This window comes from Novosphingobium sp. BL-S-19, from assembly GCF_055521675.1.
The window spans coordinates 3,447,501-3,504,486 of sequence record NZ_CM145498.1 but is presented as its reverse complement, the minus strand read 5'-3'; the positions used below and the strand labels follow the sequence as shown (position 1 = coordinate 3,504,486).

General features: G+C 66.1%; 52 protein-coding genes (2 of these 52 only partly in view). 24 read left to right on the top strand and 28 right to left on the bottom strand.

What is annotated here, in order from left to right; genetic code table 11:
- The 3 genes from ACZ1JV_RS24725 to ACZ1JV_RS24715 form a co-directional block, all read right to left on the bottom strand.
- Positions 1-28 carry the 5' portion of a glutamate--cysteine ligase gene (locus ACZ1JV_RS24725; RefSeq protein WP_465150941.1) on the bottom strand. 1,346 nt of this gene lie to the left of the window's left edge, so 28 of the gene's 1,374 nt are visible here — the first part of the coding sequence; it begins with the start codon at positions 26-28; its stop codon lies off the left edge, out of view.
- Between the two features lie 284 nt (positions 29-312).
- Positions 313-1,056: a 16S rRNA (uracil(1498)-N(3))-methyltransferase gene (locus ACZ1JV_RS24720; protein ID WP_465150940.1), complete on the bottom strand. Its 744-nt coding sequence runs from the start codon at positions 1,054-1,056 to the stop codon at positions 313-315.
- Positions 1,057-1,070: 14 nt separating this feature from the next.
- Positions 1,071-2,477, bottom strand: a complete 1,407-nt coding sequence (locus ACZ1JV_RS24715) for a M20/M25/M40 family metallo-hydrolase (RefSeq protein WP_465150939.1) — start codon at positions 2,475-2,477, stop codon at positions 1,071-1,073.
- A 106-nt stretch (positions 2,478-2,583) separates the two neighbouring features.
- On the opposite strand from ACZ1JV_RS24715, the gene ubiA reads away from it, so the two are divergent.
- Positions 2,584-3,534, top strand: a complete 951-nt coding sequence (gene ubiA / locus ACZ1JV_RS24710) for a 4-hydroxybenzoate octaprenyltransferase (protein WP_465150938.1) — start codon at positions 2,584-2,586, stop codon at positions 3,532-3,534.
- A gap of 14 nt (positions 3,535-3,548) precedes the next feature.
- Here ubiA and ACZ1JV_RS24705 read toward each other — a convergent pair whose 3' ends face one another.
- Positions 3,549-3,920, bottom strand: a complete 372-nt coding sequence (locus ACZ1JV_RS24705; RefSeq protein WP_465150937.1) for a VOC family protein — start codon at positions 3,918-3,920, stop codon at positions 3,549-3,551.
- A gap of 102 nt (positions 3,921-4,022) precedes the next feature.
- Between ACZ1JV_RS24705 and soxR the strand changes: the two genes are divergently transcribed.
- Positions 4,023-4,463, top strand: coding sequence for a redox-sensitive transcriptional activator SoxR (gene soxR, locus ACZ1JV_RS24700; protein WP_465150936.1), 441 nt, complete (start codon positions 4,023-4,025; stop codon positions 4,461-4,463).
- 164 nt (positions 4,464-4,627) lie between these two features.
- Here the strand turns inward: soxR and smc are convergent, their stop codons facing one another.
- The 4 genes from smc to ACZ1JV_RS24680 all read right to left on the bottom strand — a co-directional run bounded on the left by smc (position 4,628) and on the right by ACZ1JV_RS24680 (position 10,404).
- A complete protein-coding gene (smc, locus tag ACZ1JV_RS24695) occupies positions 4,628-8,065 on the bottom strand; it encodes a chromosome segregation protein SMC (protein WP_465150935.1) in 3,438 nt (1,145 codons plus the stop codon).
- Positions 8,066-8,097: 32 nt separating this feature from the next.
- Positions 8,098-8,868 carry a thioredoxin domain-containing protein gene (locus ACZ1JV_RS24690; protein WP_465137185.1) on the bottom strand — a complete coding sequence of 257 codons (771 nt, stop codon included), beginning with the start codon at positions 8,866-8,868 and terminating at the stop codon, positions 8,098-8,100.
- A gap of 229 nt (positions 8,869-9,097) precedes the next feature.
- A complete protein-coding gene (locus ACZ1JV_RS24685) occupies positions 9,098-9,853 on the bottom strand; it encodes a DsbA family protein (protein ID WP_465150934.1) in 756 nt (251 codons plus the stop codon).
- Entirely contained in the window at positions 9,850-10,404 is a 555-nt protein-coding gene (locus ACZ1JV_RS24680; RefSeq protein ID WP_465150933.1) for a DUF721 domain-containing protein, read from the bottom strand. The genes ACZ1JV_RS24685 and ACZ1JV_RS24680 overlap by 4 nt, the downstream gene beginning before the upstream one ends.
- Before the next feature lie 29 nt (positions 10,405-10,433).
- Between ACZ1JV_RS24680 and mutY the strand changes: the two genes are divergently transcribed.
- From mutY to nudC, 3 genes are read left to right on the top strand one after another with little or no spacing between them, the layout of a single operon-like run.
- On the top strand, positions 10,434-11,480 hold the full coding sequence (gene mutY / locus ACZ1JV_RS24675; RefSeq protein WP_465150932.1) for an A/G-specific adenine glycosylase: 1,047 nt from the start codon (positions 10,434-10,436) through the stop codon (positions 11,478-11,480).
- A gap of 26 nt (positions 11,481-11,506) precedes the next feature.
- Entirely contained in the window at positions 11,507-12,775 is a 1,269-nt protein-coding gene (locus ACZ1JV_RS24670; protein ID WP_465152646.1) for a serine hydrolase domain-containing protein, read from the top strand.
- Positions 12,772-13,662, top strand: a complete 891-nt coding sequence (gene nudC, locus ACZ1JV_RS24665; protein WP_465150931.1) for an NAD(+) diphosphatase — start codon at positions 12,772-12,774, stop codon at positions 13,660-13,662. Before ACZ1JV_RS24670 ends, nudC begins: the two co-directional genes overlap by 4 nt.
- 174 nt (positions 13,663-13,836) lie before the next feature.
- Here the strand turns inward: nudC and ACZ1JV_RS24660 are convergent, their stop codons facing one another.
- The 6 genes from ACZ1JV_RS24660 to ACZ1JV_RS24635 form a co-directional block, all read right to left on the bottom strand.
- The gene (locus tag ACZ1JV_RS24660; RefSeq protein WP_465150930.1) at positions 13,837-14,541 is read right to left on the bottom strand and encodes an HAD family hydrolase; all 705 of its coding nucleotides are present in this window, start codon (positions 14,539-14,541) and stop codon (positions 13,837-13,839) included.
- Positions 14,542-14,752: 211 nt separating this feature from the next.
- Positions 14,753-16,030: an N-succinylarginine dihydrolase gene (locus ACZ1JV_RS24655; RefSeq protein WP_465150929.1), complete on the bottom strand. Its 1,278-nt coding sequence runs from the start codon at positions 16,028-16,030 to the stop codon at positions 14,753-14,755.
- Positions 16,031-16,037: 7 nt separating this feature from the next.
- Positions 16,038-17,057 (bottom strand): arginine N-succinyltransferase, encoded by a 1,020-nt coding sequence (locus tag ACZ1JV_RS24650; protein WP_465150928.1) that lies wholly within the window; start codon positions 17,055-17,057, stop codon positions 16,038-16,040.
- Entirely contained in the window at positions 17,054-18,262 is a 1,209-nt protein-coding gene (locus ACZ1JV_RS24645) for a hydrolase (RefSeq protein WP_465150927.1), read from the bottom strand. Before ACZ1JV_RS24645 ends, ACZ1JV_RS24650 begins: the two co-directional genes overlap by 4 nt.
- Positions 18,259-19,677, bottom strand: a complete 1,419-nt coding sequence (astD, locus tag ACZ1JV_RS24640) for a succinylglutamate-semialdehyde dehydrogenase (protein ID WP_465150926.1) — start codon at positions 19,675-19,677, stop codon at positions 18,259-18,261. Before astD ends, ACZ1JV_RS24645 begins: the two co-directional genes overlap by 4 nt.
- Positions 19,674-20,705, bottom strand: a complete 1,032-nt coding sequence (locus ACZ1JV_RS24635; RefSeq protein WP_465150925.1) for a 2-oxoadipate dioxygenase/decarboxylase family protein — start codon at positions 20,703-20,705, stop codon at positions 19,674-19,676. Before ACZ1JV_RS24635 ends, astD begins: the two co-directional genes overlap by 4 nt.
- 372 nt (positions 20,706-21,077) lie before the next feature.
- Here ACZ1JV_RS24635 and ACZ1JV_RS24630 point away from each other — a divergent pair, with 372 nt between their 5' ends.
- A complete protein-coding gene (locus ACZ1JV_RS24630; protein ID WP_465150924.1) occupies positions 21,078-23,441 on the top strand; it encodes a glycosyltransferase in 2,364 nt (787 codons plus the stop codon).
- A complete protein-coding gene (locus ACZ1JV_RS24625) occupies positions 23,413-24,726 on the top strand; it encodes a glycoside hydrolase family 130 protein (protein ID WP_465150923.1) in 1,314 nt (437 codons plus the stop codon). Before ACZ1JV_RS24630 ends, ACZ1JV_RS24625 begins: the two co-directional genes overlap by 29 nt.
- Here ACZ1JV_RS24625 and ACZ1JV_RS24620 read toward each other — a convergent pair.
- The 6 genes from ACZ1JV_RS24620 to zwf form a co-directional block, all read right to left on the bottom strand.
- Positions 24,698-25,651: a DUF2268 domain-containing putative Zn-dependent protease gene (locus ACZ1JV_RS24620; protein WP_465150922.1), complete on the bottom strand. Its 954-nt coding sequence runs from the start codon at positions 25,649-25,651 to the stop codon at positions 24,698-24,700. The two genes, ACZ1JV_RS24625 and ACZ1JV_RS24620, sit on opposite strands and share 29 nt — an antisense overlap.
- Positions 25,644-28,442, bottom strand: a complete 2,799-nt coding sequence (locus ACZ1JV_RS24615) for a phosphoenolpyruvate carboxylase (RefSeq protein ID WP_465150921.1) — start codon at positions 28,440-28,442, stop codon at positions 25,644-25,646. The genes ACZ1JV_RS24620 and ACZ1JV_RS24615 overlap by 8 nt, the downstream gene beginning before the upstream one ends.
- On the bottom strand, positions 28,439-29,065 hold the full coding sequence (gene eda, locus ACZ1JV_RS24610; RefSeq protein ID WP_465137200.1) for a bifunctional 4-hydroxy-2-oxoglutarate aldolase/2-dehydro-3-deoxy-phosphogluconate aldolase: 627 nt from the start codon (positions 29,063-29,065) through the stop codon (positions 28,439-28,441). The genes ACZ1JV_RS24615 and eda overlap by 4 nt, the downstream gene beginning before the upstream one ends.
- Complete coding sequence (locus ACZ1JV_RS24605) at positions 29,062-30,054, bottom strand: glucokinase (RefSeq protein WP_465137201.1); 993 nt, start codon at positions 30,052-30,054, stop codon at positions 29,062-29,064. The genes eda and ACZ1JV_RS24605 overlap by 4 nt, the downstream gene beginning before the upstream one ends.
- The gene (gene edd / locus ACZ1JV_RS24600; protein ID WP_465150920.1) at positions 30,051-31,865 is read right to left on the bottom strand and encodes a phosphogluconate dehydratase; all 1,815 of its coding nucleotides are present in this window, start codon (positions 31,863-31,865) and stop codon (positions 30,051-30,053) included. The genes ACZ1JV_RS24605 and edd overlap by 4 nt, the downstream gene beginning before the upstream one ends.
- 233 nt (positions 31,866-32,098) lie before the next feature.
- On the bottom strand, positions 32,099-33,571 hold the full coding sequence (gene zwf / locus ACZ1JV_RS24595) for a glucose-6-phosphate dehydrogenase (protein WP_465150919.1): 1,473 nt from the start codon (positions 33,569-33,571) through the stop codon (positions 32,099-32,101).
- A 448-nt stretch (positions 33,572-34,019) separates the two neighbouring features.
- On the opposite strand from zwf, the gene ACZ1JV_RS24590 reads away from it, so the two are divergent.
- Positions 34,020-35,018: a sensor histidine kinase gene (locus ACZ1JV_RS24590; protein ID WP_465150918.1), complete on the top strand. Its 999-nt coding sequence runs from the start codon at positions 34,020-34,022 to the stop codon at positions 35,016-35,018.
- A 108-nt stretch (positions 35,019-35,126) separates the two neighbouring features.
- The gene (locus ACZ1JV_RS24585) at positions 35,127-35,798 is read left to right on the top strand and encodes a beta/gamma crystallin-related protein (protein ID WP_465150917.1); all 672 of its coding nucleotides are present in this window, start codon (positions 35,127-35,129) and stop codon (positions 35,796-35,798) included.
- An 18-nt stretch (positions 35,799-35,816) separates the two neighbouring features.
- Here the strand turns inward: ACZ1JV_RS24585 and ACZ1JV_RS24580 are convergent, their stop codons facing one another.
- The gene (locus ACZ1JV_RS24580; RefSeq protein ID WP_465150916.1) at positions 35,817-37,286 is read right to left on the bottom strand and encodes an OprO/OprP family phosphate-selective porin; all 1,470 of its coding nucleotides are present in this window, start codon (positions 37,284-37,286) and stop codon (positions 35,817-35,819) included.
- Between the two features lie 305 nt (positions 37,287-37,591).
- Between ACZ1JV_RS24580 and ACZ1JV_RS24575 the strand changes: the two genes are divergently transcribed.
- The 8 genes from ACZ1JV_RS24575 to ACZ1JV_RS24540 all read left to right on the top strand — a co-directional run bounded on the left by ACZ1JV_RS24575 (position 37,592) and on the right by ACZ1JV_RS24540 (position 46,394).
- Complete coding sequence (locus tag ACZ1JV_RS24575; protein WP_465150915.1) at positions 37,592-39,070, top strand: OprO/OprP family phosphate-selective porin; 1,479 nt, start codon at positions 37,592-37,594, stop codon at positions 39,068-39,070.
- A gap of 209 nt (positions 39,071-39,279) precedes the next feature.
- Positions 39,280-40,323: a substrate-binding domain-containing protein gene (locus ACZ1JV_RS24570; protein WP_465150914.1), complete on the top strand. Its 1,044-nt coding sequence runs from the start codon at positions 39,280-39,282 to the stop codon at positions 40,321-40,323.
- 33 nt (positions 40,324-40,356) lie between these two features.
- A complete protein-coding gene (gene pstC / locus ACZ1JV_RS24565; RefSeq protein ID WP_465150913.1) occupies positions 40,357-41,730 on the top strand; it encodes a phosphate ABC transporter permease subunit PstC in 1,374 nt (457 codons plus the stop codon).
- Complete coding sequence (pstA, locus tag ACZ1JV_RS24560; RefSeq protein WP_465150912.1) at positions 41,723-42,625, top strand: phosphate ABC transporter permease PstA; 903 nt, start codon at positions 41,723-41,725, stop codon at positions 42,623-42,625. Before pstC ends, pstA begins: the two co-directional genes overlap by 8 nt.
- Before the next feature lie 4 nt (positions 42,626-42,629).
- Positions 42,630-43,391: a phosphate ABC transporter ATP-binding protein PstB gene (gene pstB / locus ACZ1JV_RS24555; protein WP_465137210.1), complete on the top strand. Its 762-nt coding sequence runs from the start codon at positions 42,630-42,632 to the stop codon at positions 43,389-43,391.
- Positions 43,392-43,420: 29 nt separating this feature from the next.
- Complete coding sequence (gene phoU, locus ACZ1JV_RS24550; protein WP_465137211.1) at positions 43,421-44,116, top strand: phosphate signaling complex protein PhoU; 696 nt, start codon at positions 43,421-43,423, stop codon at positions 44,114-44,116.
- Entirely contained in the window at positions 44,113-44,799 is a 687-nt protein-coding gene (gene phoB / locus ACZ1JV_RS24545) for a phosphate regulon transcriptional regulator PhoB (RefSeq protein WP_465137212.1), read from the top strand. Before phoU ends, phoB begins: the two co-directional genes overlap by 4 nt.
- A gap of 182 nt (positions 44,800-44,981) precedes the next feature.
- On the top strand, positions 44,982-46,394 hold the full coding sequence (locus tag ACZ1JV_RS24540) for a voltage-gated chloride channel family protein (RefSeq protein ID WP_465150911.1): 1,413 nt from the start codon (positions 44,982-44,984) through the stop codon (positions 46,392-46,394).
- A gap of 257 nt (positions 46,395-46,651) precedes the next feature.
- Here the strand turns inward: ACZ1JV_RS24540 and ACZ1JV_RS24535 are convergent, their stop codons facing one another.
- Both ACZ1JV_RS24535 and ACZ1JV_RS24530 read right to left on the bottom strand, forming a co-directional pair.
- The gene (locus ACZ1JV_RS24535) at positions 46,652-47,182 is read right to left on the bottom strand and encodes a YceD family protein (RefSeq protein ID WP_465137214.1); all 531 of its coding nucleotides are present in this window, start codon (positions 47,180-47,182) and stop codon (positions 46,652-46,654) included.
- A complete protein-coding gene (locus tag ACZ1JV_RS24530) occupies positions 47,179-47,706 on the bottom strand; it encodes a ubiquinol-cytochrome C chaperone family protein (protein ID WP_465150910.1) in 528 nt (175 codons plus the stop codon). Before ACZ1JV_RS24530 ends, ACZ1JV_RS24535 begins: the two co-directional genes overlap by 4 nt.
- A gap of 220 nt (positions 47,707-47,926) precedes the next feature.
- Here ACZ1JV_RS24530 and ACZ1JV_RS24525 point away from each other — a divergent pair, with 220 nt between their 5' ends.
- From ACZ1JV_RS24525 to ACZ1JV_RS24495, 7 genes are all read left to right on the top strand, one after another.
- Positions 47,927-48,433, top strand: coding sequence for an outer membrane protein assembly factor BamE (locus ACZ1JV_RS24525; RefSeq protein WP_465137216.1), 507 nt, complete (start codon positions 47,927-47,929; stop codon positions 48,431-48,433).
- 131 nt (positions 48,434-48,564) lie between these two features.
- Complete coding sequence (gene hslV / locus ACZ1JV_RS24520) at positions 48,565-49,122, top strand: ATP-dependent protease subunit HslV (RefSeq protein ID WP_465150909.1); 558 nt, start codon at positions 48,565-48,567, stop codon at positions 49,120-49,122.
- Between the two features lie 14 nt (positions 49,123-49,136).
- Entirely contained in the window at positions 49,137-50,438 is a 1,302-nt protein-coding gene (gene hslU / locus ACZ1JV_RS24515) for an ATP-dependent protease ATPase subunit HslU (protein ID WP_465150908.1), read from the top strand.
- 114 nt (positions 50,439-50,552) lie between these two features.
- On the top strand, positions 50,553-50,954 hold the full coding sequence (locus ACZ1JV_RS24510) for a GFA family protein (protein WP_465150907.1): 402 nt from the start codon (positions 50,553-50,555) through the stop codon (positions 50,952-50,954).
- Positions 50,947-51,168, top strand: coding sequence for a hypothetical protein (locus ACZ1JV_RS24505; protein ID WP_465150906.1), 222 nt, complete (start codon positions 50,947-50,949; stop codon positions 51,166-51,168). Before ACZ1JV_RS24510 ends, ACZ1JV_RS24505 begins: the two co-directional genes overlap by 8 nt.
- A 15-nt stretch (positions 51,169-51,183) precedes the next feature.
- A complete protein-coding gene (locus tag ACZ1JV_RS24500; RefSeq protein ID WP_465150905.1) occupies positions 51,184-51,681 on the top strand; it encodes a phytanoyl-CoA dioxygenase family protein in 498 nt (165 codons plus the stop codon).
- A 24-nt stretch (positions 51,682-51,705) separates the two neighbouring features.
- On the top strand, positions 51,706-51,906 hold the full coding sequence (locus ACZ1JV_RS24495) for a DUF1737 domain-containing protein (RefSeq protein ID WP_021235064.1): 201 nt from the start codon (positions 51,706-51,708) through the stop codon (positions 51,904-51,906).
- 16 nt (positions 51,907-51,922) lie between these two features.
- On the opposite strand, the gene ACZ1JV_RS24490 is transcribed toward ACZ1JV_RS24495, so the two are convergent.
- The 5 genes in view from ACZ1JV_RS24490 to ACZ1JV_RS24470 are tightly spaced (at most 58 nt apart) and all read right to left on the bottom strand, a layout consistent with a single transcriptional unit that may run on beyond the window.
- Positions 51,923-52,489, bottom strand: coding sequence for a hypothetical protein (locus tag ACZ1JV_RS24490; protein ID WP_465150904.1), 567 nt, complete (start codon positions 52,487-52,489; stop codon positions 51,923-51,925).
- A 58-nt stretch (positions 52,490-52,547) separates the two neighbouring features.
- On the bottom strand, positions 52,548-54,368 hold the full coding sequence (locus ACZ1JV_RS24485; RefSeq protein WP_465150903.1) for an ABCB family ABC transporter ATP-binding protein/permease: 1,821 nt from the start codon (positions 54,366-54,368) through the stop codon (positions 52,548-52,550).
- A gap of 5 nt (positions 54,369-54,373) precedes the next feature.
- Entirely contained in the window at positions 54,374-55,330 is a 957-nt protein-coding gene (locus ACZ1JV_RS24480) for an aspartyl protease family protein (protein ID WP_465150902.1), read from the bottom strand.
- Positions 55,331-55,385: 55 nt separating this feature from the next.
- Positions 55,386-56,936, bottom strand: a complete 1,551-nt coding sequence (locus ACZ1JV_RS24475; RefSeq protein WP_465150901.1) for an oligosaccharide flippase family protein — start codon at positions 56,934-56,936, stop codon at positions 55,386-55,388.
- 1 nt (position 56,937) lies between these two features.
- Positions 56,938-56,986, bottom strand: partial view of a glycosyltransferase gene (locus ACZ1JV_RS24470; RefSeq protein WP_465150900.1) — the 3' end only. It continues 953 nt past the right edge of the window; only the last 49 of its 1,002 coding nucleotides appear in the window; the start codon falls outside the window, past its right edge — the gene reads right to left on this strand; the stop codon is at positions 56,938-56,940.

The following is a 56,986-nucleotide window of genomic DNA, read 5'->3' as shown; positions in this document are numbered from 1 at the left end:
CGCGATCCGAAACCTCACGGGTGCTCATGGGCGCGGAGTTAGAGTGCCTTCGGGCCGGACGCTAGAACTTTTTGTACCGACCGGTTTCTTTTGCGCCAGAGGCAAGGTTTTCGGGCGTTTTTAGCGGGATCGGAGTGGTTGATGCTTCCGGCCTAACGGTGGGGACTTGAGCCATTTACTCCGTCGCCCCCGCGAAGGCGGGGGCCCCGCTGTCTTGCGGCTGGGCTCAAGACAAGCGGGATCCCCGCCTTCGCGGGGATGACGAGGTATGAGTTGGGAAGGAAGCGGCGAGGAGTGAACGGGGGCGAGCTCTCACCAATCCCCCGAAACCGCCATCCACAGCGCGGTTGCGCCAATACTCGCCGTCTCTCCGCGCAAGATACGCGGCCCCAGCGTAATCGCGCGTGCCATCGGATGCGCGCGGATCAGCGCGCGTTCCTCTTCGTCGAAGCCGCCCTCCGGCCCCACCAGCAGTGCCGCCGGGCCCGAATGCGCGGCGAACTGCGCAGCGGCAGGCTCCCCGCCGGTCTCGTCCGCGAAGAACAGCGCGCGACCTTCGGGCCAATCGCGCAGCAGAGCTTCCAGTTTCACCGGATCGGCCACTTGCGGCAGTGCGGTGCGGGCGCATTGCTCGGCCGCTTCGGTGACGATGGTGGCCGCACGCTCGGCATTGAGCTTGTCGGCAACGCAGCGGCGAGTGATCATCGGCTGGATTTTCGCCACGCCCAGCTCGGTGGCCTTTTCCAGCACCAGATCGAAGTTCGGCTTCTTGAGCAGCGCGGCGCAGAGCCAGAAGTCCGGCACCGCCTCCCGCTCGCGCAGCCGATCACGCAAGATCAGCATGACATCGCGCTTGCCGGCGGAAGTCACTTCGCCGGCCCATTCGCCGGTTTCATCGTCGCAGAGGATCACGGCGTCGCCGGGGGCGACGCGCATGACTTTGGCAAGATAGTGCGCCTGCCCGCCTTCGATCGTGACGGATTGCCCTTGGGCAAGCGGCCCGGTCACGAAAAGGCGCGGTGCCGAACGTGGCGGCCAGGCGGGGGTGGCACCCATCTTGTACTCAGCTCCTACTTGGACAACGACTTAAGCAGCGATTCCCACTGCTTCACGCCCGGATCAAGCGTGGCAAGCGGCAGGCGCTCGTTCAAACCGTGGGAAAAGCTGTCTTCGGCACGCATGAAGCTGGCAGAAACGCCGAAAGCGGGGATGCCCTTCGCACGGAAATGCATCGAATCGGTGGCGCCCGCACTCATGCCCGGCACGATGGCGAGGCCCGGCGCGCGTTCATGCACGGCCTTCTCGACCGCCGCCAGCACGTCGGGCCGGAGCGGCGATTCGATGGATTCCAGCGTGCCGTTGTCCTTGAAGGCGATCTTGATCGCGGGGTTGCCGACCACTTCGGCCAGCGTGGCCTGCACCGATGCGCGGGTCGTGCCGGGGAAGATGCGGCAGTTCACATTGGCCTCCACCGACTGCGGCAGGGCGTTCGGGGCGTGGCCGCCCTTGATCATCGTCGGCACGCAGGTCGTGCGGATCACGCCGACATATTCGCGCTTGGCGGAAAGCGTCGCGGCGGCAGCGGCATCGTTCGGATTGGCGGCGAAAGCGCGCATCGCAGGGGCCACATCGGCAGGCGCGACTTTGGCCGATCCTTCGAGGTACGCCTTGGTCAGCGGGCTGAGCTGCACGGGGAACTTGTGGGTCCAGACCTTGTCGGCCGCTTCGCCCATCGCGGCGATCGGGTTGGTCGCGCCGGGGCGGCTGGAGTGGCCACCGGGATCGGTGAGCGACAGCGTGTAGTCCGCATATGTCTTCTCGCCCGCCTGGATCGAGTAGACGAAGGGCTTGCCGCCCGTGTCCAGTTCGCCGCCGCCGGAATCGCCGTTGAGCACCAGCGCCGCATTGGAAAGCGCGTCGGCCATGGCCTTGGTGGTGGCCATCTGCGTTTCCTCGTCGCCCGAGAAGCCGATGACGATGTCGCGCGCGGGCACCCAGCCGGCGCGCTTCAGTTCCATCACGGCGGCCAAGATCATCGACAGGTCGCCCTTGTTGTCCCGCGCGCCGCGGCCGAAGACGTAGCTGTTCTCGATCACCGCCTTGAAGGGATCGCGCTCCCAGTCGGACGGCTTGGCCTCCACCACGTCCATATGGGCGATGACGACCAGCGGCTTGGCCTTGCGATCACGGCCCGGATAGCGCGCGGTGAGGTAGCCGGTCTCGCCCAGCGACGTGAAGGTCACGTCCCCATCGGCAAAACCCGCCGCGACAAGGCGCGCCTTCAGGCTGGCGGCCAGCTTGGGCACTTGCCCGCGGCCGGCGACGGTCGGCGTCTCGATCGCTTCCTTCAGGATATCGAGCGCTTCCTTGCCAGCCGGCGTGACCGGCGCGCCATCGGCGGCGAGCGCGGGTGCGGCTGTCAGAATCAGTGCACTGGCGGAAAGTACGGCGGAGAAAGCGACCCTCGATTTTCTCATTTTCGTTTGGTTCCCCTGAATGTGACGCGGAAGCGACGAGCCGCCTTTGTTGCGCGATCACACGCCGGAAGCAACGCCGCGCCATGGGCAATTGTCACGTTCTTACATGACAGCGCGGGGTGTTTGCATTACCCCGGCCGCCGTGAGCGACTCTCTACTCGTCCCCGATACCGAACATCGCGGCCTCGTTTCCGCCCTTCCGCCATTGCCGCGCGCCTTCGCGATGCTGGCGCGGTTCGACCGGCCGATCGGCTGGTGGCTGCTGTTCTGGCCTTGCGCATGGGGTGTGCTGTTGGCGGGCGGCGAAGCGCGCTGGGGGCTGATCCTGTGGCTGCTGGCCGGCTCCATCGCGATGCGCGGCGCGGGCTGCGTCTATAACGACATCGTCGACGCCGATCTGGACCGAAAGGTGGCTCGCACGGCCAAGCGCCCGATCGCCAGCGGGATGGTCAGCCCCAAGGCGGCGTGGATCTGGCTGCTGGCGCTTTGCCTTGTCGGGCTGGTGGTGCTGTTCCAGCTCCGCCCCATGGCGCAGTTTGTTGCGCTGGGCAGCGTGGCACTGGTGGCGGCCTATCCCTTCATGAAGCGGATCACCTGGTGGCCGCAGGCGTGGTTGGGCATGGTCTTCACCTGGGGGGCGCTGGTCGGCTGGGTGGAGATCCGTAGCGATCATCTGGAAGTGCTGGCGGCGCTCTACATGGGCTCCATCGCATGGTGCATCGGCTACGACACGATCTACGCCATTCAGGACCGTGAGGATGATGCGCTGGTGGGCATCCGTTCCTCCGCCCTGCGCATGGGCACCCATGTGCGCGGCGGCGTTGCGGGGTTCTACGCGATTGCCGTGGCGTTCTGGGCGCTTGCGTTCTGGATGCTGCGTCACGACTGGGTGGCGATGGTGGGCCTTGTGCCGGTGGCGCTACATCTGGCGTTTCAGGTCATCACGCTGGACACCAAGGACGGCGACAATGCGCTTGCCCGGTTCCGCTCCAACCGTGACCTCGGCCTGGTGATGGCGCTGGCCTGTTGGGTCGTCGGAAACGCCGGGATCATCTGACCCCGGCGCCGATTTCAGTTGTAACTCACCAGTTCAAACTCGATCCCGTCCCAATCGAAGAAATAGAACCGACGCCCCGGCTCATAGTCCCCGTGGTTGAACGGTACGAGCCCCGCCGCGACCACCCTGCGCTCGGCCTCGTCCAGATCGTCCACTACCAGCCCGACATGGTTGAGCGGGGTGCCCTTGGCGAAACGCTCGTGTTCTTTCCGGTCGGTGTAGACCGCGATGTAGCTGAAATCCCCGCCGACATGGATCGTCTCGCCGCCATTGATCGCGGGGCCGCGCCAGCGTTCGTGCCAGCCGAGCAAGTCCTGCAACAGGGCGGACGAGCGATCGATATCGCTGACGGTGATATTGGCATGTTCGAGGCGGCCCTGGGCCATCGGAATGTCTCCTGCTTTTCCCACCGGTCGAATCGCCGGCCTGGCCTTCATGCAACCTCAAGTTAACTTGAGGTCAAACGGAAAAAGCGGCAGAAGAGGCGGATGGTCGAAGATCGCTTCATTTCCATCGGCTATCTGGCCCGGCGCACCGGGGTCGCGGTGTCGGCCATCCGGTTCTACGAGGAAAAGGGCCTGCTCACCGCATTGCGGTCCAGCGGCAACCAGCGGCGCTTCCTGCGCTCTGACATTCGCCGGGTGAGCTTCGTGCTGATCGCGCAGAAACTCGGCCTTGGCCTTGCCGAGATCGAGCGCGAACTTTCCAGCCTGCCGCAAGGCCGCACGCCGACGATGGAGGACTGGGAGCGGATCAGCCTGTCGATGCGGGAGGCGATCGACAGTAAGATCGCGCTGCTGGAACTGACTCGCCGCAAGCTGGACGAATGCATCGGTTGTGGCTGCCTCAGCCTCGCCAAATGCCGTCTTTACAACCGCGACGACGAGGCGGGCGCGCTGGGGCCGGGGCCGAGGTTCGTGCTGAAGTAAGCCGGTTTAACGGAGCGACGCAACAATCACTCCGTCGCCCCCGCGAAGGCGGGGGCCCCGCTTCCTTCTATCCCCGCTGCAAGAAAAAGCGGGATCCCCGCCTTTGCGGGGATGACGAGGTTTGGGGTCTCAGGTCTTGCTCTGATCGTTTGACCGAGTACCGCTCATTCCGCTGCCAGTAATTCCTCGGCGCCGACAAGGTCCACGCTGACGAGGCGGGAGACGCCCTTTTCGACCATGGTCACGCCGAACAGGCGGTGCATGCGGCTCATCGTCACGGCATTGTGGGTGACCACGAGGTAGCGCGTGTCGGTTTCCTTGGTCATCGCTTCCAGCAGATCGCAGAAGCGTTCGATATTGGCATCGTCCAGCGGCGCATCGACTTCGTCGAGCACGCAGATCGGCGCGGGGTTGGTGAGGAACAGGCCGAAGATCAGCGCCACGGCGGTCAGCGCCTGTTCGCCGCCCGACAGCAGCGTCAGCGACTGGAGCCGCTTGCCCGGCGGCTGGGCGAAGATTTCGAGGCCGGCCTCCAGCGGATCGTCCGAATCGACCAGCGCCAGATGGGCCTGACCGCCCTGGAACAGCCGCGTGAACAGACGGCGGAAGTGGCCGTCGACCGCCTCGAACGCGGCGCGCAGGCGTTCGCGGCCCTCGCGGTTGAGATTGCCGATGGAGCCGCGCAACCGGCTGACTGCTTCGGTCAGTTCGGCCTTTTCGGTGACGCTGACGCCAAGGCGCTCCTCCGCCTCTGCCAGTTCGTCGGCGGCGAGCAGGTTGACCGGGCCGATCCGCTCGCGCTCGGCAACGAGACGGTCCATGCCGGAGCCTTCGTTCTCGGCATGGCCGACATCGGCGGGGGCGAAGTCGAAGCGTTCGGCCAGCACGGGCGGCGGGCACTGGAAACGCTCGCCCGAAACGCGCGTGGTCTCCACGCGGCGGGCGTCCTCGTTCTCGGCGCGGGCAGCGGCGCCGGCGCGGTATTCGCGGGCGGAAGCCAGCGTTTCCTGCGCGGCGGAGAGCGCGGCGTCGGCCTTGCGCGCGGTTTCAGTGAGGGTGGCGACGGCGGCGTCCGCCTTGGCCAGTTCCTCGGCCAAGCGGTTGCGAATCGCCTCGCCCTGTTCGATCTGGTTCATCAGCGAGGCGGGCTTGGCGGCGATCACCGCGCGTTCGCTTTCGATCTCCTCAAGCCGTCCGCCCATCTGGGCGAGACGGTTGGCAGCGTCGCCGGCGCGGGCCTGCCAGCTTTTCATGTCGCCCGCCTGCGAAGCGGTGCGCTCGCGCGCGACGGCCAGCCCCTGATCGTGCGCGGCCAGTGCGGCGATGGCAGACTGGTGCGCGGTGCGGGCGGTGTCGTTCTTCAGCTTTGCGGCATCGAGCGCTGCGCGGCCGGTTTCCGGGTGAGGCAGGGCGGCGCGCTTGGCTTCGGCGGTGGCGACGTCCTGTTCGGCGGCCTTGCGCTGTTCGGCAAGTTCCTCTTCGGCGCGGGCAATCTCGGCGCGGCGGGCGGCGTGGCGCTGGCGGGCGTCCTCCGCCTGATCGACGCCGCGCAGGGCGGTGCGTTCAGCCGTGGCGGCATCGGCGATGGCGCGTTCGGCGGCGACTACGGCAGTGGAGAGCGCGGCAAGCTGCTGCTGTACTTCGGTCTGCCGCGCCTCGGCGGAGGAAACCGCCGCGCGCAGTGGCGGCAATTGGGCGTCGAGCTGCGCGAAACGGTTCTCCGCCTCCAGACGGGCCGCTTCGGCAGCGCCTTCGCCGCGCGCGATGAAGCCATCCCAGCGGCGCAGCACGCCGCTGCGCGTAACCAGCCACTCGCCGGGCCCCAACACGCGCGCATCGTCTTCGTCGGCGACATGCACCAGCGCAAGGCGAGCGGTAAGTTCCGGTGGGCAGAGGGTAACATGCGCGGCAAGGCTGTCCTTGACCGCAGCGGGGGCCTCGGCACCGGTCCAGAATCGGCCATCGGCCTTCGCGACTTCACCCAGCGGCGTGCGGGCATCGCGGCCGAGCACGGCGGCCAGCGCGCGTTCGTAACCGGGCGCGACTTTCACCGCGTCGATCGCGACCGGCAGGCCATGCGCGGCCTTGGCCCCTTTGGCGCGGGCCTCGCGGTCCTTGAGCAGTGCGGCATGCTCGCGCTCGATGCCGGTTAGATCGGCGCGGGCGGCGGCGAGGGCCGAGGCGGCCGTGTCGCGCTCCGCCTGAAGTTCGCCCTTGCGCGCCTGCTGCGCCTCCAGCCCTTCGCGGGCGGCGGCGAGGGCGGCGCTGGCCGCTTCGGCCCGCGAACGCGCCTCGGCCACGGCAGCATCGAGATCGCCCGCCTGCGCCAGAGCCTCGACTTGCGCGGCGAGGCGCGCCGCTTCGGCCGCAAGCCGGTCCAGCCGTGCGCGCGCCTGTGCCAGTTCGGCTTCGGCGATCCGCCATTCGGCCTCTACTCCGGCCTGCGCGGCAGTGGCCTGCGCCAGATCGAGTTCGGCCGCGCGGGAGGCGCGCTCCGCCCCTTCCAGCGCATTGGCAAGGCGGGGCCGCGCGGCCTCGTCCTCTTCCAGCTTGCGCTTGCCTTCGGCGAGTTCCTTTTCCAGCCGCTCAAGCGCCTCGGCGGCGTCGCGGGTCAGCCGGTCGGCATCGCCGCGATCTTCTTCCAGACGGGTCTTCTGGCGGTCGAGGTCCTTCAACCGCTGTTCGGCGGCTTCCAACTGGCTGGTCAGCGTCGCCATGCGGTGGCCCTGCGCGCTGGCATCGTCGCGCCGGTCGGCCAGATCGTCCCGCGCGAGGGTCAGCGCTTCAGCCGCCGCCGCCTGCTGTTTCTGCGCTTCGGCGGCGAGGTCCTGCGCGGCGGTCACTCGCAGTTCGGCGGCTTGTGCCTCCTTGCGTGCGGCTTCGGCAGCGGCGGCGGCATCGCGCCAGCGGGCGAAGACCACGCGCGCTTCGGCAAGGCGGATCTGGTCGGTCAGTGCCTTGTAGCGTTCCGCCGCCTTGGCCTGACGGCGCAGTGCGAGGACCTGCTTGTCCAGCCCCGCCATCAGGTCTTCCAGCCGGGCCAGATTGGCCTCGGTGGCGCGCAGCTTGGTTTCGGCGTCCTTGCGGCGGACGTGGAGGCCGGCGATGCCCGCCGCCTCTTCCAGCATGGCGCGGCGCTCTGCGGGCTTGGCGGCGATGACGGCGGCGATGCGCCCTTGCGAGACGAGCGCGGGGCTATGCGCGCCCGTCGCGGCATCGGCGAAGATCAGCGCCACATCCTTGGCGCGCACGTCGCGGCCGTTGACGCGGTACGCGCTGCCGGCGCCGCGCTCGATCCGGCGAACGACTTCCAGTTCCTCCCGCATGCCGGCGCTGTCGGCTGCGGTTTCGGCGTGGAGGACCACTTCGGCAAAGGCGCGGGGCGGGCGGCTGGCAGTGCCCGCGAAGATCACATCCTCCATCCCGCCGCCGCGCATCGACTTGGCAGAGCTTTCGCCCATGACCCAGCGGATGGCTTCGAGAAGGTTGGACTTGCCGCAGCCGTTGGGGCCGACGACGCCCGTCAGCCCCGGTTCGATGCGCAGTTCGGCAGGCTCTACGAAGCTCTTGAAACCACTGAGCTTGAGCCGCTTGATGCGCATCGATTCAGGTCAGATGAAGGGCCGGCGGCGCATCAGCGCGCGCCGGCTTCCTGCAGCTTCGCTTCCAGTTCCTTGAACTCCATCGAACCGACGTTGTTGCCGTTGATGAGGAAGGTGGGCGTGCCGGTGATGTTGAAGTCCTTGGTCGCCGTTTCGGTCTGGTCGGCCAGGGCCTTGGCGCGCGCGGTGTCGCGCAGGCAGGCGCTGGCCTGATCGCGCGAGATGCCACGAGAGGCGAAGAATTCGGTCATGCCGCTGACTTCGGCAATGGCGGGAAGCTGCTGTTCCTTGGGCATGCTCTGGATCGCTTCCAGGCGCGACTTGTCCGCCGCCTGCAGCTTTTCGAACATGTTGGGCTGCCAGGCCCAGAACTGCTCGGCCAGCGGCAGCGCTGCCTCGGTCGTGCTGCATGTGGCCAGCAGGGTGGCCGGGAAGTCATAGGCGTTGAGCATGAAGAAACGGATTTCGTAGCTCACGCGGCCGCTGTTGACGTACGTGTCGCGCAGCGTGCCGAAACCGTCGGTGGCGAACTTGGCGCAGTGCGAGCACGACAGCGCGCCGTATTCCACCAGCTTGATCGGGGCTTCGGGGTTGCCGATGCGGAAGCCGCCTTCGGGGGTCTTCTCGACGACGTCGGACCAGGTCTTGCCGGCAGGTGCGGGAACCTTGGCCAGTGCCTCGCTGGAGACGGGGGCCGAAGTCGAACCGTCGGTCGCCGCCTTCTTGCCGCAGGCGACAAGGCCCAGCGCGAGCGGGGCGATGGCGAGGCCGAGAACGATCTTGCGAAAAGCGGGACGGGTCATCGATGCGAATCCTCGAATGGAAGTGCGAAAGTTAGCGTAACGCGGGAGGCGTTCAAAGCACGGGGAAGGCCCGGAATGCCTGCTTTCCCACAGGATTCCGGGGGGCTTTGGTTCGGCACCGGCCCTCTCCCCCACCCGGCCACCCACGAAGTGTACCCTGTTGGGTGGCCGGGTGGGGGAGAGGGCCGGTGCCGCAAAATTCGCTTTCAGCGAATTTTCAAACAGACTCCTAGATCGAACCCTTGCGCTGGGCGGCTTGCTTGTCGGTCAGCGCCTGCGACAGGCCGGCCCAGTCATGCGCGTCCAGCAGCTTGCCATCCAACACGAAGCTGGGGGTGCTGTTGGCGCCGACGGCCTGCACCGTCTTCTGCTGCTGTTCCAGCTTGGCGAAGGCGCCCTTGTCGTTGATGCACTGGTCCGCCTGCGCGTGGCTGACGCCCCAGGGCGCGACCATCGAATAGAAGTCGAAGTCCGCCGCGATCAGGCGCATGCGGGCCTGGATATCGCCTTCATACCAGCGCTTCTGGCGGTCTTCGCCCAGGGTGTTCAGCTTCGCCATCCAGATGTCCTGCGTGGCGAGGAAGGCGTTGTGGCGCACGACGAAACGCTTGGGATCGCCGCAGGTGGTCAGCATGGCGATGGTCAGGTCGATCGGGTTGCGAAGCAGGTTGGTGATCGTCAGCGCGACCTGCCCCTTGGCCACCATGGTCTGGCGCAGCGGGGCGTCGGATTCCTTGGTGAAATGGGCGCAGTGCGGGCAGGTATAGCTGACGAATTCGGTGACCTGCGTGGCCGCCTTGGGGTTGCCCAGCATATGGCTGCCGTCGGCGGTGATCGTCACTAGCGAGCCCCAGTTGCCCGGGGCCGCCTTCTGTGCAGGGGCCTTCGCAGCCGGCTTGCGCGCGGGGGCGGCGCCGGTGACGAGCAGGGCGGCGGCTGCCAGCGCGCCGAATTTCGCGACATGCGACTTCGAAAACATCATCATTTCCCCTGTTTGTCCTGTTCGTCCCTGGCGGCAAGGCTGCGGGCCAGCGATTCCAGCACCGCGCGAAGTTCCGGATCGCCCACATCGCGCAGCGATTCGCCCAGTTCGAACGGCACCGGCTTCACACTGGGCGGCGCGGTCTGCGGCCTTGCAGCAGGTGGCGCCTTAACCTCGCCTTGCCGGATTTTCGCTTTGGCCACAGCCTTGTAGCCGAAGAAGCGGTTCACCCGCTCGATGATCTCGGGCACGACATGCTGGATCATCGGTGCATGGGCGGGGGCGACCACCAGCTGCAGGATGCCGTCGCACTTCTCACCCGGCGGAAAGCGGATCGATTCGGGAGAGCAGACGCGCGCGTGGCGGGCGCCGACGATCTCCGGCCAGCGCGTCACCACGCTCGATTGCACGAAGCCGAAGCGGCGGAATGCGGTGCGGCCCACTTCGGGCATAAGGTCCGCGATCATGCGCGCCTGGCCGCCGCGCGCACGTTCGAAGCGCTTCGGCGTCTTTGCGGTGTCCTTACCGCTGTTCTTTGGGCGATCCCGTTCCATTGTCGGCGCTCCAATGCCATAGGGCTGGCATGGACGCCAGCCGCGATACGATCTCCGAACTGCTTCTGGGCTGGTACGACCGCCATGCGCGCACGCTGCCGTGGCGCGCGGCGCCGGGAACGCCTGCACCGGAGCCCTATCGCGTGTGGCTGTCCGAAGTGATGTTGCAGCAGACCACGGTAGCGGCGGTGAAGGACTACTTCGCCAAGTTCACTGCGCGCTGGCCGCAAGTGACCGACCTTGCGGCGGCGGCCGATGAGGAGGTGATGGCGGCTTGGGCGGGGCTTGGCTACTACGCCCGCGCCCGCAACCTGCTGGCCTGCGCTCGCGCGGTGGCGGAGCGGGGCGGAGTGTTCCCCGATACCGAGGACGAATTGCGCGCGCTGCCGGGTCTGGGCGCCTATACCGCCGCCGCCGTTGCCGCCATCGCCTTCGGGCGGCGCGCGGTGGTGGTGGACGCGAACGTGGAGCGCGTCGTTTCGCGGCTGTTCGCTTTGGATGAGCCGCTACCCGGATCGCGCCCGGCGATCCGCGCGCTGGCCGATACGATCACGCCGGATGCGCGTGCGGGCGACTTCGCGCAGGCCATGATGGATCTTGGCGCCACCGTCTGCACGTCGCGCGCACCGCGTTGCCTGCTTTGCCCGTTGGCTGAACCCTGCAAGGCGCGGGCGCAGGGCGAGCCGGAGCGGCTGCCGGTCAAGGCGGCGAAGAAAGCCAAGCCGACGCGGCAGGGCCGGGCGTTCTGGATCGAGCAGGATGAGCATGTCTGGCTGGTCCGCCGTCCGGAGAAGGGGATGCTGGGCGGGATGCGCGCGCTGCCCGATGACGGCTGGGTCGCCCGCAGCGACGGCAGCGGCATGGGGCCGATCGACGGGCCCTGGGAGAATGCGGGGCGCGTCGGCCACGTCTTCACGCATTTCGCGCTGGAACTCTCGCTTCAGGTGCATACCGGCAGGTTGGCGGGCGATCCGCCGGGCGAAGGCGAGTGGTGGCCGCTTGACCGGATCGATGAGGCTGGTCTGCCGACGCTGTTCGCCAAGGCGGCGCGCCTGGCACTTGCGGAGGCCGCGTGAGCCTTTCCGCCCTGATCGATCGCCGCATGGCCTTGAGGTTGGGCGCGGCGGCGGGACTGGGGGCGGCGTTGATGCCGCGCTTGGCATGGGCGGTGGAGCAGCCTGCCACGCTGCCCAAAGTCTCGGCCCTGGTCGAGCGCTGGGTCGGCATCGGCAAGTTTCCAGGCATGGTCGCCTCGGTGGGCATGGCGGGGCGCGAGGCCAGTTTCGTGGCGCGCGGCGCGCAGGGCTTCGACGACGGCACGCCGATGGGGCCGGACAGTCTGTTTCGCATCTATTCGATGACCAAGCCGATCACTGGCCTGATGGCGATGCAACTGGTGGAGGAAGGGCGCCTTTCGCTCGACCAGCCGCTGGCCGACATCCTGCCCGCATGGCGCACGATGCAGGTGCAGGACCGCTATGACGGGTCGCTGGACCGCGTGCATGCCGCGCCGCGCCCGATCACCATGCGCCATCTGGTCACGCATACTTCGGGCATAGGCTATTCCATCGTCCAGACCGGGCCGATCCACGATGCCTATGTCCGGCAGGGGCTGGTGCCCGGCCGGATCAGTCGGATCGAGGTGCCGGGCCTGACTTATGGCCCGACCGTCCACGGCCTCGACCATTTTGCCGACCGGCTGGCGGCGCTGCCGCTGGTGGCCGATCCCGGCACGCGCTGGTCCTATTCGATGGGGCTGGACGTGATGGGCCGGGTGATCGAGGTCGTCACCGGCAAGAGTTTCGATGCCTATCTGGCCGAAGCGCTGTTCGGTCCTGCGGGGATGGCGAGCACCATGTTCACCGTGCCGCGCGCACAGGCGCGGCGGCTGACGACCAATTACGGCGCGCTGGGCGGTGTGCTGGTGCCGATCGATCCGCCGGAAAGCTCGGTCTATCTCGATCCTCCGGCCTTTCCCTTCGGCGGCTCCGGCCTTGTCAGCACCCCGCGCGATTACGACCGGTTCCTGCGTCTGCTAGCTCAGGGCGGGGTGATCGACGGGCGGCGTGTGTTGTCGCAGCGGGCGGTGGCGGTCGGCACGTCGAACCTGTTGCCAGATGGGGCGGACCGTTCGCACATGATTGGCGGCCCGGCGGCGTTCGGAGCCGGAGGGCGTATCGGCCTTGGGGCGGAGGCGGGCATCTTCGGCTGGTCCGGCGCGGCGGGGACGGTGGGCATGGTCGACATGAACCACGCTATTCGCTCGCAACTGTTCGTCCAGTTCATGCCCAGCGACGCGATGCCGCTGCTGCCCGAGTTCCAGACTGCATTGAAGGCCGATGTCATGGCCCTGTTGGAGAAGCCCGCTTGATCCTGCCAATTGCCTTTTCGGGCGCCCATCTCGACCGCGCCGATCATGTGCGCAACGATCCCGAAGCGCTCGCCGCCTTGCAGGGGCCGGATGCGCGGCTGCTGCGGCTGGATGGGCTGGACGCGGTCTTGGCCGGAAGTGGGGCGCTGCTGTGGGACGGGCTTGATCGGGCCGCGCCGGACAGCGAACTGATCTTCCTCGGCCTCGATGGAGAGGTCGCCTGCTTTGCCGAAGTGCCCGCCGTCACGCCGCCGGGTGGGCCGCATGCCACTCCGGTCAATTGGCTGACGATGGCGGTCTTGCCGCCATACGAACTGGCCGCTTATGGCACTGCGCGCAGTCTGGTGAGCTGGCATTGCCGCCATCGTTTCTGCTCCACCTGCGGATCGGGCACCGTGCTCGCCAAGGGCGGCTGGCAGCGGTCCTGCACCAATCGGGACTGCCGCACCGACCACTTCCCGCGCGTCGATCCGGTGACGATCATGCTGGTCGAGCACGAGGGCCGCGCGCTGCTGGGCCGTCAGCCGCGCTTTCCCGAGGGGCGCTATTCGACGCTAGCCGGCTTCGTGGAGCCGGGCGAGACGGTGGAAGAAGCCGTCGCCCGCGAGATCTTCGAGGAAGCCGGCGTGCGGGTGCGCGATGTGCGCTATGTCGCCAGCCAACCCTGGCCGTTCCCGTCCTCGCTGATGATCGGCTGTTACGCGGTGGCTGAAAGCGATGGGATTACGATCGATACAACCGAGCTTGAGGATGCCCGTTGGTTCACCCGCGAGGAGGTGGCCGATGCGCTGGAGGCTATCGGCCAGAACGAGAACGGCAAGGCATTCGGCGCACCGCCTGCCCATGCGATTGCGCATGTACTGATGCGGTGGTGGCTGGATCAGTAGGCGCAGGGGGCCACGATCCTGTCCTCATAAACCTCGTCATCCCCGCGAAGGCGGGGATCCCGCTTTGCTGCCGGCGTGGCTAAAGGTAAGCGGGGCCCCCGCCTGCGCGGGGGCGACGAAGAGTTTAATTGAGGGGAGGGGCTTAAACCGGCCTCTCCATCTTCCCGCTGAAACTTACCCCGCCTCGGTCGGCGCCAGCAGCAGGTCGCGCAGGGCGTGCAGGCTCGGCAGCACCTCTGCACTGGCGAGCACCATTTCCTCGGTCGGCGGCAGCAGGTCCGGTACCAGCACGGTGGCGATTCCGGCCGCGGACGAGGCGCGCACGCCGGCGGGGCTGTCCTCCACCGCTACGCAGTGCGCGGGATCGACGCCCAGACGGCTGGCGGCCAGCAGGTAGGGCTCCGGGTGCGGCTTGGCGTGGGTGACGTCGCTGCGCGTCACCACCACGTCGAAGTAGTGCAGCAGCCCTGCCTTCTCCAGCCGCTGCGTCGCGTAAGGCGCTTCGGTGGACGTGGCGATGGCGAGCGGAATGCCGGCCTTGGTGAAGTGCTCCAGGATCACTTCCGCACCGGGGCGCAGCGCAATGCCGGCATCGACCATGGCTTCGAACAGCACGTCGCTCGCTTCGAAAAAGCGGTCCAGTGGGAAGTCGGCGCCCATGCGGTCTGCCACCAGCCGGCGGCTGCCGCCGCGGTGCACGCCGACCATCGCGTTCAACAGATCGCCGGGCAGCGGCACGCCCATGGCATGGCCGGTTTCCACGAAAGCGCGCTGGTGCGCGGCCTCGGTGTCCAGCAAGGTCCCGTCCATGTCGAAGATCGCGGCGCGGATCGGGTCGGGAAGCACGCGCGGCGCAGTGGTCAGCATCGATGTAGCCATGCCTTCAATATGAAGGCTGGTTGCTGCGGAACCATTGCAAAACACGAAACCGGGATTGCGAAAAGTGGCCTTTCCGCTGCCACAGCCTTTTCGTCATCCCCGCGAAGGCGGGGATCCCGCTAATTTGAACCGTGGCGGGAAGGAAGCGGGGCCCCCGCCTTCGCGGGGGCGACGGGACGTTGAAGGAAGATCAGAGCGCGGATCGAGCCGGTTAGAACCGTTCGCGGTCCAGTTCTTGCAGCCCCAGTTCCGCGCAAAGTGCGGAGCGCGCGGCAAGGCACTGCTTCCAGATCGTCGGTTCGGCAAGGTCTTCCACCGCGATCCGGTCCGGCCAGAGGCGGTTCACCAGCGCCTCGATACGGTCCAGCTTGTCGGCCGTGGCCAGGAAGCGCGGATCGACGGTCGCCGGGTCGGCCACCACGCGCAGGCGCAGGCAGGCGGGGCCGCCGCCGTTGGCCATCGATTCGCGCAAGTCGTGGATGAACAGATGGCGGATCGGGCCGTTACCGGAGACCAGCTTTTCCAGCCAGCGCCAGACGGTGGGCGATTCCTGCGCTTCGGTCGGTAGGATCAGCGCCGCCTCGCCCGAGGGCAGCGTCACCAGCTGCGCATTGAACAGGTAGGACTGGATCGCATCGAACAGACTGACTTCGCTGGCCGGGATTTCGACGATCTCGATCTCCGGCAGCTTGGCGCGCAGATCGGCGTAGAACTGTTCGCGCTGGGTGAAGGCGTTCTCGTGCGTGAACAGGATGCGTTCGTTGGCGACCGCGACGACATCGTTGTGGAAGGCGCCGGCGGCGATCGCTTCTTCGGACTGCTGGACCAGGATCGTGCGATCGGGATCGAGGCCGTGGAGGCGCGCGACGGCGGCGCTCGCCTCGCGGTGCTGGCGCGCGGGGTAGGGGCCGATCGGCTCACCGCCGCCGGTGTGGCCGTAGACGAAGACTTCGACGCCCGGCGCATCATGGCTGGTGCAGAGGCGCATGTGATTGGCGGCGCCTTCGTCTCCGAACGGCGGCGGCACCGGGGCGTGGACCACGAAATGCGCCGGATCGGCGAAAGCGATGCGCAGCTGCGCCAGCGCCTCGCGCCATTCGTGGCTGCGGTGCGGCATCGTTACCAGATTGGCGACGGTCAGGTGGCAGCGCCCGTCCGCCGTATCCGGCGCGGGGGAGACGGTGGCGGCATTGGCCGCCCACATCGAGCTTGCCGACATCGAATTGGCGCGCAGGCGCGGGTCGGCATTCTCCAGCGTCATGCCCAGCTGACCCAACCAGTCGGTATCCGGCCGGCGCTGGGGCAGGAAGAAGCCCTGCACCAGCCCGCGTTCCAGATTGGCGCGCATCTTGGCCAGCCCTTGCAGAGCGGCGGCACGGGGGGCCGAGACCTTGCCGAAGTTCCTCGTGGACGCGAGGTTGCCAAGGCTGAGCCCCGCATAATTATGGCTGGGGCCGACGATTCCGTCGAAATTGATCTCGGTAAGCATGGGTAAGTCAGGCGCTCGCGTAAGTAATACTGTCGCCCCGCTGCACGCCTAGCAGAGCCGCCGCTTCGGCATCAAGGGTGACCCCCCCCTCCGCTGCATCGACTTTCCCCAGACATGCGCGAAATTCGGCCAGATGGCCGGTGGCGACAAGGTGGCTGGCCTCTTCCAGATCGGCTTCGGCGATCTCCACGATCGTTGCCGTGCGGGCATCCTGCACGGTGCGGATCTGGTCGGTCTTCGCCAGCATGGTCGGCCCGCCGTCGAAGATGTCGACGTAGTTCTGGAAGGCGAAGTTCTCGTTCTCCAGCATCCGCATCGCCGGGCGACCCGAATAGTGCGGCTGGCCCATCACCTGGCGCGCCGCTTCGGACAGCAGCGCGCAATAGATCGGGTGCTTGGGCATCAGATCGGCGATGAACTGGTTGCCGTGCTTGGCATTGAACTCGTCCGCATCGCGGAAGCTCATATCGAAGAAGCGGCCGGCAAGCCCGTCCCAGAACGGCGAGTTGCCAGCGTCGTCGATGGCGCCGCGCAGTTCGGCCAGCGTGGTATCGCCAAACCGCGAACGGTGCATCTTGATGAAGAGATAGCGGCTGCGCGCCAGCAGCTTGCCGACGCCGGCCGAACGCTCGGTAGCGTCAAGGTAAAGGCCGCCCACTTCGCTCGCCCCGTCAAGGTCGGTGCAGAGCGTCAGCATCTCTGCCCGGAACGTGCGGTCCAGTTCCTTGGAATGCTGGGTGATCCGGCCGATGCGGTAGGAATAGAACGGAAATTCCGTGCCCACTTGCGAGAATGCCTGACAGGTGCCGCGCACTTTGCCCGTTTCGGTGTCTTCCAGAATGAAGACGAACAGGTCGTTGGCGATCTCATCGCTTTCGCGCGCGAAGCTCTTGGCCGTGCGCTGCAGCTTGGCGTCCAGGGTCGGCTTGTCGGGCGGCAGGTTGGTGAAACCGCCGCCAGTGCCCTTCGCCATGCGATAAAGCGCTTCAAGGTCCTTTTCCTGTGCGGTGCGCAGGAGGAATGTCATGCGGGCAAAACTCCGTGACGATCGAGTCTGTATAGGACGAGGGCAGTTAGACGGGCGCGGGCATCTAGCGAATCTGCCAGCAAAAATTCGTCGGGTGAGTGGATCGAGCCGCCGAGCGCGCCCATCGTGTCGAGCACGGGCACGCCGCAGGCGGCGATATTGTTGCCGTCGCAGACGCCGCCGGTGTCCTTCCAGCTCATCGGTTGGCCAAGATCGGCAGCGGCCTTGCTGACCACGCCATAAAGCGCCTCGGTCCGTTCCGAGATCGCCTTGGGTGGGCGAGAGACGTGGCCGTGGATATGCATGTGCACGTCATGCGCGGCCGAGACTTCGGCGACGGCGGCCTTGATATGCGCCTGCGCCTCGGCCGCGAGTTCGGGCGTGGCGGGGCGCATGTTGAAGTGCAAGATCGCAAGGTCCGGCACGGTATTGTTCGGCGCGCCGCCTTCGATCTTCGCCGGGTTCACCGAAAGGCCGGGACGGCGCATCGCGGCAAGGCGCAAGGCAAGGTCGCTGGCGGCGAGAATGGCGTTGCGGCCTTCTTCCGGATTGCGACCGGCATGGGCGGATCGGCCATGGACGACCACGGCGTAGTTGCCCGAACCGGGCCGCGCGCGCGCCATCTGGCCGCCGGGCAGGGCAGGCTCGTAGGTCAGCGCCGCCAACTTGCCCTTGGCGAGTTCCGCGATCAGCGGGGCGGAGGAGAGCGAGCCGGTCTCCTCGTCACTGTTGATCAGGACATCGTAGCCGAGCGTCGGGCTTGCCTGCTCGTAGGCCATGAGGCCGGCCAGCATCAGGGCAAGGCCGCCCTTCATGTCCGCCGTGCCGGGGCCGTGAAGGGTATTGTCGTCCAGCCAGTCGCAAGTCTGGAACGCGTGCTCGCGCGGGTAGACGGTGTCCATGTGGCCGGTCAGGATCACCCGGCGCTCCGCCTCGGGCCGGACCGAGAGCACCATGTGCCGGCCATGGGCCACTTCGCGGGTCTGGCCCTGGCTGTCGACTTTCTGGACCGGAGCGGGATCGACCAGCCGCACCTCGCCCGGCAGTGCCGAGAAAGCGTCGGCAAGGCGTCCCGCCATCGCCGCCAATCCTTCGATATGCGCGGTGCCGCTGTTGATCGCCGCCCAGTCGAGCGTGTGGCCAAGGATCGGCGCCCGCTCCACCGGGGCGAGCAGGGCCTGTTCCTCCGGCGTCAGGCCGATCATCCGCGCAGCTTGCCGGTTAGCGCACCGCTGTTGCCCGCCACGCTTGCCGCCTCGAAGCTGGCGACCGGATAGGCGCAGTAATCGGCGGCGTAATAGGCGCTGGGGCGGTGGTTGCCGCTGTCGCCCAGCCCGCCGAACGGCATCGATCCCGCCGCGCCGGTGGTCGGGCGGTTGCGGTTGACCACGCCCGCGCGGCTTTCCAGCACGAAACGGTCCCACAAGGCATCGTCGCCGCTGATCAGGCCCGCCGATAGGCCGAAACGCGTGGCATTGGCGGCGGCCATGGCCGCATCGAAGTCCGGCACGCGGGTTACTTGGACCACCGGGGCGAAGATTTCCTCGTCCGGCACGTCGATCCCGGTCACGTCGAGGATACCGGGGGTGACGAAGGCATTGCCGCGTCCTTCTACGCCGGTGAAGGTACGGATCACCGTCGCGCCGCGCGCCACCAGTTCGGCGACTCGTTCCTGTGCCGCTTGTGCTGCGTGGCCGGAGATCAGAGGGCCGAACCACGGTTCGGGCGTCTCGTTCCAGGCACCGATGGTCACGCGGTCCGCCAGCGCGGCGACGGCATCGACCAGTTCGGTGCCGAAAGCATTGTCCGGCACGATCAGCCGCCGCGCGCAGGAGCAGCGTTGGCCGGTGGTGATGAAGCTGGACTGCACGACCACCGAGGCGGCTTCGTCCACGTCGCCATCCCACGCCACCAGCGGGTTGTTGCCGCCGAGTTCGAGGGCGAGGATCACGTCGGGACGATCCGCGAAGATTCGCCGGAAATGCGCGCCTGCGCCGGCCGATCCAGTGAACAGCAGGCCGTCGATATGGCCCGCCACCAGCGCCTCACCCGTGGCGCGGGCGCCGTGGACGATCTGGAACACGCCATCGGGAAGCCCGGCTTCCGCCCAGGCGTCGGCCATGGCCTGCCCGGTCGCCGGGGTCATTTCGGACGGTTTGAACACCACGGTGTTGCCCGCCAGCAGGGCGGGAACGATGTGGCCGTTGGGCAAGTGGCCGGGGAAGTTGAACGGCCCTAGCACCGCCATCACTCCGTGCGGACGGTGGCGCAGCACCGCCTGCCCGAACGGCATGTCGTTCCGCTTCTCGCCCGCGCGTTCGGCCTGTGCGGTGATTGAGATGCCGACCTTGCCGATCATCGAGGCCAATTCGCCTCGCGTTTCCCACAAGGGCTTGCCGGTTTCGCGGGAGATCGTCTCGGCCATCGCGTCCTTGCGATGTTCGAGCACGGCCTTGTAGCGCTGGACCGCCTCCACCCGCACCGCGACGGGCAGCGCCGCCCAGCCGGGAAACGCCGCGTGCGCACGCTCGATGGCGGCATTCACTGCCGCCGCATCGGCAATTTCGCTTTCCCAGACGAGCGCGTCGGTGGCGGGGTCGTAGGAGCGGAGCAGGCTCATGCGTTCCTCGTGACGGCGAAGATGCCTGTCGCGTTGCCCGAATCGAAGGTGAGATCCAGCTTGCCGGTCTCCGGATCGATGTCGCGCGTGATGAATTCGTAGAACGATCCGGGCACCGGCAGCGGCACTTCGCTGCCGTCCGCCTCGCGAAACGGGCGCACCACCTTGTCGGCCAGGATCGCGGTCTGGCGCACGCGGCCGTTCTTGGAGACTTCGACGGCCTCCTTCATCGGATAGCCCTGTTCCTTCAGCGCGTCCGACAGGGTCATGACATCCGCCGTGCGGGTGGTCGCATGGTTGAAGGCATTGCCCTCGGTAGCGATCCAGGCACCTTCCTTGGTTTCGGGCAGCAGCACTTCGTAGTCGGCCAGCGCAGGCGGCTCATGCTGGCGCTCGAAACAGGCGATGGCGCCCTTCAGTGCGGTGACGGCCATGTCGAAGCCGCATTCGCCGTCGCTGGCGAGCGTATCGAGCGCGGTCCATTCGTCCTCGCCCAGCGGATCGACCGACGTGCCGAAGACATTGGCGCAGGCGCCCTGCGCGGCTTCGGGCAACTGGTCCACGTGAAGTTCGGAGACGAAGAACTGGGGGATCGTCTCGGGCAGGTCGCGCTGGGCATAGGCGCGGCCGGTCATCTTCAGCTTGGGCAGCGGATAGAGCCCGACGACTTCATAGCCCAGCGGCGCCAGGAAGCGGCCGAAAGCCATGTGCCCGCCCGGCAGCGCGCCGGTCTCGCCATCGATGGTGCGCAGGGCGCCATGGTCGAAAACGATGGTTTCGCCGGCTGCGCGCACTTCGTCGATATAGCGCTGCGCGGTGGGTACGCGGTCCAGCAGGTCGGCAAACAGCGCGGCGTTCAGCGCCATCGCCACGTGCGCGCGGCTGATGGTGTCGCCGGTGCCTGCGAGAGCGGGGTCGATGGTCAGCGTGGTAAGTGCCAGCACAGCCTTGGTTTCGCCGATGGCGGCGGCCAGCAGGCGGAACAGCGTCTGGTCCGGATTCGCGTGAGATTGGGGGGCGGAGGGCATCGTTTTCCCGTCGTTCCTGTTGTTTCGCGTGGGTGAAGACATAGGAAAGCCCCCGCACCAAGTCCATGCCGCAAGGGCGGCCGATGCGCTTTTTTGTCTATACGTAATGATTGGCGGCGGATCGGGACTTTTCTCTGGCCGCTATCGCGCCGTTTCCTCCGAATCGGACCGGCCGCAGCGGCCCCACTTGGTCGGGGGAGAAAACGGTTTCGCGGTCCGGCAGCGGCAGATTCATGGCACCACCGCTCCACAGGCCGCCTGTCGGCCCCGCTTCGACCCGTTTGCCGGAACTATTTTGCAGTGCAGCGGGAAACTCATGGCATGTTCGCGCTTTCTGGACTCGATCTCCCCTCCTGCCCCCTAGGAGCGCGCATGAACTGGTTGCCTCGTGAGGAAGAACCCGGTTGGAAATCGGGTTCGAACAAGGTGCGTTCGATATTTGACGCCACCGTCGGCGCCGATCCGAATACAAGGATCAAGCCCGCGCATATCGCATTGATCGGCAATTTCGCCCCTCGCAAGTGCGGCATAGCCACGTTCACGACCGATATTTTCGAACAGCTGCGCGAACATCACCCGGAAATCGCCATCGACGTCTATGCCCTGGACGATCCCAAGCACCCGCTCGAATACCGCGACGTTGCCGGCACCATCGCCTGCGACGATGCGGAGGACTATGCCGGCGCCGCGCGGCGGATCAACGAAAGCGCGGTCGATGCCGTGTGGCTGCAGCACGAATATGGCATCTTCGGCGACAAGGACGGCGATCTGGTTTGCCATTTCGTCGACAGACTGGCCGCGCCGCTGATCCTGACGCTGCATACGGTGTTGAAGGAGCCGTCCGCGCATCAGCGGGCGATCCTGGACCATTTGGTGGTGCGGGCATCGCGGATCATGGTGATGTCCCAGAATTCGAAGAACGTGCTGGAGCAGGACTATGGCGTCCCCTCCCGCGTGATTCAGGTGATCGAGCACGGCGCGCCGGACCGTCCGTTCGGCCGCCATGACCATTTCAAGGCATTGCTGGGCCTGCAGGACCGCAAGGTGCTGATGACGTTCGGCCTCTTGGGGCATGGCAAAGGGCTGGAACACGCGATCGCGGCGCTGCCCCGGATCGTCGCGCGCCATCCGGACGTGCTCTATCGCATTGTCGGTGCCACGCACCCCAACCTCGTCGCGCATGAGGGTGAAGCCTATCGCGAGGAACTGGAACGGCTGGCGGCGGATCTTGGCGTTGCCGATCACGTAGCTTGGGACAATCGCTTCCTCGAAACCGAGGAATTGCTGGATCAACTGGAAGCCTGCGACATCTACCTGACGCCCTATCCCGGGCTGCAACAGGCGACATCGGGCACGCTCAGCTATGCGGTGGCGCTGGGCAAGGCGCTGGTTTCCACGCCTTACGTCCATGCCCGCGAACTGCTGGGCGACGGCGTGGGCGTGCTGATCGAACCGGGCGAAAGCGGCGCGATCGCCGATGCGGTGAACGCGCTGCTGGATGATCCGGACGAACTGGCCGCGATGCAGCGCCGTGCCTGGGCGCGCGGGCGGGAGATGATCTGGCCGCGCTTTGCGGAAAGCTCCGCCCGGTTGATCGCCGATGCCCGCGCCCCGCGCGCGGTGGTGCCGCCCGTAACTGCGACGCCGGGGCTTTCGGCGGTCTTCGCGATGAGCGATGCCACCGGGATGCTGCAGCACGGCGTCGGCGTCGTGCCCGACCGCCGCCATGGCTATTGCCTGGATGACAATGCTCGCGCGCTGATGCTGATGAACGTGGCGCACGGCGTTGCCGCTGCCGAGCGGATGAAGTGGAGCCTCTCCTACGCCGGCTTCGTGCAATATGCGTGGAACGCCGATCTTGGCCGGTTCCGCAACTTCATGCGCTATGACCGCAACTGGTGCGAGGATGAGGGATCGGAAGACTCCAACGGCCGCGCGCTCTGGGCGCTCGGGCAAACCAGCGAATGTAATCTGGATGCATCGCTGGGGAATTGGGCGCTGGACCTGTTCGAGCAGGCGCTGGGCGCGGTGGGGGAAACCGGATCGCCGCGCGCGGTCGCTTTCGCCATGTTGGGCGCCTGCGCGGTGCTGCGCCGCGATCCGGCTCACGCACAGGCGCGGGAGCGCGTGGAGACCGGTGGCGAGTTTCTGATGAAGCTGCTGGGCCACGGCCGCCGGCCGGACTGGGCGTGGTTTGAGGCGGTGCTGGGTTACGACAATCCCCGCCTGCCGCAGGCGCTGATAGAGGCGGGCATGGCGCTGGGGCGGGAGGACTGGATCGGCGACGGCCTGGCCACGCTGGAATGGATCTGCCACCAGCAGCTTTCCGCGCGCGGACAATTCCGCCCGATCGGATCGGAAAGTTTCCACAAGCCCTACAGCTACTTGCCGTTCGACCAGCAACCGCTGGAAGCGCAAGCCGCGATCGAGGCGTCACGCACGGCATGGCGCGTTACCCATGGCGCATTCTGGCGCGAACATGCGCTGGCGGCGTGGCGCTGGTTCTTCGGCGGCAACGATCGCGGGGTCGCGCTGGCGGACCTGGCCTCCGGCCGCTGCCACGACGGGGTGACGCCGCGCGGGGCAAATGGCAATTGCGGTGCGGAATCCATTCTCGCTTTTCAACTTTCGCATTATGCTCTGGCCGAACTCGCCCAGCAGGGCCCGGTCGTATCGTCCGGTCCCCTGGCATCTGGAGGAGGTTGGCTTGAATCGGCCCGAGACAGCCTGGTCTGAACCGCTGCACGTTTTCGAAACACGCCTCCACGCCGATCCGGCGCGGGTGGTGCTGCGCCCCTTTCACCTCGGCTGGCAGGCGAAAAACGCCCCCGGTGGCCGGGCGATGAAACTGGTGGAGGACATCGCCGCGCTGACCGAGGAGCGTGCCGACGCGGAATACGAACGCGTGCTGCGCGATTTCAAGGAACGCCACTGGCAGACCGAAACGATCTTCGAGGAGCGCTTTGCCGAAGTGGCGGCGAACCTCGATCTGGATCCCACGCGCTTTTCCGAAGCGCGCAAACGGCTGATCGGATCGTACTTCTGCCATGAGTACACGTTCGCCGCCGCCGCGCTGATGAACCCTTCCATCGTGCCCGCGCCCGATCAGTCGGGCATGCAGGACGGATCGGTACGCTTCATCATGAGCCTGCGCGCGGTGGGCGAAGGGCACATCAGCTCCATCGCCTTTCGCGAAGGCATTGCCGAGGAGGACGGCACGTTCAGCCTCTGGCCGCAGGCGTCCTTCGCGACATCGGTGGAACTGGACGACGAGGAACAGATCGATGCCGAGGACACCAACGTCTTCGTCCATCGCCAGCCGGATTCCAGCCTTTCGAACACGGTGATCTTCCCGATCACCGAACAGCAGCGCGGCGGGCTGGAAGACTTGCGCCTTGTCCGCTTCGACCATGGCGATGGCGATTACGAATGGGTGGGCACCTACACCGCCTATTCGGGCAGCTCGATCCGGTCCGAACTGCTGCGCACGCGGGACTTTCGCGCGTTCGAACTGGAGCCGATCCACGGCCGCGCCGGGCGCAACAAGGGCATGGCGCTGTTTCCGGAGAAGGTCGACGGGCAATATTGCATGGTCGGCCGGCAGGACGGGCAGAACCTGTTCCTGCTGAAGTCGGACGAACTCGCGGTCTGGGACGATGACGGCGTGCTGCTGATGGAGCCGGCCTACCCCTGGGAGTTCATCCAGATCGGTAATTGCGGCAGCCCGATCCGCACGGACGAAGGCTGGCTGCTGTTCACCCACGGCGTCGGCGCGATGCGCAAGTACGCGCTGGGCTGCGCGCTGCTGGACCTGAAAGACCCGTCGAAAGTGCTGGCCCGCACGGTGGAGCCGGTGCTGACGGCAGAGAACGCGGATCGTTCGGGCTATGTGCCCAACGTGGTCTACACTTGCGGTGCGCTGAAAGTGGGGGAGCGGCTGCTGATCCCCTACGGCATCTCCGACAGCACCGTGGGTTTCGCCACGTGCGAGATCAAGGCGCTGATGGGGCTGATGGAGTAGGGCGGGCCGGCAATGGCGCCGGCGTCCAGCCGCTTTCGGCCAGTATCGTCTTGGGCGAATCGAGCCTGATCAGTGCGGCAAGCGCTGCACGCTTGTCGGCGGCGTGATCGTAGTAGGCTCTGGCGATCCGATATCCTTCCCAATAGCCGAGATCGCCGGGATGCTCCGGCGTGCCGGCACCGTTGTAGAGCCAGTCGGAGAGGTCCGTGCTGTCGGCTTCCGCCAGAAAGCGCTTGTCTATCTCCGCCTGCTTGTCGCGCGTCCAATTGCGCAAGTGGGCATTGCCGATGTCGCCTGAACTCAGTTCGGCCAGAAGCTCGGCCACCCCTTCGATCAGCGACTGACGCAGGACCGTCGTGGGAAGCGTCTCGTCGTTCAGCACTGCGGGTTGCTGGATGTGGCCATATTCGTGGGCGATGAGGTGCACCAGCCGGTCGGCAAGGTCGGGCTGCAGCCAATCCGATCGGCAGGCCACTTCAAGGCCGATAAGCACACCCGAAGCGCCGGTGGTGCCGCCGCTGTTGTTGCGTCCGATCAGGATGGTAACGGGGGGAAAATGCGCTTGCGGGTCCAGCTTGGCCAGTTTGGCAAAAGCCGTTTCCAGCCGCGCCTTCACCGTGGGCAGGACTTTCAGGCAGGCTCTTGCGCCCTGGTAGATTTCGGGATGCAGGGCAACTTCCGTAGCCAACTTCTGACCGGAGAGGATACGTTGCGGCACGAACTGGCGCACGCCGTCGCTGCCGGCATCGATATAGTCGTGTTGCAGGACTTCGGCCGAAGGTTTGCCGCCGGCGGCGTCGTAGAGCGCATAGAATCGGTCCACGTCGCCGATGCGGATTTCGGCCGAAGCCTGAGGCCGCGCGGCGGCGGGTACGGCGAACAGGCATCCACCGATCGCCACCGCCGCCGCGAGAGCCTTACCCATGCGCGCCGAACTCGTTCGCCAGCGCGGTGGTGATGCGCAGGCTCAGGGCGTAGCACCGCGCGATCGGGTCGATGAATTCGCGGTGGATCTGCGCATAGCCGGTCGCACTCGAATCCGGATAGTCGCTGGGCTTGTCCACGGTGAAGTCGTCGATCGACGGGAAGCTGGTGGGGAAGGCGCGGCGCAGCTGGGCCAGGCCGTCCTCGACGCGCAGGGTGAAGAACATCTCCAGCACGTCATCCCGGCTGATATCGTTCGCGCGGCTGAACTGCGGGACCATGACGGCGCGCAGGAACATGTGCTTGAACAGCGCGATGCGCAGCGATTGCAGCACGCCCAGACTGCGACGGGTATGCTCGCGGTCGGGCAGCGGCGCTTCGTGCGGCAGCGAGTCCAGCAGGAAGTGCAGCTTCATCGCATCGACGCGCAGGCGCGAGGCGAGACGGCGATAGACGCCCGCGCGGTCGTCCTTGGTCAGATATTCCGCCAACTTCAGGCAGGCCTCGGCAATGTGCCGCTCGTCGCCGCGATAGGGGCGGCTGGCCCAGTAGGCGGAATTGAACAGCTCGCCATAGGCCGCCACCGTCTTGATCGAGGCCAGCGCATTGGCGTGGCGGGCCAGCCGCATCAGCTGCTGCCCGCGCTCGCTTTCGCGCAGCAGGGCGGCGATTTCCTCGCGGTTGCCGTCGGACGCGGTGCCGATGCCGGCGATCACGTTCACCGGATAGCCCAGCTGCTGCAGGATCGCGTTGTGCGGGATCGCGCGGATCTGGCGCAGGCTCATCGACCGGTCGGCGGCAAGGTCCGACTGGCGGCGCGACTTGCGGCTGCCGGTATCGTTCAGCAGACCAAGGCCGAAGGCCGTGATCGCGCGGCTGTAAGTGGCCGATTCCAGATGCTCGTGCTGCACCGCGCGGATCGCGCGATAGAAGTCGAGGCTGAGGTCGGTGCGGCGATAGAACAAGTCGGTAGGCGCTTCGGCATCGGCGCCCCACAGCGGCATTTCGGCCATGCGGGTGAGCGTGGCGAAGGCCAGTTCGTCCGATCCGAACCACAAGTAGCCGTCGCCGCCCTGGAACGAGACTTCGGGCTCCAGCCGGATCCCCGCGCGCAGGAAGCGGCGGCGCGACCACGGCGACATCGGCCAGTCGAAACGGTCCTTCAGGCTGGACGGGTGCGCGCCGCGGCCCATCGATTCGCCGTGGGTGTTGAAGATCAGCGCCGAAACATCGGTAAGGCCGTTGGCCACCATGGCTTCGGAAAGGCGGCCCTGCAGACGCTCGATGGCGAGCGCGGCAGGCACCTGACCGACGAAGCGGCCCGCGTCCGAAAAGCCGGTCTGGATCGAGACGCGGCCACGCTTGTGCGCATATTCGCGGTAGGCCGGCTCGGCCAGCACCGCGTCGAGGAAGCGGCCGCCGTGTTCCAGCGCCGTCTCGGTCTCGAACAGCGGGGAGACGTCCACCTTCCCGTCGATGCCGAACATCCGCGCGAAATAGAGCGCGGCCAGGATCGTGGTCGGCTCCTCGCACTCGGCCACCAGCATGCGGATCGGCGCATCGGCGTCGATATGGCCAAGGATCTGCGCCATCGCCAGGAACTGGCGCACGGCGGTGGAATTCTCGATGGCGAGCGCGGCGAAGTTGGACTTCAGCGGCGTGACTTCGGCCAGCAGTTCGCGCATCCGCACCAGCGCGGCCTGGCTGGCAAGGTTCAGCTTGCCTTCTGGATCGATGCGCAGGCGGATCGCGTTCTGCAGCTGCGATGCGTTCACGCGGAAGTGGATCCAGCCCATGCCAAGCCCGTCCGCACGCATCGCGGCAGCGGCGACGAGCAGCGTGCGGGCCTGATCCTGATCGGCGTGGCGCGCTTCGGATTCGAGGTGGCTGACGATCGGATCGAGGCTGATCAGCTTGTCGGCATGATCGGCGGTGAGGGCATTGGCGGCGTCGGACAGCGCCTCTGGCGAGGAGAGATCGGCGGCGAAGCGCAGCGCCATCTCGGCCGCCAGCGCACCGGCGCGAGCCAGCTTTGCCGAGGTGTCCGGCGCGGCATGGGCCAGCATCTCGGCATAGCTGGCAAGGCGCGCGGCCTTTTCCTCCAGCCGGTAGCGGATCGAGGTGGACCAGCCGATGTCGGTGCGGCCATCCATGTCGTAGCCAACCCACGATGCGAAGCGCACCGGCATCGGGTTCAGACCCTTCCAGCGCTTCGGCCAGCGGGCAGCGGCAATGTCGAACAGGCGTTCGTTGATGCGGTCGCGCGCCTTCTGGCCGCGTGCCATCGCGTCCATCGCCTTGCCGTGCTCGTAATCGAGCGTGATCGTGTCACGGTCGGGCGAGGCAACGCAGACGGTGGCCTGGCTGTGATCGCCGGTGGAGGCGGCGTGGGCCACGGCCTCGGTCTGGGCGGTGGAAAGCAGGAATGTCGGGTGCCCGGTGAAAACGACATGGGCGGCGGGGCGCTGCCAGCGCACGGCGAAGGCGGTGAAGTCCTCTTCGCTGGCGGCGGCGTCCAGCCGCTTTTCGTTTTCGGCCGGGGCGATGGGGGCAAGCATGCGGTCAAGCCGCGCGGCGCGGGCACGCAGCCCTTCGCACTCCATCTCGGCGACGAGGGCCTCGATCGTGTCGAGGCCCATTTCGCCGTTTTCCAGCTGGCGCGACAGTTCGAGCCCTAGCTGGAAAACCGGATTGTAGAGCGGCGTCTGGGCGGTCAGGACATGAAGGTCCTGAAGCCGGCGGTCGAGATCGTCGACCGTGTTAAGCGGCGTTCCCGCCTCGCCGCCGCTCACCGGGGAAGCCCCGCGGCGAGGCGGGCGGCCGCCTCGATCTTGGCGACATCGGGCTTGCCCTTGGGCACCATCCAGCTGCCGCCGACGCAGAGCACCGCGTCGAGGCCCAGCCATTCGGGCGCATTCTCCGGCGTGACGCCGCCGGTGGGGCAGAACTTCGCCTTGAACAGCGGCGCGGCGATCGCCTTCAACGCCGAAGGACCGCCCGCCGCCATGGCCGGGAAGAACTTCAGCCGGTCAAACCCGCATTCCAGCGCAAACATCACGTCACTGGCATTGGCAGTGCCGGGCAGGAACGGGATCTTGGTCTTGTAGGCGGCTTCGGCCAGCATCGGCGTGAGGCCGGGCGAGACGATGAATTCCGCGCCCGCATCGATGGAGCGCTTCAGGTCATCGGGCGAAAGCACGGTGCCCGCGCCGACCACGGCGCCGGGAACCTGCTTCATCACCTTGATCGCATCGATCGCGCATTCGGTGCGCAGCGTTACTTCGAGGGCAGGCAACCCGCCGGCGACCAGCGCTTCGGCGATCGGCAGGGCGTGTTCGATATCCTCGATCACCAGCACCGGGATCACCGGGGCCAGACGCATGACCTTTTCGACGGCTTCGGACGGGCTGCTCATTGAACGTGCTCCCTGACATAGGCGGCAGCCGCGCCGAACAGGCCGGGCTGCGGATGGGTGATAAGCTTCACGGGGATCTGCGCCATCATGCCGGCAAAGCGGCCCTTGGCGGCAAATCGCTCGGCAAAGCCCGAGGATAGAATGGTTTCGCGGATGCGGTAGCCGAGGCCCCCGGCGATAACGACGCCGGCCGCCCCATGGGCAAGCGCGTAGTCGCCCGCCGCGCTGCCGAGGGCGAGGCAGAAGCGATCGACGGCGGCGGCGGCCAGCGGGTCCGAATGGTTGGTGCCGGCGGTCCAGATCTCCACGTCGGTCACATCATGCACCGCGCGGGTCTCCATGGCGGCAAGCGTCTGGTAGATGTCGACGATGGCGGGGCCGGAGACGACACGTTCGGTGGAAACGCGGTTGTGCCGCTTGCGCAGGCGGGCGAGGATCGCATCCTCGATCAGGTCCAGCGGCGCATAGTCGGTATGGCCGCCTTCGGTCGCCTGCACATGGTAGAAGCCGCCCTGCCCGTGGGGCAGGCCATTGCGCCACAAGTGCGCGACGCCAAGCCCGGTGCCCGGTCCGAGGACGCTGAGCGTGCCCGAACGGGGCAGCGGAACGTCCGGCCCCGCCAGGTGCAGGAACTGGTCGTCCGAGGCCAGCGCCACGGCATAGGCGACCGCCGCGAAGTCGTTCACCACGGTGTAGTGCGACACGCCCATCTTTTCGGGGATCATCGCGGGGCGAATGATCCACGGGTTGTTGGTGAAACGGATCACGTCGCCGCCGACCGGGCCGGCGATCGCGATCGAGATGGCATCGGGCAGCGTGCCGCCCATGCGCTCGCGAAAAGCCTGCCATGCCAGCTGGAAGCTGCCATGGTCGCTGGTGTGCAGGGTAACGGGTTCGTCCAGCGTGATCTGGCCCTGATCGTCGACCGAGGCCAGGGCAAAGCGGGCATGGGTGCCGCCGATATCGACGGCTACGAGTTCGGTGCTCACAGGCCGGCGACCTCCAGCATCGAGGAACCGCCCTGTTCGGCGCCGCCTGCGTTCATGCGGAACATCGCGAAGAGTTCGCGGCCCATGCCTTCAGCGGGCGCGGGCAGCGGCGCGGGCGAACGGCCAGAGAGATCCGCCGTGGTCGAAAGCGTGCCGTCTTCCGCAGAGAGGCGAACGATGTCGCCATCCTGCAGATAGGCGATCGGGCCATCGGCCAGCGCTTCCGGGGTGACGTGGATCGCCGCCGGCACCTTGCCCGACGCGCCCGACATGCGGCCGTCGGTGACCAGCGCCACCTTGAAGCCGCGATCCTGCAGCACGCCCAGCGGCGGGGTCAGCTTGTGCAGTTCGGGCATGCCGTTGGCGCGCGGGCCCTGATGGCGCACGACCACCACGACATCGCGGTCCAGCTCGCCCGCCTTGAAGGCGTTGATTACGGCTTCCTGCGTTTCGAACACGCGGCAGGGTGCCTCGATCGTCCAGCGTTCCTGATCGACCGCGCTGGTCTTGAAGGTAGCACGGCCCACGTTGCCGGAGACGAGGCGCATGCCGCCATCGGGCAGGAAGGGCTTGGCCACCGTGCTCAGCATCGCATCGTCGCCGCTGACGGCAGGGGCGGGCTTCCACTTGAGTTCGCCCTCATCCAGCGTCGGCTCGGTGGCATAGGCACGCATGCCGTCCTTGGAGACAGTCAGGATGTCCTCATGCGCGAGGCCCGCGTCCAGCAGTTCGCGCACGACCCAGCCCATGCCGCCGGCGGCGTGGAAGTGGTTCACGTCGCCCGAACCGTTGGGATAGACGCGGGTGATCAGCGGCACGGCGGCGGAAAGCTCGTCGAAGTCCTGCCAGTCGATATGGATGCCGGCGCAGCGGGCCATGGCGGGCAGGTGGATCGCGTGGTTGGTCGATCCGCCGGTGGCCAAGAGGCCGACGATGGCGTTCACGATCGCCTTTTCGTCGACGACATGCGCCATCGGGCGGAAGTCGTCGCCCTTGCGGGTCATCTCGGTCACGCGGTGGACAGCGGCGCGGGTCACCGCCTGACGCAGCGGCGTGTTCGGCGGCACGAAAGCGGCGCCGGGGATGTGCAGGCCCATCATCTCCATCATCATCTGGTTGGAGTTGGCAGTGCCGTAGAAGGTGCAGGTGCCGGCCGAGTGGTAGCTGGCGCTTTCGCTGGCCAGCAGCTCCTCACGCCCCACCTTGCCCTCTGCATAGAGCTGGCGGACCTTCTGCTTCTCCTTGTTGGAGATGCCGCTGGGCATCGGGCCGGAGGGGATGAACACGGCGGGCAGGTGGCCGAAACGCAGCGCGCCCATGACCAAGCCCGGCACGATCTTGTCGCAAATGCCCAGCAGGGTCATGCCGTCATACATCGCGTGGCTCAGCGAGACAGCGGTGGACAGGGCGATGGTATCGCGGCTGAATAGCGAGAGTTCCATGCCGTCGAAGCCCTGCGTCACGCCGTCGCACATGGCGGGCACGCCGCCTGCGACTTGCGCCGTCGCGCCCACTTCGCGGGCATAGAGCTTCATCTGTTCCGGATAGCGACCATAGGGCTGATGCGCCGAAAGCATGTCGTTATAGGCGGTGACGATGCCGACGTTGATCGCCTTGCCGGTGGCAATGGCGGGCTTGTCCTCACCGCTCGCGGCAAAACCATGCGCGAGGTTGGAGCACGAAAGGAACGAACGGTCCGAATGGCGACCGGCCTCGCGGTCGACCATGGCGAGGTAGCGTGCGCGAGTGGGCTTCGACCGTTCGATGATACGGTCGGTTACGCGGGCTACCACCGGGCTGAGGGTGCTCATGGGGTTACTCCTGCTCTGTCCGTCTGCCACTTTACCGTGGCGTCTGTCTTTTTGTATCAGCCTTCCGAAGCCGCGCTCTCGGGATCTCCCGGGCAGGGCTTGAAGGCATTTAGGTAACCGGTGTCAATAGCTATCTTCCACCGGTCTGCGGGGGAATGGGCACGGGAAACGGCGCGCACCCCGGTATATAGGGTGCGCCGCGCGTTCATGCCCGTACCGTTGGCCTTACGGGATCACTCATGCCACGTGACGCCATCGCGCTCGGCGAGGGCGATGGCGGCGGAGGGGCCCCAGCTGCCGGCGGTGTAGGTCTTCGGCTCTTGAGCCTGTTCCTCCCACTCGGCGCGGATGGCGTCGATCCAGTCCCACTGCGCTTCCACTTCGTCACGGCGGACGAACAGCGTCTGCTCACCCTCGATCAGGTCCAGCAGCAGACGCTCGTAAGCGATGCGGCGCTGCGGACCGGCGAAAGCGTCGGGCATGGTGATGGCGAGCGGGATGGAGCGCAGGCCGAAGCCGTTGCGGTCCAGCCCCGGCACCTTGGCCATGAGCGACAGCGTGATGTTCTCGCTCGGCTGGATGCCGATGACCAGACGGTTCGGCACCGTCTTGGCGCCGCGGCCGTGGAAGATCGAGTGCGGCACATCGCGGAACTGGACAACGATCTCGGTCGTGCGCTTGGGCAGGCGCTTGCCGGTGCGCAGATAGAAGGGCACGCCCTGCCAGCGCCAGTTGTCGATATGCGCCTTGATCGCGACGAACGTCTCGGTGTTCGAATCCTTGCCCAGTTCGTCGTCGTAACCCGGCACGGCCTGGCCGCCGATGGCGCCGGCGCGGTACTGGCCCGTCACCGTCTCGTTGGCGGCAACCTTGCGCAAGCTGCGCAGGATCTTCACCTTCTCGTCGCGCACGCTGGTGGCGTCGTAGCTGACCGGCGGCTCCATCGCGACAAGCGCGAGAAGCTGCAGCATGTGGTTCTGCACCATGTCGCGCAGCGCGCCCGAATCGTCGTAATAGGCCACGCGCGATTCAAGGCCGACGGTCTCGGCCACGGTGATCTGCACATGGTCGATATGCGCCGCGTTCCACAGCGGTTCGAACATCAGGTTGGCGAAGCGCAGCGCCAGCAGGTTCTGGACGGTTTCCTTGCCCAGATAGTGGTCGATGCGGAAAATGCGGTCTTCCGGGAAAGCGCGGGCGACGGCATCGTTGATCACCTTGCTGGAGGCAAGATCGATGCCGAGCGGCTTTTCCAGGCCGATGCGCACGTTCTCACCGGCCAGCCCGCTGGCCTGCAGGCCGCGAATGGTCGGCTCGAACAGGCTGGGCGCGGTGGAAAGGAAGATCGAAAGGCCGTCCTTCGGCTCCCCCACTTTGGCCGCCAGCGCGTTGAAGCCTTCCATCTGGTTGGCATCCAGCGTCTGGTACGACAGGCGGTTGAGGAACCGCGCCATGCCGCCCCGCCGCTCAGCCGGCAGGAACTGTTCCAGCGACTGACGCGCGAAATTGCGGAATTCGGCATCGTCATGCTCGGAACGCGCGGTTCCGATGATCTCGACCTTGGGGTCGAGCAGGCCTTCGGCGTCGAGCGCGCAGAGCGAGGGAAGGAGCATACGGCGCGAAAGATCGCCCGTCGCCCCGAACAGGAGCAGGCGGTCTGACGTGAATTGGCCGGACGCGGATTGGGCCGGAGTAGAATTGGTCACTGGGCGCTTTCCACCTTCTGGGGGTTATTCACCTTTACAATTTTCCGCCGAGGACCGGCGGGCTCCTCCTCCCGAGTCCAGGTCATGCGCACCGCATCGACAAGGCCAGCCATCGGATAGCGCCGATCCCGTGCACGCGCTCCTGTCCCAGCGGCAGGAGGTGACGATCGGCGTTAAGGCAGGGCCTTTGTTCTTCGCGGTTGCAGCATAACATGGACTGCGTGCGAAGTGCTAGGCGAGAGCGGGCGAAAGCTCAACCTCGATTGCACGGATTGAACAAGACTTATGCGCGCATACGTATTTGGCAGGTACGTTAAGCGCGATTTTCCGCAAGTTCGTTGCCCGGCCGTCTTTGTCCTGTCGTCCGGGACGGGCATGGAAGCAGGTCAGGATTCACGCAAGCGACGGCGCGGCAGCGGACGCGCATTGACAAAAGAAGGCAAAAACAATGGCCGGTGACGGCGTCCAGCTTCTCGAACACCTCCAGACGCCGGCAATGATGGTTTCGCGCGGGCAGGTCCGCTTTGCGAACAGCGCGGCCAAGGCACTGCTGGGTGCCCATATCGTCGGGCAGGACGTGCGCATCGCCATTCGCGAACCGCGCGCGGTGGCCGCGATCCTCAGCGAAGGCGGCGGCATCGCCCGCGTCACCGGGCTTTCGACTGGGGGCAGTGTGTGGGAAGTCGATTGCCGGGCGATCTCCGCCACCGATCGGCTGGTCAGCCTCTACGACTTGTCCGAACGCGTCAGCGTCGCCAAGTCGCACGCGGATTTCGTCGCCAATGCCAGCCACGAACTGCGCACGCCGCTGGCCAATGTGATCGGCTATGTCGAGACGCTGACGAACCCCAAGGCGGGCGGCGACGAGAGCGTGCGCAATCGCTTCCTCGACACCATCCGGCATGAGGCGCAGCGAATGCAGGCGCTGATCCTCGACCTCATGAGCCTGTCGCGGATCGAGGCGGTGAAGCACGAAGTGCCGCAGGACCGGGTGGAGATGGTGGCGCTGGCGCAGGAGATGGCGGGCGAATCGAAGCCTGGCTCCAACGTTTCGGTCCACACCAACTGCGAAAGCGCGGTGGTAACCGGCGATCGCGGCCAGCTGGCGCAAGTGCTGCGCAACCTGATCGACAACTCGATCAAGTACGGCAAGCAGGGCGGCAAGGTCGATGTCTCGCTGGAGGCGACCGCCACCGGCTGGGTGCTGATCACCGTCAGCGACGAAGGCGACGGTATCTCGCCCGAGCACCTGCCGCGCGTGACCGAACGTTTCTACCGCGCCGACACCAGCCGCAGCCGCGCGGTGGGCGGTACCGGGTTGGGCCTGTCGATCGTGAAACACATCGTCGAGCGCCATCGCGGCCGCTTCGATATCGACAGTCGCGCCGGGCAGGGCACCACCGCCTCGGTCATGCTGCCGCTGCGCAAGGAAGAGGCGCAAGGTTGAGACGGGCGTTCGGCGGTTTCCACCCGCCGAACCCGGCAATTATGCCCACTTGAACAAAGCGGCGCGTGCATCGACAAGTAGGCGGCGGGGGCTCTTGTGGAGGTTCCGATGCGTGCTGCCAGATATCTGCTTGTCGGCGTTCTCTTCGCCGGATCGGGCCTGCTTTGGGCTCCTCTCGGTGCCGATGCCCAGCAGGCGACAGCGCATCGGCCGCCAGCGCCGCCCACGCAGCCGGCGGGCGAGATCATCATCTATCGGGATCGCAACTTCGCCGGGCCGGCGGTCAGCATTCGGCAGGACCAGGCCAACCTGCGTTTGGCTTGGCCGGTCCGATCCGCCAGGGTTCGCAGCGGCACTTGGGAACTCTGCGAAAGGGCGGCGTTTCAGGGGCGTTGCCTGACAGTCACGCGCGATAACCGCGATCTTGGCCAGCGCGCCGTGCAGAGCGTGCGGGGAAGCCGGTCGGCCGCATGGCGTGCGTTCGGCGCCACCGACGTCACCCGCTTCGGCTGGGACCGCAAGGTCATTTCCGCGCTCGGCTCTCCGCGGCTCTGGTCGATCCGCCTCTGCGCCGATGGCAACGCGGTGCAGCTTCGCGAAGCGCGCGCCACTTTCACCAACCGCCAATCCGAAACGCTGCATCTGCCGGCGCGCCTTGCCGCTGGCACCTGCACCGGCCCGCTGGCTTTCGCGTCCCGCCAGAACCTGGCTTCGGTGTCGTTCTCGGCATCGACCGTGTCGCCCTCCGCCCGCCTGCGGGTGCGGCTGGAAGGGCGCTGATCGCGGCGGCCGTACGAGTCAGAAATCCAGTTCGAAGCGCGTGCCCAGCACGTTGACGTTGTAGTCCGTCCGCCCCGAATCCAGCGCCTTCGCACCTTTGTAGGCCAGCAGCGCGTAGTTGATGTTGAAGCGCAGGTACTCCACCGGGGTCCAGACCAGCGCGGCGATGGCGGCGTTCTGGGTGCCGCCGCGAATGTCGCGGTCGTTGAGGTCCAGCCAGTCGTAGCGGGCGGTCAGCTGGATCGATCCGATGCCGCCATCGCCCAGCGGATGGGCGGGCGCCTTGTTGGTGAAGATGCCTTCCTTGTAGCCCCGGCTGTCACCCGAAGTCAGGAACAGGCCCAGCTCGGCATAGGCCCCCTGAAAGCGGACGGAAGACAGCCCCACCCGGTCGGCCGTGAGTGTGTTGTATTCCGCCGCCGCGTGCCAGCGGCCCCGGATCGCGGCCATTTCCACGCCCCAGTTGACCTCGCGCTCTACTTGCATGGCGGGCGTGCCGATCAGGCGGGTATTGGTGGAATGGACATAGGGGCGCTGGCGATAGCGCGTGTCGCCCTCGGCCAGTCGCGCAAGGTCGCGCCAGTGGGCGGAGCCGCCGAAGTGGAGCTGCGTGTCCCCCAGCTTCGGGGCGTAGACCAGCCGCGCATCGACGCCGTGGCTGTTGTTCTCATCCCCGCCCTCGACGCCGTCCGAATCGTTGGCCAGCGCGCCGATATCGTCGCTGAACAGGCCCAGCTGCGCCAGCACCGGCCCGCGCTGATACTGCACGGAAGCACCCAGGCGGCGTTCGAAATTGAAGGCGTCGGTAAAGGCGGCACGCTCCATCACGCTGCCGCTGGTGTCGCCGGTCAGTTCGTCCAGCGACTGGAACGGGTTCTGGTTGCCCAGCTTCACCGTCCACGGACCGTGCTTGTAGCTGACATAAGTATCGACCAGATCGACGCTGTTGTCCGAGAGTTCGAGTTCCAGCTTGTAGCCGAACCCGCCGCCGATCCCGCCTTCGCCGCCCAGCCGGATGCGCCGCATCTCGGTAGAGAAACCAAGGCCCTTGTCGTCCAGCCCCTTGGGCGCGCCGACGTAGTTGGCATCGGCCTGAATGCGGCCCTTCACCTTGAACGACCGCTCACCCGAGGTGAATTGCGGGCTGCCTTTCCATCCGATGGCGGTGGACGGGGTGGCGGTGACAGGGGCGGCTGGGGCGGTGGTCGGCTGAGCGGGGGCGGCGCTTGCCAAGGGCGGCGATGCCGGAATGGCAGTGGCAGCCGGCGAGGAGGCTTGCGACGGCAGTCCCGCCGAGGCCAATCGCGCTTCCATCCGTTCCACCTGCTCCTTCAGCGCGGCGACTTGCGCGCGCAGGAGTGCGGCTTCCTCGGCAGAGATCGGCTTCACCTGCGCCTGACTTTGGGCCTGCGCAGCCGGAGCGAGGGGTAGCAGCAGGCACCCTGTCAGCAGCGGCGCTGCGGCGACGCGGGTCAGTTTCGAAGGCATCTGGGTTCGGCTTCCGGGCAAGTCATGACGGCACCCGCGGCGCGGGTCTCGGCTGGCCGGTTATGGCGATGACATGACGGTTCGGTGACAAATGTGACCGCCGCGCGCGCAGTCACCCTTTGTCACGGAGCGGCCTTAAAAGAGCCATAAACTTTCTCGGCAAAATCCGCAGAAAACCGCGGTTCCGCGTCTACCAGCTATAAAGTGTCATGGAACTGAAACAGTCCAGTCATACTGGCGTCGTGTCAGTGCCATCAAAGTTTCATGGAAGGTCGACCAAGTTGAGGAATCCAAAGGCAATTTTGATGGTGGCGCTTTCCGTGCCCACGCTCGCCGTCGCGGCAGGGTGGGCACCGCCAGCCTATGCGCAGTCCGCCGATTCGGCGGCGATCCGGCAGGAATTGGAGGCGATGCGGGCGCAGATGAAGGCCATGGAAGGCCGCATCGAATCGCTCGAAGGGCAGCTCAATGCCGCCAATGCGCGCGCCGATGCCGCCACCCAGGCCGCGCAGAGCGCGTCGCAGGCCGCCTCGCAAGCAGCATCGCAGGTGGCCGCCCAGTCGGCTAGCATTGCCGCGGCTGCCAAGGCACCTGCAACCGCGCCGACCGCTGCCGGAACGGCGAAGGCCGCATCCGATGCCTCGCCGATCCAGGTCGTCTGGAAGGGCGGTCCGGAATTTCGCGGCGACAACGGCTGGAGCTTCAAGCCGCGCGGCCGGCTCCAGATCGACGCCGGCGGCGTGAACGCGCCCTCCGGCCTTGACGAGACATCCAGCGATCACCTTGGCTTCAGCACCGAACTGCGCCGTGCCTACCTTGGTTTCGACGGCACGATGCCGGGCGGCTTCGGCTATCGCTTCGAAGTCGATCTGGCCAATTCCAGCGTCGTCATCAACGACATGTATCTGACCTACCGCGTGAACAAGAACGTCACGCTGGCGCTGGGCAACCAGAAGCCGAACACCGGGCTTGAAGATCAGACTTCGGACCTGTTCACCAGCTTCATGGAACGCGCCAGCTTCACCGGTGCCTTCGGCTTCGAACGCCGCGTCGGCCTGAACGCGCAGTATCTGAACAAGGCGGTGCTGGTGCAGGCGGGCGTGTTCAGCGACGATCCGAACTCGCTGAACAGCGATTACGACAAGTCCTGGAGCACGGACGGCCGCGTGGTCTTCATGCCCACGGTGGCGGGCGGCACGCTGCATCTGGGCGGATCGGTCCACTGGCGCACGCTGAACGATTCGATCCCGACGGTGACGTACCAGAGCCGGCCCTTCGTCCACACCACGGACCTGCGCTTCCTCAGCGCCGGCGTCACCAATGCCGACAACGAACTGGGCCTCGGCCTGGAAGCGGCGTGGATCAAGGGCCGCTTCCACGCCTCCGGCGAAAGCTACTGGCAGAAAGTGCGCCGGACCGGTTTCGCCGATCCCACCTTCAATGGCGGTTATGCCGAAGTGGGCTACATGCTCACGCACGACGATACCGCCTACAAGGCCGGCGTCTTCGAACGCATCCGCCCGCACAACGGGATGGACAAGGGCGGCCTCGGCGCGGTGCAGCTGAACGTCCGGTACGACTGGCTGAACCTCAACGATGCCGGCATCGTCGGCGGGCGTGAGCAGACGGCGGGGGTCTCCGCGATCTGGATGCCGACCGACTATGTGCGCTTCATCCTCAACTACGGCCATATCTGGGTGAAGGATTCGCCCGTCCTCGTGGACGGCACGGACAATACCTACGGCGTCGATTCGATGGGCATGCGCGCCCAGTTCGATTTCTGATCGCATTCTTGAAAATTCCGGGGCGGCCCATCCGTGCCGCCCCGGAAAAGCCCGTCTCTGCGCCGGATTGTCATAATTCGCGATCCGCCGAAGAAACTACGGATTTCCAGCAATTTCGCCAAGCCGAGAACAATGTCACTTCTTTGTCATGGAAGTGTCATTGTAGCCCAATAGGGGCAACTCACACTTGAAGCCCAAGGGGTGACATCATGCGTTCCACCAAGACCTTTCTTATCGTTGCCGTTTCGAGCGTGGCGCTTGCCGGCTGCGGCGGCTCTGGCGGTTCGGCCGCCGGTTCGCGCGACTTCGTACGCGCCGTCGGTTCCTCGACCGTCTATCCCTTCGCCACTGCCGTCGCCGAAGAATTCGCCAAGGCCGGCGGCAAATCGCCCGTCATCGAATCGACCGGCACGGGTGCGGGCATGAAGCTGTTCTGCGCCGGCGTCGGCGCCCAGCACCCCGATATCGAAAACGCTTCGCGCCGGATCAAGAAGTCCGAGTTCGAGGAATGCCAGAAGAACGGCGTGACCGACATCGTCGAAGTGCAGGTCGGCATCGACGGCATCGCCTTTGCCGAAGCCCAGAACGGCCCCGGCATGAAGCTGACGCCGACCGACATCTACAAGGCGCTGGCCGCCAATCCCTTCGGCAAGCCCAACACCGCGAAGACCTGGAAGGACGTGAACCCGTCGCTTCCGGCCGAACCGATCCTGGTCTACGGCCCGCCGTCGACCTCCGGCACGCGTGACGCGCTGAAGGAACTGATCCTGGAAGCCGGCTGCAAGACCGACGCCGCCACCGCCGCGCTGAAGGAAACCAGCAAGGACAAGTACGAGGCGATCTGCCACGACATCCGCGAGGATGGCCCCTACGTGGACGCGGGTGAGAACGACAACCTGATCGTCCAGAAGATCTCACAGAATCCCAAGGCGATCGGCATCTTCGGCTATTCGTTCCTGGAAGAGAACGCCAAGACCATCAAGGGCATCCCGATGTCCAACGTGATCCCGACGTACGAGACGATTTCGAACTTCACCTACCCCGGTGCGCGTCCGCTCTACATCTACATCAAGAAGCAGCACCTCGCCCCGATCAAGGGCCTGCAGGGCTACGTCAACGAGTGGGTGAAGTCGTGGGGCCCCGATGGCTATCTGAAGGCCAAGGGCATGGTGATCGCGCCTGACGACGTGCGTGCCAAGAGCGCGGACATCGTTGCCAAGATGACCCCGCTCAACCCTGCCGACCTCAAGTAATCGCTTAATCCGAAAGGCGCCGGAACGGCCTTTATGATGCTTACAGGAGTTCTCCTGGCCGTTCTCGGCCTCGGTCTCGTCGGCTGGTTTGCCGCGCGGGGCCGGGCCCGGCTGCTCCACACGGGGCGCGGCTCGCTCAATTCGCTGCCCAACTACCACGGCTGGCATGTGCTGCTGTGGACCATCGTCCCGGCGCTGATCGCCTGGGGCGCATGGTCCGCGATCATGCCGGGGCTGGTCGATGGCGCGGTTCTGGCCGATCCGGCCGCCGCCCAGCTTCCGGCCGATGCGATGAGCCGCGCCGCGGTGCTTTCCGAAGCCAAGGCGATTGCCGACAATCCCGGGCAGGCTGCGTTCAATCCCCTGGCGCAGACCCTGTCCGAACCGGTGCGCGCCGCGCACCAGCGCTTCGGCCTGATCGGCGCGCTGCTCGTGGTGATCGTGGCGCTGGCCGGCGGCGGCTGGGCCTTCACCAAGGTCCGTGCCAATTATCCGGCGCGCACCCGCGTGGAGCGGGCGGTGATGGGCGTGCTGCTGCTCGCCTCGCTGATCGCGATCCTGACCACGTTCGGCATCGTCGCCTCGCTGGTGTTCGAAGCGGGCATGTTCTTCAAGGACGTCTCGCCGATCGACTTCCTTCTCGGCACCCACTGGTCGCCCGGCTCGGCGCGCGGGGACAATCTGGGTGAAAGCTTCGGCGCGGTGCCGCTGTTCTGGGGTACGATCTATATCGGCGCGATCATCGCCATGATCGTGGCGATCCCGCTGGGTCTGATGAGCGCCGTCTACCTGACCCAGTACGCCACGCCGACCATCCGCAAGTGGCTGAAGCCGGTGCTGGAAATCCTCGCGGGTATTCCCACGGTGGTCTACGGCTACTTCGCGGCGCTGACCGTGGCGCCGATCTTCCGTGATTTCGCCGCCTCGCTCGGCATGCCCAACCCCTCCACCGAAAGCGCGCTGGCGGCCGGTGTGGTGATGGGCGTGATGATCATTCCCTTCGTCTCCTCGATGGCGGACGACGCGTTGGCCGCCGTGCCCCGCGCGATGAGCGACGGTTCGCTGGCGCTGGGCGCCACCAAGTCGGAAACGATCAAGAAAGTGCTGCTGCCCGCCGCGCTGCCCGGCATCGTTGCCGGCGTGATGCTGGCCGTCAGCCGCGCGATTGGCGAAACCATGATCGTGGTCATGGCCGCCGGTGCCGCCGCCAACCTTTCGGCGAACCCTTTCGCATCGATGACCACGGTCACCTACCAGATCGTCCAGATGCTGACGGGTGATCAGGAGTTCAACAGCCCCAAGACGCTCTCCGCCTTCGCGCTCGGCCTGGTGCTGTTCATCGTCACCCTCGTTCTCAACATCATCGCGCTCCGTGTGGTGAAGCGTTTCCGGGAAGCTTATGAGTAACGCACGCCATAGTAATGCAGGGTGGCAATCACCGGAGGCTGCAAGGCGGATCGCGCGCCGCAACGCCGCCGAACGCCGCTTCAAGCTGCTGGGCCTTGGCGCGATCGTCCTCAGCCTCGCCTTCCTGGCGCTGCTGCTGGCGATCATGCTGAAGAACGGTCTGGGCGGGCTGGACTGGTCGTTCCTGACCGGGTCGGATTCCACCAATCCCGATGTCGCCGGCGTCTGGGGCGCCACCAAGGGGTCGCTGCTGACGATGTTCGTCACGCTGGTGCTCTCTTTCCCGATGGGCGTGCTCGCCGCCGTCTATCTGGAAGAATTCGCCCCCAAGGCGCGCTGGATCGAATGGGTGGAAGTCTCGATCAACAACCTGGCCGCCGTGCCCTCGATCATCTTCGGCCTGCTGGGTCTGGCGGTGTTCATCAACACGCTGGGCATGCCGCGTTCGTCACCGCTGGTCGGCGGTCTCACGCTGGCGCTGATGACGATGCCGGTCATCGTCATTTCCGGCCGCAACGCGATCAAGGCGGTGCCGCCTTCGATCCGCGACGCCGCGCTGGCGGTGGGCGCAAGCAAGGTGCAGACCGTGTTCCACCACGTCCTGCCCCTGGCGCTGCCCGGCATCCTCACCGGCACGATCATCGGCATGGCCCGCGCGCTGGGTGAAACCGCGCCGCTGCTGATGATCGGCATGCGTGCCTTCGTCGTCACTCCGCCGGGCGGGATCACCGATCCTTCCAGCGTGCTGCCGATGCAGATCTTCCTGTGGTCCGACGAAATCGACAGCGGTTTCGTACAGAACACGTCCGCTGCCATCATTGTCCTGCTGGTCTTCCTGCTGGCGATGAACGGCCTTGCAATCTACCTTCGAAACAAGTTCGAAGTGCGCTGGTAGAACCATGACTGAAGCCAAACTTATCGCCCGCAATGTCGACGTCTTCTACGGCGCGAAGAAGGCCATCAACGGTGTGTCGATCGAGATCGACAACGGCATCGTCACCGCCTTCATCGGTCCGTCGGGCTGCGGCAAGTCCACGTTCCTGCGGTCCTTGAACCGCATGAACGACACCATCGCCGATGCCCGCGTCACCGGCGAGATCCTGCTGGATGGCGAGAACATCTACGCGCCGGACATGGATCCCGTGGCCCTGCGCGCCCGCGTGGGCATGGTGTTCCAGAAGCCGAACCCGTTCCCGAAGTCGATCTACGAGAACGTGGCCTATGGCCCGCGCATCCACGGTCTGGCGCCGGCCAAGGCGGACATGGACGGGATCATCGAAAGCTCGCTGACCAAGGCCGGTTTGTGGGATGAAGTGAAGGACCGCCTGCACGAACCCGGCACCGCGCTTTCGGGCGGCCAGCAGCAGCGCCTGTGCATCGCCCGCGCCATCGCCGTCAGCCCCGAAGTGATCCTGATGGACGAGCCGTGCTCCGCGCTCGACCCGATCGCCACCGCGCGTATCGAGGAACTGATCGACGAGCTGAAGGACACGTACGCCATCGTCATCGTCACCCACTCGATGCAGCAGGCGGCGCGCGTGTCGCAGCGCACGGCGTTCTTCCACCTCGGCAACCTGGTGGAATACGGGGACACGAGCCAGATCTTCACCACCCCGCGTGAAGAGAAGACCAAGGACTACATCACCGGTCGCTACGGCTGACGGCGAAGACAGGGAACAGGACAAGAGCCATGGTTGACCACACCGTAAAGGCCTTCGACAGCGAGATCGGGCAGCTTCGCGGGCTTGTTGCCGAAATGGGCGGCCTTGCCGAAGTCGCGATCCGCGACGCCATCGTCGCGCTGACCCAGCATGACGAGGATCTGGCCGCGCAAGTCGTCGCCGCCGACGCCCGCCTCGATGCGCTGGAAGCCGAAGTGGACCGTCTTGCGGTTCGCACCATCGCGCTGCGTGCGCCGATGGCGGACGATCTGCGCGACGTGATCGCCGCGCTGAAGATCTCCGGCGTGATCGAACGCATCGGCGACTATGCCAAGAACATCGCCAAGCGCGTCAACGCGATGGAGAGCCGGGGCAAGATCGAGCCGCTGGAACTCGTGCCGATGATGGCCGAGATTGCCGAGGGCATGGTGCGCGACGTGCTGAACGCTTACGGCTCGCGCGATGCCGCGCTGGCGCAGGAAGTGATCCGCCGCGATGAGAAGCTGGACCAGTTCTACAATACGCTGTTCCGCTCGCTGCTCACGCACATGATGGAGAACCCGGCGACGATCACCAGCGCCGCCCAGTTGCTCTTCATCGCCCGCAACCTCGAACGCATTGGCGATCACGCCACCAATGTCGCGGAAATGGTCTATTACGCCGCCACCGGCGAATACCATGCCGAACGCGACAGCCAGACCAACGACACGCGAGGCCTGCCGTGAACCCTTCCGTTCTGGTCGTCGAGGACGACCGCGCTCTCTGCGAACTGCTGACCTGGAATCTCAGCGCCGAAGGCTATCAGGTGCGCAGCACCGGGGATGGCGAGGAAGCGCTGCTGATGGTGCAGGAACAGGCGCCCGATGCCATCATCCTCGACTGGATGATCGAGCATGTGCCTGGCATCGAGGTTTGCCGCCAACTGCGCAAGGACAAGGAAACCGCGCAGATCCCGATCCTCATGCTCACCGCGCGCGGCGAGGAGGAGGACATGATCCGCGGCTTTAAGACCGGTGCGGACGATTACGTCACCAAGCCGTTCTCGCCGCGCGAACTCATGGCCCGCGTCGAAGCGCTGCTGCGCCGCGCGCGCCCGTCGCTGGCGGGCAACGTGCTGCAGTGGGGCGATATCGAGCTCGACGTCACCAGCCACCGCGTGCGTCGCGGCGGCGAGGCGCTGCACCTTGGGCCCACCGAATTCCGCCTGCTGCGCTACTTCATGGAACGCCCGAACCGCGTGGTTTCGCGCCAGCAGATCCTCGACGGCGTCTGGGGTATGGATTCGGATATCGACGAGCGCACCGTGGACGTTCACATCCGCCGCCTGCGCAAGGCGATCAACCGCGCCAACGACACAGACCCGATCCGCACCGTGCGCGCGGCGGGTTATGCGATGGACGTGACCTGAAGGCATTGCGCCTCGTTGCCCGTCGGGCAACGAGGCGTTGACGATCAGGCCGCCATCCTTATAGGCGGCTGCACGGTAATGGATTTCTGCCGGGCTTTTCAGGGGCGATGCGCTCCGGGCCGAACCGCCCTAGCAAGGGACGATGATTCCTGACTGGCGCCGCAAGGCAGCAAGGAGGAATCGTGCGTGCTACTTTCCGTGCTCTTTTCGCAGAACTGAAGCTTTCGGCGCTTGCTTACCGCCGAGCCGATCACGGCCTGCCTGTACCGGGATGGCCGATCTTGGGCTGGGCTTTGATGCTGGCGCTGATGGCCGTGGTCGTGGGTACGCTCTGCGCCGCTTTCCTGTGGAGCCTCGACGCGGCGACGCAGCTTCGCTTCGCGCATCCCTGGCTGCTGTTCCTGCTGCCGCTGGGCGGCGCGGCGGTGGCCGGGCTCTATCATGCTGTCGGCCGCCCGGTGGAAGCGGGCAACAACCTGATCGTCGAACAGATACACGAGCCCGGCGGCGGCGTGCCGCTGCGCATGGCGCCGCTGGTGTTCCTGGGCACGATCGTCACCCATCTGCTGGGCGGATCGGCGGGGCGCGAGGGGACGGCGGTGCAACTGGGCGGCAGCCTTGCCAGTGCGATCGCCAGGGCGTTCCGGCTGGACGCGCCCGGCGTCAGCATCCTGCTGAAGGCCGGCGTCGCGGCCGGTTTCGGCGCGGTGTTCGGAACGCCACTGGCCGGCGCCGTGTTCGCGCTGGAAGTGCTGGCGATCGGCCGGATCGACTATGCGGGGCTGCTGCCCTGTCTGGTCGCCGCGCTGATCGGGGACTGGACCTGCCACGCCTGGGGCATTCATCACACCCCCTACCACATCGCCTATGCCGCCGCCGTGGCGGACCAGCTTTCGACTACGCCGCTGCTGCTGGCGAAGGCGGCGATCGCCGGCGTCGTCTTCGGTCTGGCCGGGCTGACTTTTGCGGAGGCCAATCACGCGCTGGGCGGGTTCCTGAAGCGCGTGGTGCCCTTTGCACCCGTGCGGGCGGCGCTGGGCGGCGTGGCGGTGATCGCGCTCGTCTACCTTTGCGGCACGCGCGCCTATCTCGGCCTTGGTGTCTGGTCCGCGATTCCCGGCGATCCGACCATCGGCGGCTTCTTCGGCCCCCACATCGATTCGTGGAGCTGGGCGCTGAAGATGCTGTTCACCGTCGTCACCCTGAGCACGGGCTTCAAGGGCGGGGAAGTGACACCGCTGTTCTTCATCGGCGCGGCGCTGGGCAATGCGCTGGCCGGGGTCTTGGGCGCGCCGGTCGACCTGTTCGCCGGGCTGGGCTTCGTGGCGGTATTCGCCGGCGCGGCCAATGTGCCGCTGGCCTGCACGATCATGGGGATCGAACTGTTCGGGGCGACCCACGCCGTGCCGATCGCGGTGGCCTGCTTCGTGGCCTACCTCTGCTCGGGCCATAACGGCATCTACCTGTCGCAGCGGATCGCCGTGCCGAAGCGGTCCTTCGGCCAACAGTCGGTTGTGCGGAACGCCCTGACATTACGCGATGTCCGCTCGGCCCGTCCGAACCGCTTCGCAAAACCGTCTCGGGCCGGAGGCTGAGCCGCCCCCGGCATAATCGGTTTTCCTACACTTGATAGGCAGGGTTAATCTCTGCGGATGTCCAGATCGGCCGATTTCCGCTTATCGCGCGCCCGCGGTGCCAGTCCGGCAACCGGCCCGAGCGCCGGTGTCGCTAATCACAAGGTGACGGTTTTTCGGGCGTTTGGGGGCAAGGTGACACTTTTCCCTCTGGACCGTGTCAACTGTGTCAACACGAAGTGTCACCTTGTGGTTCGGCGCATGATCCGGTGGGCGAATTACTCGCCGGTCTTCAGGCCCTTCAGTGCCGCGAAGGGGCCGTTGTCTTCCGGCGTACCGATTCCGGCGGCCTTGCGGGCATTGTCGGCGTCGGGGCCGGTCAGGAAGGGATCGATGGCCAGTGCCAGGCTCTGCGCCACGGCCTCGCCCAGATCGATGTGGGTGCCGGTGTACTCGATCTCGTCCAGTTCGTCGGCAGTCAGTTCCAGCTCCTCGCCCGCCACGTGGTTTTCGGGTTCGGGTACGAAGCGGAACAGCAGCGCTTCGTTCACGGAAACCGGCAGGTCTTCGGCCGAAACCGCGCAGGACTGGATGAACTCCGCCTTGATCGTGCCTTTCGCCTCCACCTTGCGGTCCTTGCGGACAAGGTCGAGGTCGGCGGAGAGGCTGTCTATCCGCACAAGGCCGAAGCGTTTGGCCAGCGCGGCGCGCTCGGCCTCGTTCGCCTCGACATGGGCAGGTTTGCTTTCCACCTGTCGGATATCGACGCGGCGGGAAAATTCGGGGGTGTAGTCGGTTGATTCGCTCATCGTGCGATCCTTGCCGCCAGAAGGTCCTCCGCCGCAAGCGCATCGACCTCAGCGGCCAAAGCTTTCACCGGCTCGACCAGCGCGGCCGGATCCGCGCCTTCGCGCAGCGTCACGTTGCGGGCCAGCACGGCGGCGAGGGCGGCGTCATCGGCGGTGAGGGCCTCACGAAGTGCGCCGATGCGGCCGCCCAGCGCGCTCATCAGCTTGCCCATATGCTTGCCGACCACCAGATCGCCGATGCCGGACTGGCGCAGCTGGCCATCCATATCGTCCACGAACAGTTCGGTCAGCCGCGCGGCGGGATCGATCAGCGCGTCGTCACGCTCCATGCGCAGAACGACCAGCGCCATGACCAGCGTTATGGTGTCGAAACGGCCGGCGACGGTGTCGGCAATGCCATACTGTGCATACCAGGGCTTTTCGCGGGCGATCTCCACCACGCGGTGCCACAGCGGGCGCACGGCATCGCGGCGGGCTTGGTTCGTATCCGGTTGTCTGCCGATCAGGCGGGAGAGCAGGGTCACTTCGCTTCGGGCCTTTCCTCTGCTGCCCCCCGTCCGGCATTCGTCCGATATTCGGCGCGCCGGTTTCGTTCAGGGGCAATTCAATCAAGCTGCCCCAACGCCCATTGCGCGACAAGCCGCTGGGCCCTAAGGCTCGGTACCGTTATTTGGGTCGATATATGGCTCTGGCACCGGCAGGCAATGGCCGGAGCGGACCAGCCCCGTGAATTGGAGTGGGAAAATGCGCGGTTCTGGTCATGGCTCTCGCCAAAAAGCTAAGGCGGCGGCTGTTGTTCTGGCGCTGGCTGCGCTGACGGGGGGCTGCACCTCGATCCGCGATCACCGCGGCTATCTGGTCGACCAGACGCTGCTCGATTCGGTTTCGCCCGGCGTGGACAATCGCCAGTCTGTGGAAAAAACGCTCGGTCGTCCCACGTTCGTCAGCCAGTTTGGCGAAAAGGATTACTACTACGTCTCGCAGCTGGTGAAGACGCCGCCCTTCGGCCGTCCGCGCACGGCAACGCAGCAGATCCTGCGCGTGCGCTTCGATCCGGCCGGCAACGTCGTCGCGGTGGACAAGGCCGGCACGCAGGACGTGGCGCGCATCCGCCCCGAAGGCGATACGACGCCGACGCTGGGCCGCCATCGCGGTCTGCTGGAAGATCTGTTCGGCAATATCGGCCAGGTCGGCGCCGCCGGCATGGGCACCGGCCAGCAGCCCAGCGGCCCTGGGCCGAACGGCAGCTGATAGAACACGTCTCGATCGATTCGAAGTGCCCGCGAAGTCGCCAGGTCGATTTCGCGGGCATTTTCGTTCGATGCATGGGCTTGCGCGGTTCCAGCGCTTGAACCGCAAGCCAGCGGTCATATATCCGCGGCATGGACAATAGCGGGGCGAGCCACGGCCTGATCCAGTGGCACGGAACCACCATCATCGGTGTGAAGAAGGGCGGCAAGACCGTCATCGCCGGCGACGGCCAGGTTTCCATGGGCAATACCGTCATGAAGCCCAACGCGCGCAAGGTGCGCCGGATCGGTGACGGAAAGGTGATCGCGGGCTTCGCCGGCGCCACCGCCGATGCTTTCACTTTGTTCGAACGCCTTGAGCGCAAGCTGGAGCAGCATCGCGGCCAGCTGATGCGCGCGGCGGTCGAACTCGCCAAGGACTGGCGGACCGACAAGTACTTGCGCAACCTTGAGGCGCTGATGATCGTCGCCGATGCGGAGACGTTGCTGGTGCTCACCGGCAATGGCGACGTGCTGGAGCCGGAAGGCGGCATCACCGCGATCGGTTCGGGCGGCAATTACGCGCTGGCCGCGGCCCGCGCGCTCGACGAGTACGAGGAAGATGCCGAGCGGATCGCCCGGCGCGCCATGGCCGTCGCCGCCGACATCTGCGTCTTCACCAACGACCGCGTCACGGTCGAGACCATCTGAATTTGCGGGACATCATGAAAGACAACCTGACCCCCAAGGCCATCGTCCGCGCGCTCGACGAGCACATCATCGGGCAGACCGAAGCCAAGAAGGCCGTCGCGGTCGCCCTGCGCAACCGCTGGCGCCGCCAGAAGCTGTCGCTCGACTTGCGTGATGAAGTGACGCCCAAGAACATCCTGATGATCGGGCCCACGGGCTGCGGCAAGACCGAGATCAGCCGCCGCCTCGCCAAGCTGGCCGATGCGCCCTTCGTGAAGGTGGAAGCCACCAAGTTCACCGAAGTCGGCTATGTCGGCCGCGACGTGGAGCAGATCGCGCGCGATCTGGTGGAAGAGGCGATCCGTCTGGAGAAAGACCGCCGCCGCGAATCGGTGCGTGAGGCGGCCAGCAAGGCGGCGATGGAGCGCCTGCTCAACGCGCTTGTCGGCGAAGGCGCTTCGGAGGCGACCCGCGCCTCGTTCCACCAGCGCATCACTGAAAACGCGATGAACGAGACCGAGGTGGAGATCGAGGTCGAGGATACGCCCTCGGCCCCGATGGAGATCCCGGGCATGGGCGGCTCGGTCGGCATGATCAACTTGTCGGACATCATGGGCAAGGCGTTCGGCGGGCCCAAGCTGACACGCCGCAAGATGAAAGTGCCCGACGCCTGGGACAAGCTGGTCGACGAAGAGTCGGAAAAGCGCATGGACCAGGACGATGTCGCCCGCACCGCGCTGGCCAATGCCGAGACTAACGGCATCGTCTTCCTGGACGAGATCGACAAGATCGCCGTTTCGGACGTACGCGGCGGCTCGGTCAGCCGTGAAGGCGTGCAGCGTGACTTGCTGCCGCTGATCGAGGGTACCACGGTTGCCACCAAGTATGGCCCGATGAAGACCGATCACGTGCTCTTCATCGCCAGCGGTGCGTTCCACGTCGCCAAGCCCAGCGACATGCTGCCCGAACTGCAGGGCCGTCTGCCGATCCGCGTCGAACTGAAGGCACTGACGGAGGAAGACTTCGTGCGCATCCTCTCGGAAACGCGGGCGAATTTGGTGGCCCAGTACAAGGCGCTGCTCGCGACCGAGGAAGTGGCGGTGGACGTCACGGCCGATGCCGTGAAGGAAATCGCCAAGATCGCCGCGCAAGTGAACGAAAGCGTCGAGAACATCGGTGCCCGCCGCCTGCAGACGGTGATGGAAAAGCTGCTGGAGGAACTCAGCTTCGAGGCGGAGGACCGGAAGGGCGAGACGGTTTCGATCGACCAGTCGTACGTGCGCGAAAAGCTGGCGGGGCTGGCCGGAAACGCCGATCTGTCGAAGTACATCCTGTAATTCACGGCCTTCGGGCAGGAAGCGAAAAGGGCGCGAGGCTTCGGCCTCGCGCCCTTTTGTTCCTTGAATGTTCTTTTTAATCGGCTAGATTCGGTGACGACAAGGAGAATCGTCATGAAGCTAGAAGGTGGTTGCCAGTGCGGCGACGTGCGTTACCGCGTCGAGGGTGAGCCGCTCCACGCCGCGTTCTGTCATTGCGCGGACTGTCGCAAATCCGCGGGCGCGCCGGTGGTGGCCTGGGGCGCGTTCAACCATGCCGAGTTCGAAGTGCTTCAGGGCGATGCCGCGGTGTTCAATTCCAGCGGATCCGCCATGCGCCACTTCTGCCCGCGGTGCGGGACAGGGCTCTGGTACACCAACGCGGAATATCTGCCGGGCATCGTCGATATCCAGATCGCGACGCTCGACGATCCCGAAGCGCTGCCGCCCGGCGCGCATATCCAGGTGGCCGAGCGGGTGTCGTGGATGAAGGACACGACCCACGTACCGGAATTCGAACGCTACCCGGGTGGGTGATCTTGCCGCGGCCATAACGGCCGACGCGTCCATGCTGGACCTCGATCGCGATGGGGCCTGCCTCCATCCGGGACTGGCGACTGCGATCCTCGGCGATCTTGCGTCCATTCTGGCGAAATGGCCCGATGGTCATGCCGGCATTCGCATATCCGGCGATCCCGATCTGGCGCGAATGCTGGCTTCGGAAGGAGCCATCGGCGCGATGGCGGCCTAAGCGAAGGGCCGCGATGTGCGGCCGGTACGCGCCGTGCTGTTCGACAAGAACGAACGGGCGGATTGGTCGCTCGGCTGGCATCAGGACCGGACGATCGCCGTGCGCGAACGGGCCGAAGTAGCGGGCTTTGGTCCATGGTCGGTCAAGCAGGGTATCCGGCATGTCGAGCCACCCTTTGCGGTGATCGAGGAGATGGTGACGGTGCGCATCCATCTCGATCCGGTGGACGAGGACAATGCGCCCTTGTTGATCGCGCAGGGCTCGCACCGGCTGGGGCGCATTGCGGTGGGTGAGGTTGAGGCCGTGGTCGCGGGCCTGCCGGTCCATGCCTGCCTTGCCCGGGCGGGCGATGTCTGGTGCTATCGCACGCCGATCCTCCATGCCTCGAACGCGGCCCGGGCCGAATCCGGGTCACCGGTCAAAACTGGATCGGGAGGCCGCAGACGGCGGGTGCTTCAGGTCGATTATGCCGCCGGGGACTTGCCAGCGCCACTGGACTGGCTAGGCATCTGAACATTCGAAATCGCGAGGTTGCCAATGTACCAGACCCCCGAAGACCGTCCGATCTACCGCCTGCTCACCGGAGCGGATGACCGCGCATTCTGCGAGCGCGTGTCCGAGGCGCTGGCGCAGGGCTGGCGGCTCTATGGTTCGCCGTCGCTGTCGTGGGATACGGCGGAAAACTGCATGAAGGCGGCGCAGGCCGTGGTCTGGCATGAGGCTGATGTCGTGAAGTGATAGTGCGTGCGGTGGATCAGCGGTCCACCGCGCCTTCGGGCAGCAGCGGCGCAAGCCGTTCGATGATCAGCCGGCCCTCGGCATCGTCGATGCCTTGCCCCATGCGGATCGTCGAGGCGCCGTAATCGAACGACATGCAGCCCATGCGCCGCGTCATGAACGGGCCGCCCCAGCCACCGCTGAAGTTGAAGGCGAAGGGCACCGAGCCGTTGATGCGCATGTGATGTACTTTCGCCAGCGAGTACGCACGCTCGCGGCTGAAACCCAACATGCGCCAGCCATGGATCAATTGGCCTGACTCCACGCGGATCACTTCGGAGCCGGTAAACTGCCAGAGGATCGTGCTCGCCGCGAAGACCCAGCCAATGGCCCAGAAGACGAGCCAAACGGCCAGAAACATCTGCGGCCAAAGGAAGAGTGTGGAGACTGCGGCCACGCCGCCCGCCGTCCATAGCGTTAGCCAGAAGCACAGGAAAACCAGGCCGAACCAGAATTTCCGCGCCGGTATGCGGATTTCCGGCTGGCGAACGCCGCCTTCGATGGTGAAGCGGGCGGGGCGGAAGGGGGCTTCCTTGACGGCCATCCCCTCGGGCTAAATCAGCTCGTACGCAAAAGCGAATTAAATCAATTCGCTCTTTCGCTCACTCGGCCGCCTCGGTCATCGCTTCCGCTTCGGCTGCCTGGCGCGCCCACATTTCGGCGTAGAGGCCGTCGAGCCGAAGCAGTTGCGCGTGGGTGCCGCTTTCGGCCAGTCGCCCTTCGTTCAGCACAAGGATCCGGTCGGCATCGGCAATCGTCGAAAGGCGGTGCGCGATGGAAAGGCTTGTGCGGTTTTCCGAAACCCGGTGGAGCGTCGCCAGAATGTCCTGTTCGGTGCGGGTGTCGAGTGCGGAGGTCGCCTCGTCCAGCAGCAGGATTGGCGGGTTCTTCACCAAAGTGCGGGCAATCGCCACGCGCTGTTTCTCGCCGCCCGAAAGCTTCAGGCCGCGCTCGCCCACTTCGGTGGCGTAGCCTTGCGGCAGCCGGTCGATCAGGCCGAGCAGGGCGGCCCCGCGCGCGGCGGTCTCCACCTCTTCCTGCGTCGCACCGTCGCGGCCATAGGCGATGTTGTAACCGATGGTGTCGTTGAACAGTACCGAATCCTGCGGAACGATGCCGATGGCGGCGCGCAGCGAGGTCTGTGAAACTTCGGCGATATCCTGCCCGTCGATCAGGATGCGGCCCTGCTGCGGATCGTAAAAGCGGAACAGCAGCCGCGCGATGGTGGACTTGCCCGCGCCCGAGGGGCCGACGATGGCGAAGTTCTGCCCGGCCGGCACTTCGAACGACAGGCCCTTCAGGATGCCGCGGTCCGGCTCGTAGCCGAACACGACGTTGTCGAACACCACCGACGGGTGGCGGATTACCAGTGCCGGGGCACCGGGCTTGTCCGAAACTTCCTGCGGCTCGTCCAGCAGGCGGAACATTTCTGCCATGTCGATCAGGCCCTGCCGGATCGTGCGATAGACCATGCCCAGCATGTCGAGCGGGCGGAACAACTGGGTCAGGTAAGTCTGCACGAAGACCAACTGGCCCGCCGTGTACTGCCCCTTGTACCAGCCCCACACCGTATAGCCGAGCGCACCCGCCATCAGCAGGTTCACCACCAGCCCTTGCGCGATGTTCAGCAGGCCCAGCGAATTTTCGCTCTTCACCGCCGCATCCGCATAGGCGCGGGTGGCCTGGGCATAGCGCGCCTTTTCGCGATGCTCGGCCGAGAAGTACTTCACCGTCTCGTAATTGAGCAGCGAATCCACCGCGCGCGCTAACGCCTGCCCGTCGAGCCGGTTCATCTGCTCGCGCAGCTTGGTGCGCCACTCGGTGATCGCCCGCGTCACCCAGATATAGGCGGCGATGGAGATGGCGGTGGCGACGACGAGGCCGGGGCCGAAGTTCACGTAGAAGATCACCGCGACGGCAACCAGCTGCAGCACGGTGGGGGCGATGTTGAACAGCATGAAGTAGAGCATTGTGTCGATGCTCTTGGTGCCGCGCTCGATCGTCTTGGTCACTTCGCCAGTGCGGCGGGCAAGGTGGAAGCGCAGCGACAGATTGTGCAACTGGCCGAAGACGCTTTCCGCCAGTTCGCGGGTCGCATCTTGCCCCACGCGCTCGAACACGATGTTGCGGACATTGTCGAAGAGCGTCTGCAACAGGCGGCCGGCGGAATAGCCGAGCACCGTCAACATCGCCAGTTGCAGCAATTTCGGGCCCGTGGCGCCCATCAGGTCGACCGCCCATTTCATCAGATAGGGCAGGGCAAGCTGGGTCGCGGTGGACAGCAGGATGAACAGGCAGGCCCAGACGATCCGCCAGCGCAGTGCCGGATTCTCCCTCGGCCACAGATAGGGCATGAAGCGAAGGAGGGTGCGCCAGCCGTCATGGCGGGCTGCGGGGGAGTTTACGGCGGTGTCTGGTGGCATCCGCGCTATTTAGTGCGCGGTTCGCTGGAGGCAATCTTTCTGATCCCGTTCGCGGGTTGTCCGCTGTTCCGCGGAATGTCGAACAGGACCTTGCGGGATGAAAAGTCGATGGCGATCCGCCTGAAAATGCGCAGTTCACGCATGCCGAGGAACAGCGCCGGGCGCTTGTCCAGCCCCAGTTCGCGGAAGGCGGGAGAATCGGCGAAGGCGATGACGATGTTGGTCACCCCCAGTTCGCCGATCTTCAGCTTCTGCGCCACGGCCAGCTCGGCGGAGAGCATGTCCCCGGTCACGCTGGCAAGCTTGACGGTGCCGGCCAGATGCTTGCGCATGGCATTTTGCAAGGCAAGGTTGCCTACCGCGCTGCTGGCGCCGGTGTCGATGACGACGCTGGCGCGAATGCCGTCGACTACCGCATCGGTCATGATCAGCCGCCCCAATCGCCGCCGCGCCCGCACGACGATTTCGTAGCCCTTGTTGTCCGACACTTCCTCGACCGGATTGATCGCGATGGTGCTCCGCTCGAAATCGAGCGTGACGCGTTGGCCTTGAAGGCTATCCGTTCCCACGATGCCGTCGGCGCCGATGTGCTCCGCCTCCAGCAGCGGTACCGTCAGGTCGCGGAACGAGCGCTGGCCGATGGCCAAGGTATCGACGCGCGCGGTGGATACGTTGCTGGCTCCGGCCATGCCGATCACCGTTACCTCAGGGCCCAGCGGCAGGCCAAGGCTGCCGGCCAGCGCGCTGGAAACGACGGTTTGCTGCGATCCTGTATCGATCAGGAAGTGATAAGGCCCTTGCCCCTGTACGGCTACAGCCACCGTCATCCGCTCATCGGGATCGGTGCCGGTTTTCAGCGTTTGCCCGGCGGGATCGCTCTCGTCGGGGATAGTCACGGGGGCTGTGCCCGACGCTGCGGGCGTCGCAGCGACGAGCATCAGCGCAAGGGCGCCGCCAATCATGTCATCCTCCCCGCGGAGCTTCACCTCCGTCGGATATTGTCAGGCCGACAGATTATCACGAATCGGGCGAACGCACCACGTTTTGCCCGCGTCGCAACGCGGGAATTCTGGACATGACCGGATGGATGAGATGAAGCGCCATGCCGGCCAGATCGGCGCGTGCAGGGTGGCGAAACAGGACGATCGCCAGCCCCCAACACAGCCCGCCCAGCGCTGCGCTTGCAGACAGTCCGGCAAAGCCCAGCGTCGCCGGATCGCGCCAGTAGGTCACGGCCCATAGTGCGGGCAGCGCGGTTGCCAGGGCAACGCCTGCGCTTGCCGCATAGGTGCGTAGCATAGCCCGCCAGCGGAAGCCGACCAGTCGGTGCATCCATCCCGCGTAGATGCACACCCAGCCAATGCCGTAGACGATGCGGGAGGCTGCGGCCGCTTCCACCCCGATCGCCGCCCCGGCAATCAGCGTGCCCACCGAAAGGGCGGTGTCCGCCAGGTTGAACCAGAACAGTCGGCGCAAATGGCCCAGCAGGATGGGAAGGTCCATATGCAGGGGCAGCGCCACGAAACAGCACTCGGCAAGCGCAACGTAGGTCAGTAGCGGTGCGGCGCCGGACCAGCCGGGGCCATAGAGCAGCAGGATCACCGGCTGCGACAGCACTGCCAGAAGGGCCATCGCGGGCCAGACGATAGCGCCGTGCGCGGCCACCACACGCTCGTAATAGGGGCCCAGTTCCTTGCCCTCGTCACGCAGCCGCGCGAACGTTGGGTAATAGATGGAGCTTACGGCCCCGGCGACGAGGTAGTGGAGCTGCGATGCCAGGGCCACGCCGCGGCTGAACAGGCCGGTTGCCGCCATTCCCTGCAGACGGCCGACGATCAGGTCTGGCGTGCGCATACCGATGCCGCCCGAAAGGTAGAGCAGGGCGCTACCCGAACCGAATGCGATGATTTCCCGCAGCCGGGCCGGCTTCAGCCCAAGGCCGGGGCGGGCCGGGCGCAACACTTGCGCAACCACTGCGCGCACCGCCGATTGCGCGATCATCGCCCAGGCCAGCGATGCCGCGGAAAACCCCAATGCCGCCAGGATCAGCGCGCAGCTGCTGTTGGCGATTGCGCCGGATGCATTGACCAGAAACGTGCCGCGAAAATCGAGCCGCCGCGATAGCAGCGCCACCGGCACCACGCTCCACGGATTGAGCAGGTAAGAGGCGGCGATCAGACCCAGGATCGGAAACAGGCGTGGCTCACCGTAAAAGCGGGCGACCGGCCAGGCGAGCGCCAGAATCAATGCGGCCAACAGGAACGAGAAAGTCACCGCGATCACCGTGCAGTGGCGAACCGTCTCGTCGTCTGCACTCGGATGGCGCCCCAGATAGCGGGTCAACCCGAAGTCCTGGATCACCGAAAGGATCATCGCCGTTGCCAGCGCGACGGAAAACAGGCCGATTTCCTCCGGCTTCAGGAAGAAGCGGGAGACCAGCACCGATGTGACGAATTGCATCGCGAACTGGGAATACTGGCTCGCCGCTGCCCAGAGCGCGGCGGACTTCACGCTGCCGCTTCCGCGACCGCTCTCGTCGGACGAAGGGGCAGAAGTGGCTTCACTCACCTCAGGCCGCCTTGGTCGCCGTCAGCGTCGCGGCAAGCCGCAGCGCGCGC

Coding starts and splice junctions, on each gene's coding strand:
- ACZ1JV_RS24720 (WP_465150940.1), bottom strand. CDS start 1,056: ATGGGTGCCACCCCCGCCTGGCCGCCACGTTCGGCACCGCGCCTTTTC.
- ACZ1JV_RS24715 (WP_465150939.1), bottom strand. CDS start 2,477: ATGAGAAAATCGAGGGTCGCTTTCTCCGCCGTACTTTCCGCCAGTGCA.
- ubiA (WP_465150938.1), top strand. CDS start 2,584: ATGACAGCGCGGGGTGTTTGCATTACCCCGGCCGCCGTGAGCGACTCT.
- ACZ1JV_RS24705 (WP_465150937.1), bottom strand. CDS start 3,920: ATGGCCCAGGGCCGCCTCGAACATGCCAATATCACCGTCAGCGATATC.
- soxR (WP_465150936.1), top strand. CDS start 4,023: ATGGTCGAAGATCGCTTCATTTCCATCGGCTATCTGGCCCGGCGCACC.
- smc (WP_465150935.1), bottom strand. CDS start 8,065: ATGCGCATCAAGCGGCTCAAGCTCAGTGGTTTCAAGAGCTTCGTAGAG.
- ACZ1JV_RS24690 (WP_465137185.1), bottom strand. CDS start 8,868: ATGACCCGTCCCGCTTTTCGCAAGATCGTTCTCGGCCTCGCCATCGCC.
- ACZ1JV_RS24685 (WP_465150934.1), bottom strand. CDS start 9,853: ATGATGATGTTTTCGAAGTCGCATGTCGCGAAATTCGGCGCGCTGGCA.
- ACZ1JV_RS24680 (WP_465150933.1), bottom strand. CDS start 10,404: ATGGAACGGGATCGCCCAAAGAACAGCGGTAAGGACACCGCAAAGACG.
- mutY (WP_465150932.1), top strand. CDS start 10,434: ATGGACGCCAGCCGCGATACGATCTCCGAACTGCTTCTGGGCTGGTAC.
- ACZ1JV_RS24670 (WP_465152646.1), top strand. CDS start 11,507: ATGGCCTTGAGGTTGGGCGCGGCGGCGGGACTGGGGGCGGCGTTGATG.
- ACZ1JV_RS24660 (WP_465150930.1), bottom strand. CDS start 14,541: ATGGCTACATCGATGCTGACCACTGCGCCGCGCGTGCTTCCCGACCCG.
- ACZ1JV_RS24655 (WP_465150929.1), bottom strand. CDS start 16,030: ATGCTTACCGAGATCAATTTCGACGGAATCGTCGGCCCCAGCCATAAT.
- ACZ1JV_RS24650 (WP_465150928.1), bottom strand. CDS start 17,057: ATGACATTCCTCCTGCGCACCGCACAGGAAAAGGACCTTGAAGCGCTT.
- ACZ1JV_RS24645 (WP_465150927.1), bottom strand. CDS start 18,262: ATGATCGGCCTGACGCCGGAGGAACAGGCCCTGCTCGCCCCGGTGGAG.
- astD (WP_465150926.1), bottom strand. CDS start 19,677: ATGAGCCTGCTCCGCTCCTACGACCCCGCCACCGACGCGCTCGTCTGG.
- ACZ1JV_RS24635 (WP_465150925.1), bottom strand. CDS start 20,705: ATGCCCTCCGCCCCCCAATCTCACGCGAATCCGGACCAGACGCTGTTC.
- ACZ1JV_RS24630 (WP_465150924.1), top strand. CDS start 21,078: ATGAACTGGTTGCCTCGTGAGGAAGAACCCGGTTGGAAATCGGGTTCG.
- ACZ1JV_RS24620 (WP_465150922.1), bottom strand. CDS start 25,651: ATGGGTAAGGCTCTCGCGGCGGCGGTGGCGATCGGTGGATGCCTGTTC.
- eda (WP_465137200.1), bottom strand. CDS start 29,065: ATGAGCAGCCCGTCCGAAGCCGTCGAAAAGGTCATGCGTCTGGCCCCG.
- edd (WP_465150920.1), bottom strand. CDS start 31,865: ATGAGCACCCTCAGCCCGGTGGTAGCCCGCGTAACCGACCGTATCATC.
- ACZ1JV_RS24590 (WP_465150918.1), top strand. CDS start 34,020: ATGGCCGGTGACGGCGTCCAGCTTCTCGAACACCTCCAGACGCCGGCA.
- ACZ1JV_RS24585 (WP_465150917.1), top strand. CDS start 35,127: ATGCGTGCTGCCAGATATCTGCTTGTCGGCGTTCTCTTCGCCGGATCG.
- ACZ1JV_RS24580 (WP_465150916.1), bottom strand. CDS start 37,286: ATGCCTTCGAAACTGACCCGCGTCGCCGCAGCGCCGCTGCTGACAGGG.
- ACZ1JV_RS24575 (WP_465150915.1), top strand. CDS start 37,592: ATGGTGGCGCTTTCCGTGCCCACGCTCGCCGTCGCGGCAGGGTGGGCA.
- ACZ1JV_RS24570 (WP_465150914.1), top strand. CDS start 39,280: ATGCGTTCCACCAAGACCTTTCTTATCGTTGCCGTTTCGAGCGTGGCG.
- pstC (WP_465150913.1), top strand. CDS start 40,357: ATGATGCTTACAGGAGTTCTCCTGGCCGTTCTCGGCCTCGGTCTCGTC.
- pstA (WP_465150912.1), top strand. CDS start 41,723: ATGAGTAACGCACGCCATAGTAATGCAGGGTGGCAATCACCGGAGGCT.
- pstB (WP_465137210.1), top strand. CDS start 42,630: ATGACTGAAGCCAAACTTATCGCCCGCAATGTCGACGTCTTCTACGGC.
- phoU (WP_465137211.1), top strand. CDS start 43,421: ATGGTTGACCACACCGTAAAGGCCTTCGACAGCGAGATCGGGCAGCTT.
- ACZ1JV_RS24535 (WP_465137214.1), bottom strand. CDS start 47,182: ATGAGCGAATCAACCGACTACACCCCCGAATTTTCCCGCCGCGTCGAT.
- ACZ1JV_RS24525 (WP_465137216.1), top strand. CDS start 47,927: ATGCGCGGTTCTGGTCATGGCTCTCGCCAAAAAGCTAAGGCGGCGGCT.
- hslV (WP_465150909.1), top strand. CDS start 48,565: ATGGACAATAGCGGGGCGAGCCACGGCCTGATCCAGTGGCACGGAACC.
- hslU (WP_465150908.1), top strand. CDS start 49,137: ATGAAAGACAACCTGACCCCCAAGGCCATCGTCCGCGCGCTCGACGAG.
- ACZ1JV_RS24510 (WP_465150907.1), top strand. CDS start 50,553: ATGAAGCTAGAAGGTGGTTGCCAGTGCGGCGACGTGCGTTACCGCGTC.
- ACZ1JV_RS24495 (WP_021235064.1), top strand. CDS start 51,706: ATGTACCAGACCCCCGAAGACCGTCCGATCTACCGCCTGCTCACCGGA.
- ACZ1JV_RS24490 (WP_465150904.1), bottom strand. CDS start 52,489: ATGGCCGTCAAGGAAGCCCCCTTCCGCCCCGCCCGCTTCACCATCGAA.
- ACZ1JV_RS24485 (WP_465150903.1), bottom strand. CDS start 54,368: ATGCCACCAGACACCGCCGTAAACTCCCCCGCAGCCCGCCATGACGGC.
- ACZ1JV_RS24480 (WP_465150902.1), bottom strand. CDS start 55,330: ATGATTGGCGGCGCCCTTGCGCTGATGCTCGTCGCTGCGACGCCCGCA.